We start from the raw sequence: 57,606 nt of genomic DNA, 5'->3' as shown, positions 1-57,606 counted from the left end.
GTAGATTACTATGACTCAGATAACTAATCTTTGATCCATTCGCTCTTCGATGTGTGATCTATTTCTCAAGTTAATGGGTTTTGCGTAAGTCCTGACAACGTCTAATGGGGATAAGTAAACGTGGAGATCGCTACCTACGTAGTTTACTTATACATGGCGGACGGACTGTTGTAAAAAATGCAGCTAAGAAAACAAATTACATGAATGAATGGGTGTGTCGGATTCATAAGGAACGTGGCTATAACAAAGCGGCTGTTGCTGTGGCAAATAAGAACGCCAGACATATTTGGGCGATGTTGGCTTATGGCGATAAATACGTTGACCATTTAAAAGTTTGTACTTCTAAAACAATATCGCCAAAGAGGTTATGTATTTAAAACGTGTTTGGAAAACAAAGAGGTTTAACAAAGAAGAAACGATAACTTACCTGTGTTTTGCAAGAAAATTGATGTGAAAATGGTAAAACCTGCTCTGTCAATACCGGATAGGCAACCTGGATGAATATCCGTAGGGACGATAAGGAGACTATCATCAAGGCCCGAGTGAATTAAAACAGTTCTCACTCATTGAATGGCCGGATATACGTATGCATATACTTCTCTTTTCACTCAATGATTACTTGCGAAAACGGATGAGTCCATATACGTTGCCTAGTCTTTCTTGAAACTTTTTTCGATGCGATCGCCAATTTCCTGATCAATATTTTTCCAGTATTCAAAAGCTCTTTCTAGCACAGGCTTTGAGACTCCTTGTTTCAGATGGCCAACGATGTTTCTCACCAATCTGTCACGAGCTGCATTATCCATTACCTTGCGTATTAGTGCATTTGCCTGTCCAAAATCGTCATCATCCTTGCGAAGTGTATAGGCCTCTCGCACAAAATCCCCATGCGCCTCCCATGTTGCAACCTCGGGATTTCTTGACGCATCTGCTGTGGGCCCCCCTTTAGAGTTAGGAGCGTAAACAGGATCTGAGACGTTTTCAACACGCATGGCTCCGTCCTTGCTGTAGCTGTGTATAGGACATTTTGGTTTGTTAACGGGTACCTGTTTGTAGTTCACACCTAATCTTGCACGATGCGCGTCGGCGTATGCGAATACCCTTGCAAGAAGCATCTTGTCTGGACTAATTCCAGTACCTGGTACCATATTGTTAGGCTCAAACGCGGCTTGCTCAATTTCAGTATGATGATCAGTCGGATTTCTGTTTAAGGTTAACTTGCCCACCTTGACCAGTGGATAATCCGAATGCGGCCATACTTTTGTGAGATCAAATGGATTGATGCGGTATTTCTCGGCTTCATGAAACGGCATAATCTGCATGAACAACGTCCAGCTCGGATAATCGCCGCGTTGAATACTCTCATAGAGGTCTCGGGTGTGTAAGTCCGCGTCAGTACCTGCAAGCCGATCAGCCTCTTCCTGTGTCAGAAATTCGATCCCCTGGTCTGTTTTGAAGTGATATTTGACCCAGAACTTTTCACCGTTGGCATTTACCCACATGTAAGTGTGGCTTGAATAACCATTCATATGGCGCCAGGATTTTGGAATACCGCGATCCCCCATTAACACGGTTACTTGGTGTGCTGACTCTGGAGAAAGGGTCCAGAAGTCCCATTGCATATCATGATCGCGAAGATTGTTATTGGCACGGCGCTTTTGAGAGCGGATAAAATGCTGAAACTTCATGGGATCGCGAACAAAGAAGACCGGCGTATTATTCCCGACCATATCAAAGTTGCCCTCACTGGTATAAAACTTCACGGCGAATCCACGTGGGTCGCGCCAGGTATCGGGGCTGCCTCGTTCACCTGCAACGGTTGAAAATCGAACCACGACATCCGTTTTTGTTCCGCGCTGAAACACCGAAGCTTTAGTGTATTTGCTTACGTTTTCGGTAACTTCAAAATATCCAAAAGCTCCGCTTCCTTTTGCGTGTGGCTGGCGTTCAGGGATTCTTTCACGGTTGAAATTTGCCATCTGCTCAATTAAGTAATGATCGTGCAGAACGATTGGGCCGTTCGGCCCAATCGTCAGGGAGTGTTCATCACTGGGTACCGGTATCCCCGCATCGGTTGTTGTGAAGGGTTGATTGTCATCCTTGTCAGTCATTCCAATTTCTCCTTTTAGACTAAACTCATAATATAGTCTTTATATTTAAATTAAAAGATTAAGCGCGAAACTCTGGCATGTATCTGCTCGCATTATTCGCGCCTCTATTCACACAGTTTAAAAATATACCCGTGATGGTTCAAAATACGTGTTTTTAGGCGCACTGTTTGGTCAAGTCCAATAGGCTATGTGTTCCCATCTGTAGAAGTGTTTTTTAATAGATTTTTCTCTTGGCCGGCGCGTTGTATTTTACGTCCTTGCTCCTGAAGTTCTTCTTTATCGCTTCCTAGACCGCCTTCAGCATTGGTCGCAATGCTGGACGACTCTTTTTCTTCAAGTTTGGCTTCTTCACCTTCTTTTCTACCTTGCTTCTCAGGAAGCAAAATTGGGACTTCATCCAGCAGGCTTAATTCTATAATCTGGCCAGGCATTGAAAGACCTGCATCCTGAAATGCACTTTTAACTAACCGAATGACAGAGGAGCGAACTTTTCGCCAATTATATTCATTGCCATCGAGCCAAAAATAAATTCGTAAATTAACCGTTGATGGTGCTAATTCTTCTACTAAAACCCAAGGCTCTGGGTCTGTAAGCACCGCCGGATGTTGTTCAAGAACATGAAATGCGACGTCTTGAGCATGAGAAATCGCTTCTTCATAGCCAATTCCAATCACAAAATGTTCACGTCGCTTAGGATTACTGGTGAAGTTACATATATTACTCTTATAAACCGTGGCATTTGGTATTTGAACTTCATGCCCATCTAGAGTGATTAAAATCGTACTACGGATCGTAAGCGCTTGAACATAGCCTATAATATTATCGACTTCGATCAAATCATTGTTATTGAAGGGCTTTTGAACACTGAGTAATATGCTGGCTAATAAGTTTTCAGTGATATCACGAAATGCAATCCCAAGAATAATACCCAACACCCCCGTACCACCAAGAATCGTTAACGCGATGGTGGTTAATCCCATAACCTGAAGAACAATATATAACCCAAATAAAATGCATAATATGGCAATACCTCTGGATATCACATCCGCAAGCAACGGATGAAGCTCACGACTCAAGAGCGATTGGTGCGCATATTTCGAAGAAAAACGAGCAATAAGCCATGCAAAGAGAATAATAAGAATGGATATACCCAGAAAAGGCAGACCTCTTAAAAAGCTTTGCCAGTATTCTTCAACGCCACTCTTAAATTCAGTCACATACCAAGAAGCAGGACTGACAATTTTGATTTCATTGACTACCGCAACAACATCCTCAGTGTTATTCGCTAAGTCCTCCGCCCATTCCTTATGCTTGGCCGTTTTGGTTTCACCGGTTAAGAATACAATACCATCTCTGACCTTGACGCTTGGTTTTTCATACCAGCCGGTTGCTTGCATGATATTTTCCAAGCGCTTTTTAATTTCTTTATCTTGTGCAGAGGGTTTTATTTCAACAGGTTTTTTTATTTCAGGAATATCTTCATTGCCGGGTATAATTTTACTGTTCTCATTAGGCAACGCCTGGGTGCTATAGGCGCCCAGGCTGAAACAGAAAGCAAACATCAAAGTTACAACGAGATGCACTAAGCGATGCATTATTCACCTGCTGTTAATAGCGATAAATTGCTGCTAAGCCGCTGTCTGTTGGCATTTTATCGCTGGGAACAACAATCACTTCTCCCCGGCTTTTCAAAACGAGTTCGCCCAAATCATCCAACAGATCATCAACCTCTGGATTAAGTAATTCATCCAATTTATATTCCCCGGTTGCGTGATCAATTTGGCCTGGTATTCTGCGATCCGCATCGATAAGAAGCGTTTCAATACGCCCAGAAACAGCTGCTTTAGCAACATCATCTAACTCATCAGACCCTTTATTATTTGAGCTTAAATCACCGAAACGTTCAATCAGAGCATTCAGTTTAGCCAAATAATAAGGCTCAATGACTTTCCAAGCTCGCTTTCGAATCTCATCAACCGTCAACTCTTCTGGGTTGGCTTTGATATCGTCTGGCAGAAGATAAGGATTTTGGCTAACTTCATGGAACATATGATGATATTCAGGAAGAGCGGCCAGTAATAAAGGCAATTTAGAGGCATAAGAATGATGCTTAGCGATGGCTTCGTCAACTCGCCTAAAATAGCGTTCAGCATCCAAGTCGACCTCATCTTTTCGACCGCCATGACCATGATGCATGGGTGGTCCTTCGGTTCCTTTACCATAAGCTGAAACAGTTAATCGGGGTTCTGTTAATTCATGGCCCAGAGCTTCAGTAAGTGTTTTAGGAACCTCTTGATGTAACGTCACTTCTTCAAGCTCGTCACGTGTTCCTTCATACAACCTCACTTGCCTACGAGTTAATGCTAACACTTGAAAATGTCCTGCTGATTGCATAATGCGAATCAAAGGCTTAATGTGAAAGTTTTCTGCCACAATCGCTAACTCAGGAACTTCGCGCGGAAGCTTATATACTTTGAACAAATCATCATTAGCCAAAATGGCCAATCCTTTTTGAACGTGTGTCCAGAACTCATGGTTATTCATTAAGTCATGAAATGGTTTCATTAATTTCGTTGTTTCACGACCGGTATAATTCTTCTCTAATGATGATTCAATTTCTTTGACTAAGTTCTTATATCGAATGACATCTTGCTCTCGATCAGGATGAGCAGGGTGAGTTGGTTGATACAAGGATATGCATGGGGTTTGGGATGAATTCAGAAACAGCTCTGGATAATCTTCAGTGAGTACACTCATTATTATTGCTCCTTCCTTAAGCTTTTTTAGAAAATTCCTTGGTATTTTTGCTAGTTCTTTTATTATTATAGAACAGCTTGAACCTAATCGGGGGTTATTCCAGAAGTTATCCTCTTCAAGTTTATCAAATAACCTAAAGTAAGGCTGCTGATCGCTGCTTTAGTAGCGATAAGTATAATTCAGTTTAAGGATTTTTATGTTAAACGCCCTACAACCATTTTTTCTCTCGTTTATGATAGGACTAGCCATCGGCATTGAGCGTGAACGAAGCCAAGCAGGGGGCGTAAAAACCATTGGAATGCGCACCTTTATATTGTTTTCCTTATTAGGCACATTGAGCGCTGAAATTCATAAGCCTTTATTAACCCTCACGGTTAGCTCGTTTGTGTTCGCCGCTTTATTATTAAGTTATTTTCGTGCTACTCGAATAAACCAAAGCACCGCTAATATTGGGATTACCACAGAAATGGCCGCCGGCACGGTGTTTCTTCTTGGCTATTTAGTCATGCACCAGCGTTTAGTTGCGGTATGTATCGCAACCGTCGTATTGTTGATTTTATACAGTCGTCGCAGTTTGCATCGGTTTGCGAAAGAACGAATTAGTACTAAAGAAATAGAGGCGGCTTTGACGATTCTTATCATTTCCGTTGGGATTGTGTCCTTTTTACCAGATAAAACCGTAGATCCTTGGGGATTACTTAACCCACAAAAATTCGGCATGATCGTGCTCATTTTGGCAGGACTACAATTCGGTGGCTACATCATGATCCGAGTGTTCGGTGAACAATTAGGAATGATTTTAGTGGGGTTTTTCGGTGGGTTGGTCTCTTCAACCGCCGTATTTGCCTCCTTAGCCCACGCTAAAAAGTCCGTCAGTAAATCGACTGGCTCAGGGGTGGCTGCTGGGATTTATGCTACCATAGCCACGCTTGTGGCGTTTCTCATTGTTGTGGCCGTTGCAGCTCCCAATTTGCTGCATTATATTTCTTGGCCAATTTTAGCAGCCATTTTATTGGGGGGGATATCCTCCTGGGTATTTATCAAACCCAACGGTGAAAAAGAACTGTCCATTACTTACGAAAATCCCCTAGACATAACAGCAGTCTTAAAACTTGCTTTGTTAATTATGGGTATATTATTGTTCGTTGGAGCAATCAAACAATACATCGGCATCAACGCATTACCTATTGTGGCTTTCATCACTGGATTATTTGAGATTCATGCCGTAGCGTTTGCAATTGCTTCTTTATTTAAAGAACAAAGCATTACATTAATTCAGGCGACTGAATTACTGGCTATTGTTGCCGTAGCCAGTTTCATTTCCAAATTCGCCTTGGTTTGGATCATTGCTCATAATCGCTTTGCTTTAATGATGAGTCTTTATTTAGCCGCGATGCTGGCTACGGGATGTGGGATATATATTCTAATCCTTCCTTAAGCCACTATCTCTCCGCCATTTGGATGTAGTATTTGCCCTGTTATAAACTGGCTGTCTTTACTGGCTAGAAAAATATAAGTTGGGGCAATATCTGCAGGCTGCGCGGGTTTATTCATTGGCGATTGCGAGCCAAAAGTAGCAACCTCTTCTTCGGTAAAGCTGGCAGGAATCAAGGGCGTCCAGACTGGCCCAGGCGCAATGCCATTAACTCGAATTCCCTTTTTTATCAATAGACTTGCTAAAGATCGGGTTAACGAGACAATCGCTCCTTTGGTCGCAGAGTAATCTATTAAATGCTCACTGCCACGAAAGGCAGTAATGGATGTGGTATTTAAGATTACATCGTCATGTTTTAAATGGGGTAACACTTCTTGAATCATAAAAAAATAAGAAAAAACATTCGTCGCGAACACTTGTTCTAAATCGTTTGGCGAAATGTCCTGAACATCGGTTGTGGGGTATTGAATGGCAATATTATTGATTAAAATATTAAGCCTTCCAAATTTTTCTAAACATTGTTTTACGGCTGTTTTACAGCCTGCGCGACGGCTTAAATCCTGCTTTATCGCAATAGCTTCTCCGCCCATGCCCTTGATTTCATTTAGGGTAGTCTCTGCATCAGCCGATTCATCCAGATAAATAAAAGCCACCTTAGCCCCTTCTTTTATGCTGTGATATGCTATTGCTCGCCCAATACCGCTGTCACCACCGGTGATAACCACAACTTTGCCTTTTAATTTTCCAGCAGCCTTATAATCGTCGTAGATAGAAATTGGCTCAGGACGCATTTTATGTTGCAACCCGGGCTGCTTCTGCTGTTGTTGAGGCGGATTTATTTTAGCTTTATCTTCTTCAATGATCTCACAGATGTTTTTGATGGCCTTAATCTCAGGGTGTAGTGTTTTCTTTTTGCGACTCATGTATGGCTCCATCCCTTACGGTTCATTTAATGTTATAGCAAATATTTCCAAATTTTGCCGTTTGACTCTCATGATTCAGTAAATTCCAAAAACCTAATCGTCATTGCTATACCCGTGTAGAAAACCTAGGCAATTGATTTAAGTTGAAAAAAACGACGTTTATGTCTACCTTTGGCTTATACCCTAAACTCCTTTTTGATATACTCGCAAAGGAAGACGACTAAGCTTCAGGGAGCGATGATGGGAATTAATAAAAAAAATTTGCCAGAAAAAGAATTATCTCGACTTCTCTCCGAAGCCAGCGTGAACTCAATTGTAAAAGAAGTCGATCACTCTTCTCCTGAACGACGTTATCAAATATTTAATTTATTACCGCCGCAAAAAGCGGATAAAGTATTCAGCTACTTAGAGCCCGTTAGCCAAGCGGATATTCTAAATGAAATCGACAAGAAAAAAGCGCTCGCCATTCTTGAACAAATGGAGCCCGATGATCGTGCGCGTCTTTTTGACGAGCTCCCCAGCGAAAAAGCCGATCGTTTTTTACGACGATTAAGCGCCAAGGAACGTCGTGCCACCTCATTGTTGTTGCAATATTCTCCTGAAACGGCCGGGCGGATTATGAGCCCTTTTTTTATCCCTTTATACCCAGATATGACGGTTGAGAAAGCCCTCGAAATCGTTCGCAAAGATGGCAATGAGGCTGAAACGATTTATGTTCTTCCTGTGGTTAATGACGATATGATCTTAAAAGGTGTGGTTGAGCTTGAAAAATTGGTGATGGCTTCACCTTCAAGTAAAATTAGCGAGCTTATGTATAAAGACATGAAGTCTTTTTCGGTCAATGATGACCAGGAAAAAGTTGCTCGTTACATCCAATCAACCGACTGGCTTGCTGTTCCCATTGTCGAAGAGGGAAAACGATTAGTGGGTATTGTAACGATTGATGACGCCATGGATATTATGGAAGAGGAAGAAACGGAAGACATTTTCCGTGCGGGGGCTTCTGGTCCGCTTGGAAAGCCTTACTTGTCGGTTCCTATCTTTAGATTGTTACAAATTCGTGTGGTTTGGCTAGCTTTTCTAGCCATTGCAGGGACATTAACCGTCAATGTGTTAAATACGTTTGAATCGACCTTAAATGAGGTCATTGTATTAACTTTATTTATTCCCTTATTAATTGGTATTGGCGGTAACACGGGATCACAATCATCAACAACCATCGTTCGAGCACTCGCGGTTGAAGACGTAAGAGTAAGTGACTTTTTAACCATCGCACTTCGAGAAACAAGCGTTGGTGTCTTGCTAGGGATTGCTTTAGGAGCCGCAGCCTATGTTGTGGTTTGGTATATTTTTAGACAAAATATCGCATTGATCGTCGCATTAAGCTTAGTGGCAATCTGTACGATGGCCGCGCTCACAGGCTCGATAATGCCGATTCTTGCGCGGATCTTAAATCTTGATCCCGCAGTGGTTAGCGCACCGTTTGTATCAACCGTCATTGATGCCAGCGGCCTCATAATCTATTTTATGATCGCACGAACTGTTTTAAATTTTTAATCCTTACCATTTCTACTTCTTCTGATGAGATTATATCTCTTAAACAAGGTGTAGGGCTAATCGAGGAAGGAGCATGCATTCCTTCCTTCATCATGAAGAATGAACCTGTCCTTTACAGTCTCGTGTCAATCGCCCTGATTATGTTTCAAGGTAAAAACATAATCAGCACCTGCCTCACAGAACTGGTTAAAACACGATCACTTTGAATAATATATGGCGCGTGATATAATCTCATCACTCTAATTTAATACTTTTTAATGTGCCTACTTTATTAAATGAATTTTATTATAAGCTGACCACCAGCCAGGCCAGTTTTACATCAGTCCCTTCTGGCGATTTGGATTTGGATCGATTTTTGGCCGGAAATAATCAGTGTTGGGTGTCGCAAGATCCAGCCGAAGAAAGAAAATTAAAGACGTTGATTGTGAATGACTGGAGTTATAAGAACTGGGGTGATGAACAAAAAGACGCATTTCAGCAGTTAGCAGCGCAGCTTAGGAATCAAGGTTTTAATTTGTATGGTTGGAATGGCGAAGATATCGTACCATTTAATCCATTACCTGTTTTAAAAAAAACCATTATCACATCCGCTCAAGAAGTGCTTTCTGTAGCTGCTGAGAAGCCGCTTTCACTTGCAAAAGATCAGGTTCTTATTTTGGATTATGGACTCATTAGAGCGCTATTATCAGATGATAGACAGAAGAGAAATGAGATATTACTCAGCGATCTGTGTAAGCTCAGTAAAGAAGAACAACAAGCCGTTTTGGATTTGGCGCTAAAAAAAGCAACAACGGTGGTTTATGATTTATTTTCCGAAGTAGCGCTGGAATTAATGTCTTGGCTCACAGAAAAACAAACCACATCATTATTGCCGCTCACCATTAAAAAGAATATCAAACATATTCATTTAACTAGAAATCTAAATGCCACCCGCTCTTTTTTAACGCCTGAAAAAATACAGAACGTCTTAAATTTAGATGACTGTGGAAATCCACAAGGTGACACCCAGTTCAAGACAACTCAATTCGAAACGCTTGATTTACGTTGTTTCAATATTACCTCATCCGCTTTAGTGCACTTACTTCAAACCGCTCCAACGTTGAAAGACTTGAATTTACATGGCTGTAACACTCTAAAAGGTGACCTCAATTTACAGGCAAACCAATTACAAGCGCTTGAAACGCTTGACTTAAGTCACTCAAGCATTACTTTACCTGCTCTAGCACAATTACTGCATGCCGCTCCGAAATTGAAGCGCTTGCGTTTATGGGGCTATAAAAATCTACAAGATGCCATCCCTTTAGAAAGAAATCAATTACAAGCGCTTGAAACGCTTGAATTAACTTACTCAAGAAGCATTACTTCACCCGCTCTAACACAATTACTGCACGCCGCTCCAAACTTGAAAGTCTTGGATTTAATTGGCTGTGAACATCTAACAGGTGACATCTATTTACACGAAAATCAATTACAAATGCTTGAAACACTTAACTTAAGTCACTCAAGCATTACCCCCCCCGCCCTAGCACAATTACTGCACGCCGCTCCAAACTTGAAAGTCTTGGATTTAATTGGCTGTGAACATCTAATAGGTGACATCAATTTACAGGCAAATCAATTACAAGCGCTTGAAACGCTTCGATTAAGTGACTCAAGCATTAACTCATCCGCTCTAGCTATCTTTCTACAAGCCGCTCCAAAGTTGAAAGACTTGCTTCTAGACTATGAACATCTAAATGATGACGTCGATTTAACGACAAATCCATTATTAAAGGCAAATCAATTGCAATCGCTTGAAGCGCTTGACTTAAGCCACTCAAGCATTACTTCACCCGCTCTAGCACAATTACTGCAAGCCGCGACAAACTTGAAAGACTTGAGCTTATATAGCTGTAAAAATCTAACCGGTGACATCAATGTACCAGCAAATCATCTACAAGCACTTGAAACGCTTCACCTAAGTGAATCAAGCCTTACTTCACCTGCTCTAGCACAATTACTGCAAGCCGCGACAAACTTGAAAAATTTGTATTTACATGGCTGTAAACATCTAAAAGGTGACATCAAATTACAGACAAATCAATTACCCGCGCTTGAAACGCTTCGATTAAGTGACTTAAGCATTAACTCATCCGTTCTAGCTGGCTTTCTGCGAGCCGCTCCAAACTTGAAAGACTTGTTTATAGACTGTAAAAATCTAAACGATGACCTCGATTTAAAGACAAGTCAATTACAATCGCTTGAAACACTTCATGTAGGTGGCTCAAACATTACCTCACCTGCGCTAGCACGATTACTGCAAGCCACCCCAAACTTAAAAGTCTTGGATTTTTATTTCAGTAGCACTCTATCGCAATGGGAGATTCAAAGAGTTATTTCTTGGTGTAGCACTGGAAAGATACGTCTAAGCCCAGCTACGTTAAGCGCCCTTCGAGCCGCTTATGAGAGAGTCTTTTTACGAGCGACTAGCCAAGCGCCGGTGCCTTTTTTGCCGACTTCTTCAGCAACGCCCCACGCTAGTGAATTTGAATTCGATAAACCTAAAATGCCCAAACACAATTCCAAGGAATTTAAGGAATTTACACCAACCCCAGAAGATAAGCCATTTCATTATAGTGGAATCAATCAAAGTAAAAATCAAGGCATGGTTACCGAGAAGCTTTGCCAGTATTGCACCTTAACTCAAACGAATCTTGCATTAATTCCCAAAGTACAAGATGGCATTTGTCTGCCTTTATCGCGTCTTTTTTTAGAAGATAACCTGGGCATGGCCGAGATGCTGACAACGATTGGGCATTGGGATGGAAGCCTAGAAAAACTCTCTGCTCCCCTAAAAGAACTGTTTAATAAGCTGATCGCTGCAATAGAGGCTAAGTCAGATGAGGACGGCTTCTATTTTATAGGCGATCATTTTCAAGACTATATGGATGGTTTCAAGGTTGGAGAATCCGCTCTATTGGCAAATCCTTGGCATGCGATTGGGGTTACACGCCTCAGCCGGGACGAGTGGAGCGTCTATAACCCCAACCATGAAGACGGTCCAAGGAGAGTAACACATGATGCGCTAGTCCATCTTTTACAAGAGGTAGATTTAGGGCGTCTGATTTCTGTGAACAAAGAGGATCAACTTTCTCTTCCAACCCTACGCATTAAAGATCCCAATGCATTTATTGAGCATGGTGGACTTTTATTGATAACAAGCGATACCAATAGGGACGTGATTTTAAAAGCGCTGCCTAAGAAGCAGTTTCAGTATTCGAAAGAGGCAGTGGATGGCTTATTACACCGCGATATCAACGGACCGCCTGCATGGGCTCTTGGTATCATTAGCTCCAATGAGGCGGTGCGGGTCTTCACCGAAACGCTTTTAGAACAATTTAAAAGCCACCATCAAAACTGGCAAGTACAGCTTCAGAAAAGCATGTCGGCTATGAAGAAAAAAGAAGTAAACGGATTCATGAAGGCTCTCTCATTATCCTCTCGAAAAGAGATTATCCGTGATGTAGCCAAAGTGTTCGAGCACATATCCGCCTCTAAAAAATATGAAGCGGCTTTTAAAACCTGGGCTCCGCCTCGCATAGCCCCTATATCATTTTTAGAGTATGCAAAGCATTGCTTACAACCGAACGGTCAAACAAGCCGGTTAATTCTCTGTGAGTCCGAGTCGCAAACGTTTAACATCGCCGCAGAACTGCAAGAGTATGCACGGGGTATTTCAAGACCTGTTTTCTACGTGAACAATGCCCAGGATTTAATCTGTAGTGCGCCTTATGTGTTGCGAAAAGAAGGAGTTTATGGGGAACTAAAGCCAGGTCCTGGCGGCGCGCTTTATTCGTTTCTTACGAGGTATGATTCAAAAGACAGTGTGTTAATTGTCAACTTTGATGCGTTTACAGCAGAAGAAATCGTGCGCTTCAATACGATTTGTGATGCCAATCCCAGTGTGGATGGTGTTTCATTGCCTAAGAAGATGAACGTCATTGGGCTTATCAACACCAAAGCACCTGACTGCTATGAAGGGGCTGATTTTTATTCCCGCTTTCAAGTGCGAGAGCGCTGTCCTGTAAGCTCTTTTATGCCCAAGTCCGCCCTATCTGTCTCAGATGGATTGTCAGAAGCAGCAGAAGATAGCGTGGTGATTAACCTCTATCAAACGCAAGATTGGGCAGGCCGTCTTTTTGGGCGTTGGAATTTTGATGATAAGGGGCGGTTATACCGTGAACAAGGGGCATTACAAGAAGCGCTGACATTAAAAAAACCGATTGTGATTCAAAATGCACCTCTTGATAATCCTGAATTTCAACGCGTCATGCGCCAAGCGCAACAAGGAGGCGCTCGGTATGCAGGAGAGGTGATTCAACTCCCTCAAACCTGTACATTACGTTTTGAACTAGGTTACGATTGGGAGAACTTGTCTTCTTACTTGACGTTGCAAGAATTAGAGACCGCCGAGCCGTTTCATGTGTTAAACCCTCAACTGGCTTATCGCTTTGTACCACACACCATGTACGATGGCCAAACCTTAGTGAGGCATCCAGGTCTTATTGCAGAAGCTAAAACTCATGGGAATCCCTTACGCGTCAAACTAACCCGCACACTCTCTGACGATGCCTTTGCTATGCTTTTGGAGACATGCCGGAAAGAAAACGTTCGGTTACACCTCGAATGCGCACCCGAAGTGGCGCTTCCTAAAACACTTAAGCCAGGTTGGATATCAAAAAAAGCGATGTTTTCTCCATGGGGAGCGCAGGAAACCCAGAACACAGCGGTGATTCAAAGCACGGATACGGATACAACGATTGCCCAGTTAACCAAAACCCAATTCTGGAGGATTATCGACGTCTCAGAGCTTTCTCCTAGCGATTTACTAATGAGCCTTGAGGGGGCGTTCGACCAAGACACAGCGCAGTTGCGTTTTAATACGCGACAAACGGCCTTACTGACCTCAATGGAGCAAAAAGAGCAGGTGATTCTCACTGGACGCTTTTCTAAAGCGCTTGCTGATTATCTTGCACCGATTCTTTTAGGGCAGGAACATCAAGAGCGCCTCACGCGCTTGCTTCTTGTCAGTGACGACACCTCCTTACTTCGTTGCTCTCCTTATCTCTATCTGCATAGAGTCACTAAGGAGGAGAAAAAAGCGTTTCTCTCGCAGCCAGAGCCTCTTGAGGATTATCTTGAGCGCGAGTCTTTAAGTAAACTTAAAGCCCGGGAACAAGCGCTCAGTCTTCACCCCCATGCGGCGAGTGATGAGGCTTGGGCTGGCATGACGCATCTTGCAATACCTTCTCAGTCTGAAAAAATCGATTTAGAAGACAGCCCACAACAAGCACAGTCGTTTCACCAGCACCGTCTAGAGACGGTATTAAAACATCTTGAAAAAGCCCCCACTGTTTTTCTAGCTGGGTTAACCGGTACGGGAAAGACAACGTTTGTTGAAACCATACTGGCTCAGGAAAAGCCTATCTTTACAGAAAGTCAAATGCAAGCCTGGGCTTTGGCTGATGAAGGCGGCATATTGTTTATAGATGAAGCCAACTTAAGCCATAAACAATGGACTGAGTTTGAAGGTCTTTATCATAAGCCGCCTAGTATTCTCATCAACGGAGTGATCTACGATTTGACACCGCAGCATCAAGTCATTTTTGCAGGAAACCCCATCAGTTATGGCGATGAGCGCAAACTTTCCCCATTTTTTGCGCGCCATGGAAGTAGCGTGGTATTTGACCCGTTGACGCCTGCTGCGCTCTATGAAGATGCTTTAAAACCGCTTTTTTTAAACAGCAAATGGAGCGATGATGAGATAGCGCAATCATGCTTTATCATGTTAGAAGCGTATCAATTCCTTGTCGCGCGCTCAACCAGCTTCGTTCTTGTCTCTCCTCGAGAATTACAAATGATAGCGCTTTTGGCGCAAGTAGAAAAAACTGACTCAACTGAAGAGCGCTTGCAGGTAACCCGAAAGCTCACGTATGAATTGCTATCTCCTTTGCTCCCTAAAGAATATCAATCTTCTTTTGCCGAGCGATTTAAAGCAGAAGAGCCGCTGGTTAATAAAAAGAATAAGGTGTTCAAGGATTTCTTGTTAACACCATCACGCCAAGAAATATGGGATACAGTGCAGCGTTTCTGTGCTTTGCGTGATTGGCGACAACGAGACGAGAGCACGCCGCAGCAGGCGCAATTGACCGCAGGCCTTGGGGGCTTGGTGATTGAAGGTGAGTCAGGGATTGGTAAAAGTGAGCTTGTTTTGCGCGCACTTATTGCCAGCGGCAAAAAGGCGAATGACGATTTTGACTATCTACCAGCCAGTATGCCCACCCAAGAGAAGAAAAAAGCGTTAATAGAGGCGTTTCATGCCGGCAAAATCGTGATCCTCGATGAAATCAATTGTGGACCAACCTTAGAGCGACTGCTCAACGGACTTTTAATGGGAAAAAATCCCATCACCGGTGAGGTCGCGAAAAAACCAGGATTTTTTCTCATCGGAACCAAAAACCCCATTACCATGGCAGGACGCAGGGCGCCAAGCACAGCACTTGAACGACGGTTACACACAAAACAGCTGCCACCGTACACCCCGTCCGAAATGACCGATATTGTGATGCATATGGGCGTACCTGCAGATCAGGCAGGAAAAATGATCGATGTATTTTGCAAACAGCAGGATTTTGCACGAAAAAATCAGCTGACACCGCCGCCTGTATTTCGTGACCTTCATCGCTTAGCAAGCCGTCTAAAACGAGCGAAAACAACATTGGTAGAAGAACAAAATCTTACCTCTACAACGATTCAGGAAAATCATCACCCCTCTACTCAACCGCGAATATTACCAAAACAGACCACGCCTATCACCAATAAGCGTGCTTGGCAAATACCCTTGGTTTTAGGCGCGGCCCTTGGGTTTATCACAGGAGTTGGTTTATGTTTAACGGGTGTTTTTTCTCCTTTGGGTGTTAGTCTGTTCGCTATCTCTTTAAGTGGCGTATTTTTTGGGGCTGTGGGAGCTGCGTTGTTTACTGCTGGTGATTTATTAATCCATAAACTTTGTTCTAACACTCAAGAAAGCACATCTATGCCACAAGAACCATTGACCTGTTCGTCGCTACAAGATGACGTTGAAAGTAGTTATAAGAAAATGCAATCCTTTTTGCCACCCCGCGCATCAAATCAAACATCGGCTAAGCCAAACCCCAAAGATTCTTGTGGCGCGGTTCCTGATGATGAAGTTTTAGAGCAAGATCAACATACGCTGCCTAGTATTAAAATTTAAGCGCGTTTTTAGGTTAAACAATAAATTTATTCCAACGGCCATAATTACAACGAATCCGGCCTCGAGGAATGGATAAGATAAAGAGCAACCCACCTGCAACAAAACTTGCTATCATTGAAATTAAATGAGCCTCATACATAAATGGCGTAATGAATAAGGCGATTGCCAAAAATAAATTCAACAAACGCAATGCGCGCACGGATTCGGCTAAGGCTGTGACCGTCACTGTCACAACTAGCGATCCAATGAGGTGATCGGCATTAGCCATTCCACCAGAAGCATCCAACGTCAAACGAGTAAACATTAACCAGACCCCGATCACCACGCATAACATTAAATTCCATGGCAACGTAATTCCCCCGCTTAGCATTTCTTTTATAATAGCTTTGGGTGACTGTTCAAAATTATCCTCAGCAACGTTCTCATTCGGTTCATCGGTATCTCCTACAAACAGAATAAGCAACAGCGGACGTCCTGCTTTCCATCGTCGCCATAAGAAGGTACTGGTCGCAACTAATTCATCGAATGAATAAGGAACCTGGATTAGCATCGCTGCCGCGGCAATGAGGCACAGAGTACACCAGGTATTTAACAAAATGGGTTGAATGACAATAAAGGTTATTGAAACAACACCTAATGGCACAATCATGATGCCGAATAACAACACCAACCATGGCATGGTCCTCCAGCGTCTTGAGCCTCCAATAATACCGGTTAAAATTTCAAGAACATACACCGTTGCTCCTAAACCCGCATCCGGTACCGGCCAAGCTTCAGAAACATAAGAAGTAATAATTTCTTCAGTGCCGTTTTTAGCATCGGGCAAATATCCCACAAAAAAAGGATCCCAAACGTGATCAATATGTTCCAATTGATAAGCCGCCATATAGCGTGATATAAATAAGCCGATAAACGCCAAAATAATAATTGGCAAACGCTGAAACCAGCTTGAAGGTGAGAAATCCCAGCCAGGAGGTATATCCGGACCATGCATGGCAGCATTAGGAGCAACACCAACTGGTGGCCTAACCAAAACAGCAAACCCAATCACCAAGGAGCCAACCAAGGTATCATTTAAATAAGCGGCCGCCGTTGGAGCCCAATAAATTAAAGGCGCAAAAATCAACCACAATCCGACTAAAGCACATCCCCATCGCGCCGGCGCCAAACGCCAAGATAAGCTTAAATAAGCCAAACAAACTAATAATGTTCCGCTAACAATATCGCTGATGATAAGAGGGTAAGACTCATATCCTAACGTCATAGGTGAGGTGACAAGCCAAAACCCAAGCCCGATATTCAAAAAGTGCGCCCATAAGTTTTGTTGATGTTGTTTTCTAAATATTCGTTCATACGCTAAGCGCGTATTTTCTGGATTATTGGGTTCTGGAGTGGCGGCCATCCAGTCTGGTTGAGTAATGCCATGCGCGTCATACCAACGTTCGGGATCCGCTTTTAAAGTGCGAATAATCGAAGTCAAAGTCTCTTTAATATTGTGTTTAGGTTCCCAATGAAGTTTTTTCTTAGCTTTAGAGATATCAAGCGCATAATGATCAGAAGCTAGATCAATCATAAACGGCCGGATAAATGGTCTCTCGCCCTGATCAAAATCATCAGGAATAATCGGTTCAGATTTTTCTTCTAACCAGGAACCTGCTTTTGCAAGACTCGCAGGAATCGTGGTGATCTCAGCTTCTTCACCATGGATTAATTGTGTGATTTGCTCCTGAAGATTTTTATAGCTGACTGCTTGAACCTCACCGGCTAATATGATTTCTTCCTCGGGTAACTCATTTCTGTATTTCAATGCTTTTTTAAACAAATCCATTAAATCATCGTTGTGAATAAACGATTGGCCCGCATTTAAATTACCCGCATAAAAATGACTTTTTACATCACGCTCATAAACTCTTGCGATTTGATTAGCCAAGGTTGGGACACAGGATTCATCATCATATAATCCGGCGAGACGAAGAATAAGGTATGGAATTTTTCCATGATGCAAAGCAATGATTTCTTCAGTTTCCGCCTTGGAACTTGGATATATCCACTGAGGTTCGATTGGCGAGTGTTCATTAATCGTTTCGCCAGGTTGGCAAGGTTTATGAACTAACATGGTGCTGGTATAAATAAACCGTTCAACCTCAAAAGTCTGCAGTGCTTTTAAGAGTTTTTTAGTTCCTTTTACATTGACAGCCTCATAAAGAGGTGAGTCTTTGCCAGTGAAATCAAAATAGGCTGCAAGATGAATTACTGCCGCTATTTTTTTACCGTACCGTTCTTTAAATAATTCTAACGCTGTGGCTAAGGAAACCTCTGAAGTAATATCGAAAGGAATGTCACACGAGCCAGGAATTTGATCAAATCCCACGACGGTATAAGCGTCTTGCAACGATTGTGCAAGCGCTGTTCCCATTTTCCCAGAGGAACCAGTAATAATGACCACTGGTTTGGCTTCTTCCTTAGCCATGTAATATTCCTTTTATACACTCAATGGGTATAACGTTATTTGGAGTTCATAAAGTCTTTTACCGCGTTTTTAGCTTCTTCTTTCGTGTAACCATAATGTTTTTGCAGTTTACCCAGAAGTTCTTCTTGATTCCCTTTTATCTGTTGCAAATCATCGTCCGTCAGCTTTCCCCAAAACTGCCTTAATTCGCCTTTAATTTCTTCCCAGTTTCCTTCAAAAATATCTTTATTCATGATGTTCATCTCCTTATTCACTGTCACTTACCTCTTAAGCTTAGCCTATAAATTTAAAAAAAACAGGATAGCTAACGCCCCCTCTCTTACACCCATTTTTGGTTTACATCCAATGGCGTTACTGCCGTTGAACGATCAAAATGAATAATTCCATCGAATTGATACGGCAATTGAGTCAAAAAGTAATGACTCATACGCTCCGTTTCAGGGCGGTAGATAACGCCTATCGCTCGCTCCAATCTTGGAATTTTCAGATAATGTTCAATCTCCTCATTATCAATTAACTTCAAAAAAAATTGGTCATATTTGAGATCATGAAACAGAGCCTCGTAGCTTCCTTCCATACCTGGAACAATCTTTTTTCGCTCCACTGGCGCATCCCAGCTTGAAGCAGCAGCAACCGTACCCTCATACGTTGAAAACCCGATAATGTAAGCGCTTGAATCATGTTCTTCACGGATTAACTGCCCAATATTCCACTCGCCTCGCTCGCCCATTTCAGTTGCGCGCGCATCACCCACATGAGAGTTATGTGCCCAAATAATCAGTTTAGATGGCGTGCCGAAACGTTTTTCTAAATGATCAGCTAGTACATTCACCATGTCTGCCATATGACGATCGCGAACATTCCATGAGGATACTCGTTCTTCAAACATCGTACGATAATAGCGTTCAGCATCCTTAACGAGCCTAGCATTTTGCGCGGCCATAAAGTATTCTTCCTGGACGTTAAGCCCATCGTTCTCTAAATATTGATGGGCATGATGTTGTAGCTCAACCAATTGATCTAATACTTCTTTAACACAGGCCTTTTTTATTCCCGCGTTAACCAGATATCCATAGGCTTGAGGATCAACGCCCAGATGATTAAAGCAGTTATAGCGTTTTATTGCCCGTTCTGCGGCCTCCGGATCATTGTTTTTTAAATAACGAATAACAGCCTCCATAGAAGCATTTAAGCTGTACAAATCCAAACCATAAAATCCTACTTTTTTCTCTGGCGAAGAGAGGTTGTCATTATAGTTTCGAATCCAACTTAAGAATGGTGGCATAGTCGTGTTACGCCACATCCAAGTTGGAAATCGTTGAAAGTCTTGCAGTGCTTCATGAGCGGTGTCATCTCCATCAAGGCCCATAATGTATCGATTAATGCGATAAGAGTCTGGCCAATCTCCTTCAATCGCGACCGCCATAAACCCCTTTTGCTCTATTAGTAACTTAGTTAATTCAATACGGGTTTGATAAAATTCCTCAGTGCCATGAGTCGCTTCACCCATTAAAACAAAACGCGCGTCACCTATGTCGTCTAGAATGGCTTCATAATTTTTTTGATGGGAAATCGGAATGGCTGCTTCATTCAGAATGTGAACCAATTTATCATAAACTTCCTTTGTCATCGCTCTCTCCCTAAACTTGAACATCCTTTATGCTTCATTTGGTATATCAAGTGTAGTTGCTGCATGAGTCCTATGCCAAAAGGGGTTAGGATTTGCTCCTAATCATCATGCTCAAGAGATTAGCGTCTCGGGGTTGATTTTAGGGTTTTTTTCTAAAAAGAACTTGAGATTTAATTGGATTTTAGGTTATGTTGAATTGAGCCATTGAAGTATCTTAGGTATAAATGGTATTTTCAGTTGTCATTTAAGGAGAAATGCAATTGTTCAGCTGGCCAAAGGTTGCCTTATCGCCAGTCGACGATTGATAGCGTTAGCAAAAAGGAGGAAGCATGGCTACTGGCGAAGTAAAGTGGTTTAACAATGCAAAAGGATGGGGTTTTATCGTTCCAGAAGGCGGCGGCGATGATATTTTTGTTCATTTTTCAGCGATACAAGGGACTGGGTATAAAACGCTCATAGCCGGCCAGACTGTAAATTTTGATATCGAACGCGGTGAACGCGGCTTGCATGCAGCAAATGTTACAGCACTGTCTGAAGAAGCCGAATTTGCTTAACTAATCTCATCAGGTGGTTCCAGCTACATGGACTGACCCAGACATGACGACCTTTAGTCGTCGTGTCTGGGCGCGATTAAAACTTCAGGAGCATTATGGAATTACGATTCCATTAAGCGCAGACACGAGCCGTTACACATCAAGTTGACAAATAAATTAATCGCTCAATTTCACCAAAATAACAGGGGGCGACTACAAATCTAGAAAAATACAAAGAAGTCAATTGATTCTGATTCTATTGTTTTGCATTTTGTAGGTTAAGTTAATTTGTTTTAATTCAATAGGTCTGTTATAAAAAAATAAAAGAATCTTAATATTTAGCCTTCGGGTAGCCAAAATGATTCGTGCAAAATTAATGGCATTTAGATATTGGCCTCAGGTAATTACTTTGAGCATTATTGTTTTGGCTTATCTTGCTTATCGTTATTTTGCCTATTACGACACCCTCTCCTATGATGCTTATGTATCTGCAAATGTAGTAAATGTAACAGCCTTAGTGTCCGGACCTATTAGTGAGATTCATGTAAGAGAAAATCAGGCCGTTAAACAAGGGGAAAAACTAGTCGTCGTTGATCCAAAGCCTTATCTTTATGCCATGCAAAAAGCCCACGCCAAGTTACATATTGCTAAAATCAACTATGAAAAAGATGAATTTGCGGTGAAAGCGGCCGCACAAAGGCTTGAGCAAAGCAAAGTTCTCTTGCGCTTAAGTGAACAGCATCTTAGTCGTTACCAGAAGCTCACCGATAAAGGGGATCTTGCTGAAATAAAACTTTTGGACATTCAGGCAAAAAAACAAGAGCAGGTGACTGACGTAATCGCTGCAGAGCAAGAGCTAAAAATGGCACAAAAAAACTTAAATATTAACAATGTATTGGCCGCAAAAGCTGCCTATGCCATAGCGCGCTATAACTATGAGCACACAACGCTCTATGCCCCCGCAGATGGATACATTACTAACTTCAATCTTCGCGAGGGTCAATACGTAGAGCAAGGACAAGGTTTATTTGCTTTAATAGAAACAAAACGCTGGTGGGTTGTCAGTCGTTATCGGGAAACAGCGATTCGGCTTATTAAAATAGGTGATAAAGCAAAAATCAAACTCGACATGTACCCCGGCAAAACATTCCATGGTCACGTGGAAAGCATTGGTTGGGGAATTAATCGCGTACAGGCTGGCAACGTGGCCCCTTCCACTCTGCCTTATCTGGAAGCCACAGAATACTGGATCAAGATAGCCCAGCGATTTCCAGTAAGAATAGTGTTTGATGAATTACCCAAAGACTATCCTTTACGCATTGGCGCTAGCGCAGATACATATATCTATCGGTGAACCAGTGACCATGCTCTCCCAACTTACTCCCAAAAGCCTCGCTAATAGAGCCGCGCTTCGTGCGGCCATTAGTACGGTTGTGGCTGTGTTTATTGCCATCAAGCTACATCTAGGCGCTCCTTTTTGGTCAGGTGTAACAACCGTCGTCGTCGCAAACCTATACACAGGAAAAATCATTGATAAATCTATATTACGTGTAACAGGTACGTTTGCAGGCGCTTTTTTTGGATTATATATAGCAGGCTTTATTGCAAATAGTCTTCTTCTTTATTTATTGACCTGCTTCTTGTTGATGTTTTATTCTGTTCATTATTATTACACTAGCCGATTTGCATACGCATTCCTTTTGGGGGGCGCGACAGCAATTATGGTCCTCTCACAAGTTGCTATGGAACCAGGCAATGTGTTTTTCATAGCGATTTGGCGATCAGCCGAGATTTCCATAGGCATAATAGTTTCAGCGCTTACGGCCTATACCATTTTTCCCAATAATATCCATGAAAATTTTCGCAAAGAAATCAATGTCATTTTCAACCAATTTGAAAAGCAAACCGAACAGTTAACGCAATTGTTAACAGGCGATAGTAGCATGCTTTCGGAGATAAATAAGATCAATTACCAAATGAAAAAAGATTTAATAAAGGTAACTGACATGATTGATTTTATGCGCCACGAATCAGGAATGACCGCCGAAATTTTAGATCAAAGACGAGCTTTACTCGATCTGTTACGCGCTTTTGCACGTCATTTAAACTACTTTATTTACTCTCGACATAATGAAGCGCCTGTGCAGGCTGATTTTGCCAGCAAATTACCCATTGCAGGGGTATTAGAATCTATCCATCATGATTTGCAAGCGTTGCAAGATGCTTTTAATCAAGATGATACAAACGCTCCAGTGTTATCAACAAGACAGTTCGTAGATGATTTAGATAATGCATTTCTAGCTCACCGAAATGAATTGCAAAATGAGGTTAAATTGTTTTATCAGTTTCGTCATTTTATCGAAGAAACAACCGTTATCTTAAGTTATTTGCGGACGTTGCTGATTAAAAAACACGTTGATGATGAATCTAAGCCTCAAGAAAGCCGTAAAATTAAAACATTACAAACCGATTTAGATATGATCAAACTCAACATCAAAGCAGGTCTTTCAGTAACACTTGCAATGTTTCTATGGCTGAAAAGTGAATGGCCTGGAGGAATAGACGGTGTTATCAGTAGTATCGTGATTTCAGTTCGAAGAAATATATTTGAAATGAAGCATGTTGCTCTTCAGCGGATGCTGGGCTGCTTTTTTGGTGCAGGTTCTACCCTGACTGTTATGGCGCTCACCGCGTTAGATTTTTATGATTTCTTTGTCGTTTTGTTCCTTTTAGTCTGGGCATTCAGTTATTTCTCATTTAAGTTTACTCAATATGCCTACATTGGCATGCAGGCAAATATTGCTATAGCCCTTACCCTAATTTCAGCAACAGGTCCGCCTCTTTATATAAGCCCGGGATTAGAGCGGCTAATAGGTGTATTCATTGGGATTTTGGCCTCTTTTATTGTTGCCAATATACTATGGCGTACCGATACTTTAACGATGCTTGAACGTAATGTAAAAAAACTATCGCTTTTATTAAGCAATAATGTTCAACAAATTTTAACTTTAGATAAAGAAGAAAGAACCCTTCAAGATGCGACCAGTCTTCTTTGGGTCTGTAGAAGCTTATTTGAATTGCTAAGCCGTCAAACCACTCCTAAAAAAGATGTTGAGCGCCTTGAGAGGGCCAAAAATCAATTTGCATCCCTTGTGTTTATTATGGCTATCATTATGCAAATCGACCGAAGTATTAATAAAAAAGAAGTGTATGAATTTGCGGAAAAAATAGAGATCGATGTGAAACACTATGAATCTCTGATTTGTAATATATATGATAAGAAATATATGGTGTCTGAAAATACCATCGCTGAGACAATAGAAGAACTAAAAAACTTAGAAGACAGGCTGACTAAATCTCTAGAATTTAGCCCCAAAACACTAAATTTTATCGCCTATATAAATGCATTGCGTCAGCTAGTACGTAATTCCTATCCTCATGCAGAACCAAAGTCATCGCTCGCTTCGCTACAAAAAACATTTGATTAGGCAATGTCCCTAAAAGTCGTATTTTGAAGTTGATTGGGTATATGTCGTTGCGAAGAGTAGATTCAACTGCGTTTTTAAGATAATCTTCGCGAGTTATTGCTAGAGAAGCGCAAAAGAAAATCATGAAAAAAGGTTTATTACTTGTAAATATTGGAACCCCGGAAAGCCCCGAACCATCGGCTGTCAGGCAATATTTGCGGGAATTCTTATCCGATAAACGCGTCATCAATTTACCTACTGTGTTACGCTATCTTTTGCTTTATGGGATTATTCTGCCTTTACGACCGAAACGCTCTGCAGAAGCCTATCAAGCCATTTGGACGGAGAACGGTTCGCCCTTGCTCTTACATTGCGAAGACTTAGTGAGCGAATTACAAGCCAGGTTGAGCGATGTGAAGGTTGTTTTAGGCATGCGTTATGGTCAACCTAACCTTGAAGCGGCGCTATCTGAACTCACAGATTGTGAGCATATCACGGTCCTTCCTCTTTATCCGCAATATTCCTCTGCAGCCACTGGGAGCAGTCTTGAAAAAATATTGCGGTTGGTCCATCGCAAATCAATTATCCCTTCTTTAACCATAATTCGAGACTTTCATCAGCATCCTGCTTTTATTAATGCTCAGGCGGAATTAATTAAGCCCTATATACAAGATCAGGACATGATACTGTTTAGTTATCACGGTGTGCCGCAAAATCATCTGTTGATTGGGCCATGCAAATCCATATGCAATAGAACCTGCTCTAATGATTCCCCGCAAAATCCAGGTTGCTACCGTTCTCAATGTTTGCGAACTTCAGCCGCTTTGGCTAGCAAGCTCGGTTTATCTACACATAGCTACCTCACCTCTTTCCAATCTCGTCTCGGGAAAACGCGATGGATTGAGCCTTATACCGACAAAATACTCGAAGATCTTGCTGAGAAAGGCGTCAAACGATTAGTCGTTGCTTGTCCATCCTTTGTTGCCGACTGCTTAGAAACCTTAGAAGAAATTGGCATTCGGGCCCAAGAGCAGTGGCAAAAACTTGGGGGAGAGACCTTCACCTTAATTCCGTGCCTTAATGCACATGAAGCATGGGTCGATGCGATCTTAGAGATTACCCAACTTTCTTCGCCCAAAAACGCCTGATTTCTAAGCTGGTCCTTTAAAAATGGGCAAAGACGACTATTTTAGGTACGTTTTTAAGGTCCAGCGATGCATACTTGTTATCTTAGGTACAAATTAAAACCTATTTGATCACTTATTGCAAATATAAAAATATGTGCTATACCCACAAAAGAACTCATGTTTATGCGATTCAAACTTATATTGGACGATAAAAAGGAGCAATCATGGGCAATAGACAATTTTCTGAACGATTAAACAAAGAGCTGGATGAGATTGGGGTTCCTCAAAATAGAGAAGAACGAGTGGAAGTCTTTGCCAAGCTTTTAAAAGTGCCCAAGTTTAAAGCAGAAGCCATTTTAAATGGGAATACTAATTTATCAGAGCCTCTATTAGATGTCTTATCCGATGAACTTGAAGTTAGCTCTGAATGGTTGCTCGGTAAAAGTGATAAGAAACATAATTAGTTGTTTTTAATCTATCTTGTAAACTACACACCACGAAAACGACACGCTATTTTTAGTTCTAAAGCGATTAAATGTTGTTGTAGATATGATCCCGCACCATTACCGTCACAAGTTGAAAAAATACGGCAGATGAAAAATAGATTGATTAGTATGGGGTTAACTAGATAAGATTAGGCCACAAATTCTATGTTTGTAACCACCAATTTTTTCTTTTTATAGTCTAAGAATATAAAATTAAATTATAGGATAGAGTTAAATAAAGGACTGTAATCATGCCATTTACGCAGGAAACTCGCCGATCATTATTAAGTTCATTAGTGTCCCATAAGATATCCTTTGAGCAGACGACCTGGAAAAATTTTATGGGTAATATTCAAAAATTTAGGGCAATTGTGATTCAAGTCGATAATGAGTCACAAGTACAAGAAGTTGTTCGTGCTGTTAAACGATTAAATGATGATCACCCAGAAGATAAAATCTCCATCCGGGCGGTGGCTGGTTGGCGTGATGCACCCGGGCGATGTGATTGTTTTTTTCCTTCGCGACACAGGGAAGCGCGTTACAATGAATCTTTTTCTTTTTTAGGAGATGCTGCTGACGTCTTGATTCGATTCAGTAAGAAATTCCAGCATGTGAAAAAAATCCGCACGTTACCCCCTAATCAGTCCGTTTTAAATGATAACCCTTTGGAATCCTTACCGGTCACTGTCGTTGAAGTCACCGCCGGTATTCAAATTGCGGCTTTAGCAGAAGCAATACATAAAATGGGGCTGTCTCTGCGAACAGTTAGTATGATTCCTTGGGTAAGTGCGGTTGGGCTTGCTGCTACTGGAGGTCATGGAACAGGTCGTGACGAGCCTTCTTTTAGTGGCCAATTAGTGAGCATGACCATTTGTGATTTTGAGGGGAATATTCGCACCATCACGGAGGAGGATGCTGATTTTAAAACATTATCCAATGCTCATATTGGGATGCTGGGTGTGGTTTTAAAAGTTGAATTGAAAACAGTGGAGCGGTTTAAACTAGAAGAAACCATTCATAATTTTAAAGGTATTGCTTCCCTAAAGACAGATTTGTCCGACTTATTATCGAATAACCAATACTTTACCTTAATGCATATTCCCACCTATGAACGTTCAGAGGGTTCTGATGAAAGTCTTTGGCATGTGCGTTTATGGAATTATACTAAAAAGCCTAATGTCACCATTGATATACCAGCCTATGCCGCCGATGAGCTTTCATTCGTCGCTGATTTAAGTGCGCAGGTAGGTGATTCCATTGAAGGTCAATTAACTCAACCACTATTACATGACTTATTACCAGCATTCATGCGCTTTACTGCAGCTGTAGTACTTGGTTCACGGGGAGACGCCCCCCAAATAGGTTATGAAAAAAATATGACGCATTACCAAGCCGCGTTTCCAAAAGAAATGCATGATGTCAGTTATATGATCGCCGTAAAAGAAACACTGGCAGGGCAAACGCTAGGAGACATACTAGACAAACTGAATCAGTTATTACATACAGCAGGACGGCATGGTGAATACCCCATAACTTACGCGGTGTATGTCCGTTTTCTTAAAGGAAGCAATGGGGGATTATCCAGTACTTACACAGTAGAAGATGACGAGAAAATTTTAGCCATTGATCTGGTCACACATCCAAATGCACCGGGATGGTCTAATTTAGAACAAGAATTTAATTTGTTTTTAAATGAGCGCGGCATTAAACCTCGTCACCATTTAGGAAAAAATATGCCAACGCATATAAAGCAAATTAGTGATTTCCTAGATCCTCATGAGATCGAGAAATATAAAAATGCGGTCGCAAACTGGTACGGCAGTCAAGAATCTTTTAAAAACAGTCCATTTTTAACCACTTTAGTGCAAGAATTGCTATTCGAACCAAATCAATCAACCTTTAGCGAGATTGACCTAGAAGATGAAATCCTTCCCGCTACCTTGCAACTTGAAACAATGCCATTTTTAAACCATTTGATCGCCGCCGTTGAATCGACTAAGGTCGCGGATGAATATATACCAGTAAAAAATCAATTGATTGAGCAGTGTAAATCAAGATTAGCCTCGTTAGCGCTACACCATGGGCAAGGCATGGTATCTTTTGTCTAGGAGATTGACATCACTCCCTTGCGAGTTTTTAAAATGCGGCAGGATGAAAAAGAAAAAGCATAAATCATGCATTTTGAATGATCACGGGTATCATCATTTTACTCAAGAACAATGATCGTTTTTGAGTTTTTGCTCATCGCTGTTGCTATTAGGCTCAATAACGTAGCACTGATTGGCGGCGGGAGTGCTTGATGCATGATTGAAGAATGGTTCACGCCGCAAATCCAGTTAAAAAAAGATTATCCTTGGAACCGTTTATTGCTTCCCAATGGTTTGGCATGCTTTTCAATATAATGAATGATTTCACCCGCTATATTTACCTGGGTTGTTTTCTCAATCGCTTCTAAACCAGGAGAAGAATTAATTTCTAAAACCAGAGGACCGTGGTTTGAGCGAAGAATATCTACTCCCGCTACTTTTAAACCCATCGTTTTGGTCGCGGCAATAGCTAAAGCTCTTTCTTGTGAGGACAATTTTATTTTGAATGCATTACCGCCCTGGTGGACATTTGCCCGAAACTCCCCTTCTTTTGCTTGTCGTTTAATTGCAGCAACAACTTTTTCACCAACCACTAAGCAGCGAATATCAGTTCCATGGGATTCAGCAATAAATTCTTGCACTAAAATATTAACATGCATGCCCTTGAATGCGTTGATGATGCTCACAGCAGATTTGTGGCTATCCGCTAAAATAACGCCTTTTCCTTGAGTCCCTTCAAGCAGCTTAATGACTAAAGGCGTACCTCCAACCATCTGAATTAAACTATCCGTATCATCTGGTGATTGTGCAAATCCCGTGAGCGGCATTGGAAGACCTTTACGGGCTAATAATTGTAACGAACGAAACTTATCTCGCGATCGTGAAATCGCAATGGATTCATTTAAAGTATATATGCCCATCGTTTCAAGATGGCGTAATACTGCCGTCCCGTAAAAGGTATTGGAAGCGCCAATGCGTGGAATAACCGCATCAAATTTTGGCAATGGGGCCCCACCACGGTAATAGACTTTAGGATTTGATGCTGCGACATTCATATAACAAGATAAAAAATTAATAATTTTAATCTCATGGCCAGCAGCTTCCCCTTCTTCTTTTAATCGCTGATGGGAGTATAAATTAGGATTTGTCGCTAAAATAGCAATTTTCATGACTACAAAATTCCTTAAATTGCAAACCAAACCACACACCAACTCGTCAATAAACCCTAGATATAACAAGTCCGCTCATTTATGAACAATGAAGAGAGGTTCCCTGTGGTAATAAATACAGTTTAGATCAGGTTTGGATGGCTCGCAGAGGTTTAGAAAAGAATATTTATACTCCCCCAAGGAATTCTGGAGGAGTCATTTTTTTTATGACTTCCCAAATTTATTAATATCAGGAGGTTAACATAAGATAATCTTCAGCCAGGTTATCCGCATTTTGAGGTGAGGTGAAAAATGCGCTCAATTCGCCTTTAGGATTAAACAATAATACTGTACCAGTATGTTCTATGTCGTAATTCTCTGGATCGGTACTATTATTTAGGGCTACTTTAGCATAGGCAATTCCTAATTCTCGGGTCATCGCGTTTACGACTTCTTTATCCCCGCGGGCCCCCTGAAAATCTGGATGAAATGCGTGAACATAATTCGTTAAAACCTCTAGGTTATCACGCTCAGGATCGATGGAAATCATGACCACTTTCGGCAGCGTTTTTATACCCTTGCTTTCAAGAACACGATAAAATTTGCCTAATTCCGCCATCGTAGTTGGACAAAGATAACCACAGCGGGTAAATCCAAAAAACATCATCGTCCACTGGTCTTTTAAACGAGCATTATTAAACGCACGATGATCAGTCCCACTTAAATCAAACGAATTCACTTCACGAGGTTTACTGAGTAAAGTCCCGTGAAAACGACTGAGATCAGGGTTTTTTTCCTTAAAAAAGTATTGGGAAAAAAATATTCCGAGAATCAGTGCCGCGAATGCAATTAAGGCAATCACGGTTAGTGTTATGCGATTAGATTTGTCAGGCATGTTAACCCCTTAAATATAATGATCAAGCAATAAAAAGATAAACAAAAGCATTAAGTAAATGATCGAATAGCGAAAAGTACGCATAGCGATCACGGGCTTAGTCGTGCGATACAGTAAAATAGCCCAATATAAAAATCGCCCTCCTAGCACTAAAGCGCCTGTTAAATACAACCAACCACTCATCTTGACAATATAAGGTAAGCAAGTCACAACCATGAGTAAGATGGTATACAACAACACATTTAATTTTGTAAAACGAATCCCGTGGGTTACTGGTAACATGGGAATTTCAGCATCTTTGTAATCTTCAAAACGATAGATAGCCAAGGCCCAAAAATGAGGAGGAGTCCAGGTAAAGATAATGAGCACCAGTAATAACGCCTGTGGATCCAGCTGATTGGTGACTGCAGTCCATCCTAATAGCGGAGGGGCAGCACCAGCCAGCCCACCAATAACAATATTTTGTGGGGTTGCGCGCTTTAAATATCCAGTATAAATTCCCGCATAGCCAATCAATGTTATAAACGTGAGCACTGCCGTTAGCGTATTTACAAAAAGGCTAAGAATAATAAGACCTGAAGTCCCTAATACTAATGCAAACCAAAGCCCTTGTTTTTCTGACAAGCGCCCATGTGCAATAGGCCGTTTGCGGGTGCGAGCCATAATCGCATCGATTCTCTTATCCACCAGATGATTAATTGCTGCAGCACTACCCGCACAAAGCCCAATGCCAAATAAAGAAGCCAGCAAAATATCCACTGCGACCCTGCCAGGAACTGCAAGATACATGCCAACTAACACCGTCAAAAGCATTAACGCCACGACTTTGGGTTTACATAACTCCAAATAATCTCGCCAGGATGGGGTCAAAGATAAGTTAAGTTTGAGGTGCATTAATATTGCCTCCTCGCGTTAGATAAAACAAACTCAGTATGGTAGCAAATAATAAAGCTGCAACACCATTATGAGCAACGGCCACCCAGAGAGGAAGTAAATAAACGACGTTCAATACTCCCAGAACAAATTGAAGAGATACAAGCACGAGTGCGAGACCCGCCACTCGCTTTACAGAGTCGTCCTGTACACGCGCCATCAGCATAGCTGATAAAATTAAAATAAACCCAGCAGTAACAACCGCCCCAAGTCGATGAATGAACTGGATGGTGATGCGAATATCAATATTCAATAACCCACCTTGATAATTCGCTCCAATAGGAGACAAGAAATTAAAGCCCTCTTTAAGATTCAGTTGTGGCCATAACAAGCCATTACAGGCTGGAAATCCAACACAAGCGATGCCTGCATAATTAGAGCTAACCCACCCTCCAAGCGCTATTTGGAAAAACACAATTACAGCAGCGCATCCAATCCACTTATGCCAGGTGTTAAACTGGCGTTGCGGTTTGATGTCACTTAATTGCCAGCGAAAATAGCACAAGGTAGTAAAAATCAATATTCCACCTAATAAGTGCCCCATGACCACTGGGGGGAATAATTTTAATGTCACCGTCCACATTCCTAACAACGCTTGAAAGATTAACAAACCGGCAAGAATAAAAGGCGCAGCTTTTGGAAGGCTAGACGTTTTTCGACCCAATACAACTGCTTGTAAAAAGATGACGACAATGAACAATCCTAATGTGCCAGCAGCATAACGGTGCACCATTTCAGTCCATGCTTTTTTTTCTTCCAATTGGAACGTCGGATAGTTAGCTTGAGCTTGGTTTAAAGCCTTAACTGCGGTTGGTAAAACCATATGACCATAGCATCCAGGCCAATCAGGACACCCTAAGCCGGCATCAGTTAATCGCGTGTATGCGCCGAGCATAACAACGACTAATGCTAATACCAATGAAATTGTGGTCAAGCGACGTAATAACTTCATATTCATCTATCGATTACTCTTTAATATTTAACAAACGCTTTAAATCGTTGTGAATATCTCCTGGCTTTGCTTGATCCGAATAAGCCAGTACTAAATAACCCGTTGGATTTTCAATATATAGCTGTGAATGTTTCGGTAAATTCACCATGCTCTGATAATCACCGTGACCTAATTGGGCGGTTAAGATATCCTGGTCAGCTAATTTAGAGATTAAATCGTTCGACAACGTTTTTGCTTCAGTCCCTAATAAGAGTTGAACATTCACGTCGTAAAGACGTCGCCCTAAAGCCAGACGAATTCGAGCCAACTTATCGAGCTCTTTTTCACAAGCCAGAGTACAGGATCTAGGACTCCAAAACACGAGTTGCCATTTTGAAGGCTCATGACTTTTCCTAACGGCGATTGGAGGTTTTAGCAACGTACCACGGTTAACTTTGCTTCCCTCTAACCATTGGGGATGATGATAAAATACATACGCTGCAATACCAGGGGCTGCAAACAGAAGCACCAGGAGAATTGGAACGAGATAGCGACGGTTGTAATTCATGTTTTTTTCTTCAGGTTTAACCCAATAAATAAAATAGAGATAACGAAAGCCATAGCAAACCATTGCAGCGCATAGGCATAATGGCGCTCTGGTGACATAGAAACGATAGGCCATTCCCTAATAAAACCATGGGCCTCGTGTTCGCCAAGGCGAATAATAAACGGATAGACCGATTTATGCAAAAAATGACTGATCTCTTGTATGTCTATCCATTCTATGATCGACACCTGATTCATTTTTTTTTCTACCATCTCTCCTAAGGCAATATGCTTACTTGATGGATAATAAGCGTACCCAATAATTTCCTGAGGCCCAACAGGTGTTTTAACCACCGGAAGTTTATCACGCCCGCCTTCATTAGGTATCCAGCCCCGATCGATCAAGACTAGGTGTCCATTCGCTAAAGCTAAAGGTGATAGGACATGGTAGCCTATGCGATGATTGTGATGTTGGTTGTCCAATAATAATAGGTCGGGAAGATAATTACCCTTTAGTTTTATCCACTGATATTTTAAAGGATAGCGCTCCCCTGGCATCCATGATATTGGCGCTGTTGCAGCGTATTTTTGTTCACTAGCTATCATCGCTTTTTTTTCACCACCCCGCGCTATCTGCCAAAATCCCAAACGCAAAAATAATGCCATCGTTAAAAAGGCTAAAATCGTCATCCATAAGCTTGGGGTGAAACGGCGGCTAAAAACAGTTAAACTAAGCATCTTTATTGATTAATCACATGGCACGTTCTATCAGGTTGTGGAGTATAACAAATGTTCACTAAAGCGTTCATCTTATTTATTATGTTAATTATTCTTGTGTCCTTAGGAAGTGGGATTGTATTTCTAGTTCGTGATGAAGGAAAAACCAAACGCACCGTGAAGGCCTTGACCTGGCGAATTGGGTTATCTCTCGGATTATTTGTTTTTTTAATCTTTGGATTCTTTTTTGGATTTATCTCACCACACCCCCTCTAAAACCAAATTCCTAGTCCTGCACAACTCTCGCATGATGGAGGGTACTGGATGCTTCCTAGCAATTCTCAATTTGACGCGTATTAATTAAGCAAATTAGTCGTCATTGCGAACGAAGTGAAGCAATCCAGCATCTTTGTTTCGAATACGGCCACTGGATTGCTTCGCCTGCGGCTCGCAACGACGCGCCAGGCTTGGTGGTTAATTAATACGTGTCAAATTGAGAATTGCTGGTTTGCTGCCTCTGTACATGACAAAAAACCTGTCATGTACAGAGGGTTGCTGCTTATCATCATTTTATTTTTTCAAACAATATAGTATTGTTAGGTAATAGCAAAAACAGTTATGGCCATAAGGAAACTAAGGATGATTGCCGTTATTTTTTTCTTTTATTTTATTCTTGGCGTGCAAGTTGTCTTTAAACCCAATCGATTTATTAAATTGCAATTTTTGTTTTGTTTATTTTTGAGCATGATTAGCTTTAATATTCACAGTCACTTATTGGGGTATTTATGACCGAAAATAAATTTCATGTGATTGGCAATTATTTTGGCGTGACGATCGTCTGCTACATTTTACTATTTGCTTTTTACGATCAAATTTTAACGCATGAACTCCCTTGTCCGCTATGTCTTTTGCAACGAACAGCTTTTGTTGGGATTGGACTGTGCGCATTTATGAATATCAAAGAAGGCATTAAGCCATCTCATTATGGATTCATGCTGTTAGCTTCTTTATTAGGGTTTATGATCGCCCTACGACAGATATTTTTGCATATCGCCCCAGATGATCCTGGTTATGGCCCTGTTTTTTTTGGTTTGCATTATTATGTATGGTCTGCAATTTCATTTGTGTTTGCAGTTGGATTCATTGGCATCGCGTTGCTTTTGGAACGTGGATTCATCCCCAAAGCTCGTCCGATCGGGAAGCCGACTTATGCATTAGGAATAATTTTGTTAGGCTTAATTCTCGCCAATGGAATCAGTACAGTTCTTGAATGCGGATTGATGGTTTGCCCAGACAATCCCGTTAAATACGATGTGCTGAGTGAACATAAAACTTCGTCATTAGGGTAGTGTCCCTAGATCATTTAGAGAGCAAAATCATGTACCGTTTTATTTGTTTGATGTTCTTATTAGTACCTATTGCCAAAGCCGATACAATAGATCATTTTATGAACATCGTAAATAACATCCCTAAGATGGAAATGAAAGCCGATCCCCAATCACAAGCTTGGGCTCGTTCAGCAAGAAATATCTTAACCTTAACCAGTGAATGCATCGCTGAATCGTTAATGCTGGCTAATGAATCCGCCTCAGCCAAAGGTGAGGCTCTTTTTTGCCTCCCATCCGGGGGAAAAATTGAAGCCGAAAAATTAACGGCACTCATTCAAAAAACTTATCAAAACCTTTCCGGCTTACAAAGCGATAAAGATAAACTGACGGTTTCTCAAATTGCATTAATGGGATTAAAAAAAGAATATCCCTGCCAATCACAACCTGCTGCTAACCCATTTCAGCAGAACAATCAACAGGCTAACCAGGCTAACCAGGCTAACCAGGCTAACCAGGCTAACCAGGCTAACCAGGCTAACCAAAATCCATTTTATCGGCCACCTAGCCCAATGCAACACCAAGAGGGATTAGCTGCATTAGGCTAAGTAACATGTGCTGCTTTTTTTAAAGACGTGCCTCTATTCTTTTTTAAACTCTTCAAACGCTTCTAAGGCCTCGGCCGCATACATTAGAGAAGGACCTCCTCCCATATAAACAGCCATGCCGAGTGTTTCTAGCAATTCTTCCCGACTGGTATTGAGCTTAACCAGGGTCTGGGAGTGAAATCCTATACAACCAGGGCAGTGATTAGCTACCGCCAAGGCCATGGCAATCAATTCTTTGGTCTTTTTATCCAAAGCACCATCTTTGGTTGCTGCCTTAGACATCGCTGAAAAACCCGCCATTAAATCCGGCATTTCCTTGTGAAATTTCCCTAACTGAGCGCTGATGTCTTTTGTAATCTGAGCGTATTTATCTGACATAATCCTTCCTTTTTATAATGAATACCGAATTTAAGAGTAACAAAAATATTTAAATTCTAAAATCACATGAGTTAGACTTCAGCTATTCTTGAATATGGTAACTTTCTTAAGCTTTGCGACAGCGGATTCTTCTAAGAGATCATCGCTCTCTAATTTTTGAACCGCATTAATGAAACTTAGGACGTATTCAAACGCCGTTTTGTTTGCTGAAACCAGCGTTCCGCGCACCAAAAAGCCGCGATTAAATAAGGGATACCTCCAGCCACCCACATGATCAATCCAGCAAGCTGTTGACTTTCGAGCGTTCGATGATGACCGTATAAGGAAACTTGAGCAAAGGTTAATAAAGCGCCTAGAAAACCAGTATGCATTAAGGTGAATAGCAACGCTAAAAATGCTCGGGCGGTCGTGTAATAAGTGCTACGTAGTACAGCCCACCAAAATAGTCCTGCGGTGACAATAAAACAAGCGTGCTCAACCACATGCCACCAAGGATGTTCCAGTGCCAGAAGATAAAGTTTAGGAGAATGCCAAAACCAAATCATTCCCCCATGCAAAAACGCGGCTAACATGGGGTATCGAACAATACGAAATAAGGGTAAAAATACCCAAACTAAAACACCTCCACTTGCAGCGGATAATTGCGGTAAAGGCTGCGACAATACCCATAAGGGTGCGATAACCACCATCATAGACATATGTTGCGTCATGTGCGCAGCCGTATTTGTTTCAGCCCATTCGTCCAAAGGACCAAACACCGTCGCTACGAGCAAAAGGGTTGTCAGTTGAAACAAACCCCATTTTTTTATTCCAGGCCAAACCTTCCAAGATCCTATGCAATACAACAGCCAAATGATAAACACTAAGATGGCGCTAAGAATAATAGGTAAATTGGATTGTTCGGTAGTTGCAAAGGGATCATGAGCAAACCCCAGGGCTGGTATGAACACCAAAAACCATAACACTAATCCCTGTTTCGTACCTGCTCTCCCTACGCCGACTTCCTGCGGCTTGACCGCAGGATGCAACGAGGTAGAAAGCTTCTTGGATCCCGCGGTCAAGCCGCGGAAAGTGGGGCTAGATAGGGGGAGCGAGCCGTTACCCTGTTTCATACCTTATCTTCCTTTATAGACATGGTGGAAAAAATAAAGTCATCAATCCAATACTGCTGGTTGCACCAATTGCTACTAGATAAACGCCTAAACTTAACCAAAAAATAAATCGCGAAGAAGTCGTCTTCTTCTTTAAATCCTGCCGATTCCTAGTCCAAATTAGATACGCTAAACCAATTAGAGCAGCTAGTGTGGCTAACGTAATCCCGAACAATAAAAGATTGATCCAATTAAAGGAGCCAGTGAGGTCCACAGACGCCTCGCACGATATCGATAACGCAGCATAAAGAATTACAAACCATATAGCCCATATGACTAGGCCAAGCACCAATTGGATAGGATGATTCATAAACATTAGCTAACCCAAGACAAAGGAAATAATCCGACGGCCACAAACGTAACCCAATAGATCACCAAGGTATACACCCACCATTGTTCTACAACTACCGGTTCATATAACGCTTCTTTACCGATATAGCCATAAAAAACTCTCAAAGCCAGAATGACGGTCATTATAATCGCTAAGGCACTATGCAACAGTAGATACACCAAAAGGACAGTAACCACAGCATCATGCGCCGATTGCGAGGCATGGAGATTGGCCGCCACCATGATCCATAGGGTAAGGCAAAACTGGATCAAACCTAGAACACTTACACCCCAGAAATTAATCTGAAGACACTTGATGTTTCGTTTTCGCACACGCTTTATTAAATAATTAAACCAGCCCGTAGATAAGGTTAACAAGACACCACTGATAATCCAGAGTGGCATAGAAAAAACTAGATGCTCTGGCATTTGCCAATTAGGCGCTGCCGTCCATAAATAAAACCACCCAAACAATAAAGCCATATACATAGCAGCATTCGCAAGTAGCGTTATTCCCATTCCCCATAACCCTGGTCCATCGAATGTGCGAGAATGGAGCGGTGGGTCACCAGGTTGTGTTTTAGCGTCTGGAGCCGCTTTAGGGTGCGCGCCATTTTCCCAAGCCCATCGCAACGATAACGCCATAAAAAGCACAAAGGCGATTCCGGTAATGATATACACTCGCAAAAGAAGTGTTATAAAAATTAAAGCCAAACAAAGGGATGCAAAAAATGGCAGCCAGGTATTTCCAGGCAAATGAATGACTTCACGAACGTTACCGGTCACAGGATCCGTTCCCCAGGTTTCACGACGACCGTGGTTCGCCACCGCCAAGGCATGTTTCCCTTCTGCAATGGTTTGCTGGAGTTCTGGATGCTCCCACATGGGATGCCTAGTCGAACACTCGGGTAAGCTAATAAAATTATAAGGATTTGGAGGCGTTCCTGTGGCCCACTCTAAGGTATCTGCATTCCATGGATTTGTCGGGCAAGGGCGGCCAAAGCGAAAATGAACGATAAAATCCGTGATAATCATAGCAATGCCAGCAGCCATTAAAAATGACCCTACTGATGAGATTAGGTTTGGCCAATCCCAACCCAATCCTGCATCATAAGTATAAATTCGACGTGGCATGCCCAATAATCCCGTCCAATGCATAATTAAAAACGTAGTATTAAAACCAATAAACGTTAACCAGAACCCCCATTTTGCGAGCTGTTCGGAAGGCATTCGCCCTGAAAAATGCGGCATCCAGTAGTATATCCCTGCAATCAAAGGAAAAAACATACTGCCAATGACAACGTAATGAAGATGAGCCACCACGAAATGGGTATCATGGACCTGCCAATCAAAGGGAACTAACGCTAGCATAACCCCGGTTAACCCCCCGGCGACAAAGATAATTAGAAACCCTGTGATCCAAAGCATAGGAATACGAAATACCGGCCTTCCTAATAAAAGAGTAGCTAGCCAAGCAAAGAGCTGAATTCCCGTAGGTATGGCGATTAACATGCTGGCCACTGAAAAAAAGGCTTGAGCTAATTTGGGGATTCCCACCGTAAACATATGATGAACCCAAACACCAAAACTAATAAATCCGGTCATAAGAATGGATAGGACTACCCAGCGATAGCCCACCATCGCTCTTTGTGCAAACACAGGAATAATTGTGGAAACAATCCCTGCTGCTGGTAAGAAAATAATGTACACATCGGGATGCCCAAACAACCAGAATAAATGTTGCCAAAGGATTGGGTCTCCACCGTGATGAACGTCAAAAAAAGGAAAATTTAATAGCCGCTCCAATTCAAGTAAGAGGCTCCCAAGAATTAGCGGTGGAAATCCAAACACGATCATCAAAGCCATGGCCAGCACATACCAACAATAAAGCGGCATTGTGTGAAGTGCCATTTTAGAGGTTCTAGTTCGCGCAATTGAGACCACCAGTTCGATGCCAGTCACAATGGCAGAAATTTCAACAAAGGTGACCCCTAGAAGCCAAACATCAACATTTCGTCCAGGGGAATAGACCGAGTTGGTCAATGGGGTATACATAAACCACCCAGTATCCGGAGCAATTTCTAATACAAAACTGCTAACGATGATAATGCCGCCAAATAAAAAGCAAAAATAGCCTAAAACACTGACTCGTGGAAACACTAAATCTCTTGCGCCAATCATTTTGGGAACGAGATAAATTGCCAGTCCTTCCATCATTGGCACAGCAAAAAGAAACATCATCACTGTGCCATGCATGGTAAACAGTTGATTATAAACTTCAGGAGAAACTAAATTTTGTTCAGGCAACGCAAGCTGGGTTCGAATCATCATAGACAATAACCCACCGACAATAAAAAAAACTGCGGCGGTTACCATGAAGCGAATGCCAATCGTCGTATGATTTACAATGGTTAGCGCTCGAATCCCCCTTGGGTTACCCCAAACTTTATTGAATTCATCATGTTTAACTTGGTGTTCGGTGGTTTCATGATTCATGTTAAATCGACATCCTGTTATGAACTATTGTGCATGCATTAGGTTTGACCTAAAAAACGCAGTTGAATCTAATACGAGTCAATCCCCTTCAGAGCGCTTATCCGTCTTTAGATTAAGTACGCTATTGTTTTGGGAGTTTAGCCAAGATGAAAAATCCTCTTTAGGATGAACCACCACATCAAGCACCATTTTGGCATGCCACTTTCCGCAAAATTCCGCACACTGTCCACGAAATTGACCTAGTTCTGTGGCTTTAAGTCGAATGATATTGGTATACCCAGGAATCATATCGATCTTGCCATTTAATTTTGGCACCCAGAAAGAATGGATCACATCATGAGTGGTTGCATAAATATCAACGGGGCGATCCAATGGTAAATGTAACTCATTGATGAGAGTGACGTCACGATCAGGGTAGTGTACTTTCCAAAACCATTGGTGCCCTATTACATGGATACGAAGAATATTGTCGTCTGCTTCGGGATGCGGCAGCATGCTTTGCCCAATAGGAATGCCAAACGCAAGCAATATCAGAATACTCAGCGTAGGAAAAACAATTCCGCCCCAAACGATTAAGTGCTGGCCTAATGTCTTATTTCCTGATTCCTTTTTACGAGGTTTAATGGCATAAAACCAGAACCCTGCAATCACAAAAAAGACGAGGGTAAAATAGATAAACATCCCCCACCAGAGTCTTGATATCGACAAAGCGGCGGGTCCCGCGGGGTCCAGAATGGATTGCGGGCCTTTACAGCCCTCTAAACCTAAACACATGAATATTGGCAAAAGCCATGATACTCTTTTAGCTAGAATCGGTCTAATAAGGGAATTAAGATGTCTTACAAGCCTATTTCCAGTCGGATGTCTATTGCAGGACACCCCATTCATCCCATGTTGATTCATTTTCCTGTCGCTGCATTGCTCGGGCTGATTGCGACCGATTTTACGTTTCTCATTACTCATAAGCTCTTCTGGGCAAAAGCTGGATTTTGGCTGGTTGCCGTCGGAACAATAGGAGGCGCGCTGTCGAGTCTGATAGGCTTGATTGACTTGCTGACCGTCGTTCGTATCCGTCGTTTGATTATGGGATGGTGTCATGCTCTTTTCGCCGTCATGATGCTCTCTTTGGCTACCTTTAACTGGATGCTTCGAATGCCGGATCCCGCTGCTCACATTATTCCCGCAGGAATTTACATAACGTTGTTGACTTCCTTTTTGATACTCTTGACCAGCCTTATGGGTGGGCATCTGGTTTATGAATACGGAGTTGGGGTTGAAATTAAATCCCACCGTGTCTAACACTTTGCGCATATCAGGTATCCTAAATCAGGCTTTGACAGTACTAAAGAAATAATCGCAGCCATTAAAATAAATGAACCTAGTCCTGTGAAAAGACACAAACGATTTAAATCCCTATGAGAATCCCCCTCCATTTGCAGAATTAGCCAACCATTAAATGCATGAGTCATCACAAGACCGGAGACTAGGGTTAGTTTGACCATTAGCCAAGGAGTAGTGGTATTCTGAATCACAAAGACGAGCGTTCCCGAAGTGATGGCGAGTAGTGCCGCGGGGGTCAGAAAAAGAGTAAAGAAAAGACGAGGCAAAGTATCCTGTTGACTCTCATCAACAAGCGACGTTTGCCCAGCAGAAATGGATATTAGAGCCGGCATATACAGTAAAAAACCACACCAGCAAATCATTGTTGCTATGTGCAACAACAATAACCAACTCATAGAATATCCTTACTCTACGTCTCGACATTAAGAAATAGTTATCTGCATCAAGCTGTTTTGAAATATTAACACTTGAAAAATAAACACTTTAACATATCCCCATCCCCAATGAAAATGCAGGGAGTATCTTCACAGGGCGAGAACACGTGTGATTGTAAATTACTCTTTTTGCCTACGTCCCGCGCTTTATGCGCGGGATCCAACGATATTATTAGACTCCTGAATCCCTCAGACAAACCGAGGAACGTAGATAATAGGTCAATAATCTCATAACAAATTCTAACTGACTAATTTTTATATCACACATGCGTTTGCCCTGAGTATCTTCATTACAGGACGAAAAAAATCCGGAACCATATAGGGATATAGATAAAATCATAGGATCAGGCATTTACAGGCCGCTACAAAGTACCTATGCTATTAACGTTGGCTTCGAACCCTCAAACATCATTGGAAGATAGGATGTCAATACTTAACATGAACGTAACGTTAACCCTCGTTCCGCGATGATTATTTTAGGTCTACTGCTGCTGCCTTTTTTTGCTGCTTTGACTGCAATCTATCTAGCAAAGAAAATTAAGAGCAACTGGTTGGGTTGGTTACTTGCAACCGTCCCATTACTAATGCTAGCGCTTTTATTGTCGCAAACTTCTTTTATTGCTCAGGGTGGCGTCATTTCGCTTCATTATCGCTGGTTTGATGCGTTAGGAATCTCATTTTCTTTCCGCATCGATGGGCTAAGTCAATTGCTACTGCTCTTAATTTGCGGGATAGGGTTTCCTATCGTCATTTATAGTAAACCGTATTTTAACCAACATTCCTATTTAAGCCGTTATTATTGCTTATTGTTTCTTTTTATGACCTCAATGATAGGTGCTGTCTGCGCGGATGATTTAATCACCTTATATGTATTTTGGGAATTAACCTCCATTTGTTCTTTTCTACTAATCGGTTTGAATCATCAACGGCGAACGGCAAGAAAAGCCGCTATAGAAGCTTTATTTATTACTACGCTTGGCGGACTGGCCTTGCTGGCTTCCTTTATTTTATTAGCTGAAGCGGCTGCAACCCAATCCATCAGCATGTTAGTTAGAAATCCAATCGCAATCCTCGAACATCCCTACTTTCCTTGGATGTTGTCCTTGTTTTTAATAGGCGCATTTACAAAATCAGCGCAATTTCCCTTTAGTTTTTGGTTACCAGGCGCCATGGCGGCTCCTACGCCTGTGAGTGCCTATCTTCATTCTGCAACCATGGTTCAGTTAGGAATTTATCTCCTAGCGCGCTTCCACCCTCTGTTTGCCGACTCTACTTTATGGTTTATCAGCTTAACAACGATTGGCAGCATCACCATGTTAAGCAGTGTCGTGACTGCCTTTAAGCATTTAGATATGAAATTAATTTTAGCCTACACAACCATTACAGCGCTTGGATCACTCGTGTTTATTCTTGCTGGCACTGATCCAGTGGTGATCAAGGCTTCCGTTTCGTTCTTATTGGTGCACGCGTTATATAAAGCCAATTTGTTCATGGCGATTGGTGATATCCAGCATCAAACTGGCACTAGACATTTAAAATACGTGGGGGGATTGCATCGAGTTATGCCAATTACGTTTCTTGCCGTATTGGTCGCTGGGTGTTCCATGGCGGGCCTCCCGCCTTTGTTAGGCTTTTATGTTAAAGAATTGGTTTATGAAGCCAGTTTAGCGGCACCCAGCGCTACTTATATACTGACCTTTATTGTTGTATTTGCAAATATGATGATGGCCGCCATTGCATTTACATTAGTGCTGAAGCCATTTTGGGGCAAACAATACCCTTCACAAGTAAGAGAAGCCAATTACAATATGTCCGTGAACGCGCTGTTACTGGCAATCGTTACGCTTTTTTTCAGTGTCTTTACGCAAAATCTGAATGTTTATATTCTTTCTCCTGCTGCTGAGGCCATTTTAGGACATAAAGAAACCATTTCTATGGTCTCAAGAGGTGACGCGATGTGGCCATCCCTCATTTTAAGTGCTTTCACCTTAGGTGGCGCTGTCCTAATTTATATCGTTCGGCGCCAGTTTCGCGTGATTATCCTCAAAACCAATAAATTACGATGGTTTTTTCCCTACCATATCCTTCAATTACTTTTAATTGGAAGCGCCAACATTGCAAAACATTGGACCACGGTTTTACAAACCAAGGATTACAGTCGTTATGTTACTCTAACGTTTCTTACTCTTTGTTTAATCATTGGTTTTGGATTCCCTCAATTCTCTCAGACCTATGCCCTGGGTCATCCAAATTATTTTCTGTTCCTCTTACTGCTTTGGCTACTATCCTCAGCGATATCATTGTTGTGGGTTCAGCGCTTTATCACTGGTCTAATTGGATTGAGTGCATTTGGTTTAGGGCTTGCGCTTTTGTTTGTCATTCAAGGCGCTCCCGATCTTGCAATGACACAACTGTTAATTGAAACCTTAATGGTCATTTTAATTGTATTTAGCTTGTCAGGATTGAAACAATGGCCGACTATCCAACAAGAAACATACTGGCATCGCTTCTCACGAGCAGGAATTGCTATCTGCTTTGGTGTCTTTATTTCGCTAAATTTAAACGCACTATTTATCAGTCCCTTCAACGATGAGGTGGGTCGTTACTTTCTAAATCATAGTTTACCTCTTGGGCATGGTCTCAATGTCGTGAATGTGATATTAGTAGATTTTAGGGCATTGGATACGCTTGGAGAAAGCGTCGTTCTCTTAATCGCAGCGTTTGGCATTAGGACTCTATTAAACTTGAATCGTCGTTCAGGAAGTAAATGATGCATTCTTTGATTTTGCAAACCATCTCCCGCTTATTACTTGGATGGATGCTGGTGTTTTCCTGGTGGGTTTTGTTACGGGGGCATAATGCGCCAGGTGGCGGGTTTCCTGGTGGACTGATCGCAGCATGTGCATTTTCTTTGTACTTATTGGCCTATGGTATACCAAGACTATTCACTGTTATTAAGTTTCCTCCAGTCATTTGGCTATGCTTCGGATTCACCCTCATCCTGCTAAGTGGGTTATGGGGATTGTTCATGGATGCGGTCTTCTTAAGCCATGTCTGGCTTAAGCCGTTAAATGGAATGATCAATTCCGCTTTATTGTTTGATGTGGGGGTCTACCTTGTTGTAAGTTCCTCAGTGTTATTAATTGTCATTGCATTGGAGGGCGCACATTGAGTCTAATGGCATTGACGGTTGGCCTTCTCATCGCCATTTCGCTTTATCTGCTCATGAGCAATCAGTTAAATCGCTGGCTCTATGGTTTAATTCTCTTTTCTTCTAGTATCAACATTTGCCTGCTCATTGCGGGTCGAGTTTTTTTATCACAACCAGCGTTTATAAAAAATGATCCTATGGTTAATCTTGGTAATCCTTTACCGCAAGCGATGGTGCTTACGGCTATTGTTATTTCGTTTGCGTTGATCGCTTTTTCCCTGATCATTGTTCGTGAATTGTACAAAGAAAATGACGTGAAAAAACAATTCAATTCGCCTTCATTGCCATTAGACAAACAAGGTGACGATGAATAATCTTGCTTGCATGCCCTTATTATGCTGCTTACTCACCGGTTTAGCCGCTTTGTTAATGTATTCAAACGAATATTTGCAGCGAATCATTCATTATCTTGGTGCTATCGGTTACTTACTTATAGCTATCGCTTTATTCAAGCAAGTTCAAGCCATGCATCTCATTACGTTAAACGTAGGAGGATATCCAACAGGCATTGCCATTACACTTAGGCTGGATATCTTTTCAAGTTTAATGATTCTGGTTACAGCGATTACCGTCTTAGCCGTATCTATCTATAGTGTGGCCGATACCACCATTCGTAATCGCGCTTCTTTTTATCCAGCGTTTTGGTTTTTGGTGGCTGGGGTAACTGGAATATTCTCGACTGGTGATTTATTTAATCTTTATGTGTGGTTTGAGATCATGATTATCGCCTCGTTTGTCTTGATGACATTATCGAACGAGAACGATCGGCTCAAAGGCACATTACATTACATTTCATTAAATCTGTTAGCGACACTGATCCTATTACTCGCCATTAGCTTTATCTATGGCGCTAGTGGTACGTTGGATTTAAATCATCTGGCAAAATGGGCACAAACATCACCGTCATTCAAGCAGTTCTATCCTTGTTTTATAATGCTTATGGTTGCTTTCGCCATTAAAGCCGCGTTATTTCCTTATTATTTCTGGTTACCTGCTTCCTATCATTTAACCAGCGTCTCGGCGGGCAGTATCTTTGCTGGCTTATTAACTAAAACTGGGGTTTATGCCTTGATTCGCATGGGGACTTTATTGTTTTCATGGGAGTCCCACTTCTTTTTTGTTCTTTTGATTGTTTCTTGCTTGACCATGTTAAGCGGTGTCTTTGGAGCAATGAGTGACTTTCATATCCGACGCATTTTGTCATTCCATATTATTTCCCAAGTCGGCTACATGACTTTGGCACTGGCTCTTGGAACAACGATGGCGCTCAGTGCAGGTGTTTTTTACATCATTCATCATATCTTAGTCAAAACCAATTTGTTTTTTATAGCGGGTATATTAAGCCGCTATAATCATGATGTTGACATTCGTCAGATGGGAGGCATTTTTAAACAAAAGCCGCTTTTAACGTTATTATTTATTATTCCTGCATTTTCTCTTGCAGGTCTTCCACCTTTTTCAGGATTCTGGGCAAAATATCTTTTGTTACAATCCGCTTTAACTGCAAATTTCTGGATCACAGGCGTCATCATTGTGCTGGTTGGATTTTTCACGTTATTTTCCATGATAAAACTTTGGCGATACGTATTTTTACAACCCCCACTCAATCCAATTCATTTCCTAACCCTCAAAGAAAAAGCAATACTTTACATACCGGTTTTTTTTCTGGGGACATTAACATTACTCATAGGGTTATTCCCCGAATGGTTGTATGAAATTTCACAAATGGCGGCAAATGGATTATTACATCCTTATACCGTGCCAGAAAATACCGTTGGAGGAATTTAAATGCATATTTCGCACATTATTTATCGGATAGCCTATCTCATTCTTTTTTCTTTTTTTGTTTTGTATGAAATTGTACTTGCCAATCTTAGAGTGGCTTACGCGGTTATTATGCCCGGTTTTCGCAGCACGCCCACCTTGATGGATTACCCTTTGAGCTGCACTAATAATATACAAATCACCGCTCTGGCAAATATTATTTCACTGACTCCTGGCACGTTAACTTTAGAAGTTTCTAGGGATAAGAAACACTTACTCTTACATGTGATGTTTTTTACTGACAAACAACGTCTGATTAACCGCCTGTATAAAAAATTTGAACGTCCCATAATGGAGATATGGCCATGAGTATATTATTTTGGTTGGCTTGCCTATTGATAATCTTAGCGACCATCCTGTGTTTTACCCGTTTGGTATTGGGTCCTAGCATCCCTGATCGCGTTGTCGCTCTTGATTTAGTCACCAATGTATTGATGGCCTCAATCGCCCTATTTAGCGTATACCGTAACCAAGCCATCTATTTAGATATTGTGGTGGCTTTAGCCCTGGTGATGTTTTTAAGCAGCACCATGTATGCCTACTATTTAGAAAACCAACGCCCGGAGAGAACGAATGATGAATCTGTTAAGTGATGGGTTATTATTTATCGGGGCTCTCTTTATTTTCATTGCGTCCTTAGGAATTGTGCGGATGCCTGATCTGTTTCTTCGCATGCACGCTTCAGCTAAGGCTGGTACATTAGGAGCGGGATTAATCTTATCAGGTGCGGTTACCTACTTTTCCTACTGGAAGGTCACGCTTGAAGTACTTGTAGCCATTATATTTCTGGTATTAACCGCACCGGTTGCATTTCATTTGTTAGGAAGGGCAGCGTTTCGGCATGCTGTAGACCTTGATCCTGCAACCAAAAAAGAAACGGACTTGGCAAAAAATTACCCTGAAGTTCATGGCAATTAATCCAATTTGACTGGAGAAACAAAACCAGAAGGTTTAAGCGCCAATAAAGAGCAATCAATTTTTTGCAGAACATTTTCAGCAGTATTGCCAATGATAAAACCGGATATTCCAGTCCGAGCTAACGTTCCCATCACTAAAATATCTATGCGTTGATCATCGATATAGGATGGAATCTGTTCTTCTGGACGTCCCTTTAAGAGCGTAGTTTTACAATTGATTTTATCCATCTTAACTTCAGCGAGAAGACGATCCAACGCTTTCTTGCTCGAGTTTTTCGTTTCTTGAAGCATCTCATTTAGCTCGTTTGTTGAGGTTTTATCAAACACACTATTGCGAAAATAATTTTCAAATGCAAAATGCCAACAAGAAATTACATCCAGCTCGCCTGAAAAATGTTTTGCTAAAGCGTGCGATATTTTTAATAAATCAATAGAAAGCTGCTGCCCCTCAGGAGTTTCTTCGTTAGGATCAATAGCCACAGCAACTCTAGCCTTTGAAGGCTCATGTTTGAATGGTTTGCTGATAAATATGGGAGATGGGGATTTATGTAATAATTCCATTTCTAAGGCATCAAATCCTTTATCTTCACTCGCTTTAGCATGCTTAATCACAAGATCATAGTTTTGTTTTAAGACGTGACGAATCACACGAACATCTGGCATATTGCCCTGTTCTAATTCGATTTTAACGCGCAACGCATCATTGGGGATATTTAAAATATCTCTAGCCTCTTTAAGATAGCGATTCGTGGAATCAATCAAGGCTCGTTCATAATTCGGCTGATATTGTTTTAAAGACGTAGGGAAAATTGGATGGATAACCAAAATAGTCAGCGAGGCACGATTATCAGTAGCTAGTTTTACGGCATGCTGAAACGCATCCTTTTCATTTTCCAACCCATGCGTGACTAATACTATATTTTGAAATCCTTCCATTTCCTTTTCCTTAAATTTTAAAGATTTCCTATACTTTATCTATCTTACTTTAGCACACGGAAAATAATATATGGTGCGCCTTAAAATTTGGCTCTCGGTGTTGGCTTTAGTTTTTATTCTAGTATGCCTAGCTTATTACTATGGCCAACAGATTGTCCCTTATTTTTTTCAGCCCACCATAACTAGTGTAAAAGCTGGAGCAACACAACGCTCTAGCCAACCAGAAACCGTTGTAGAGAACTTAACCGTTCCTTGGGAACTAGTTTTTTTACCCAATGGCGATCTGTTAATTACTGAACGACCGGGGCGATTAAAACAACTGGGTAAATTGACTAAAACCAACATCATTCCTAACGTCGTTCAAATTGGTGAAGGGGGGTTATTGGGTATGGCATTAGACCCTCAGTTTTCACAAAACCGTTATTTATATTTGTACCTCACCACTCGAAAGCAGGGGAAGCTTATAAATGAAATCGTCCGCTATCGTTATGATCCCCATGGTGCACTCAGCGATGAAACCATTATATTTAGCAACATACCTGCCGCTCGATTTCATAATGGCGGTCGTATAGCCTTCGGTCCGGATGGGTATTTGTATGTTACTACCGGAGATGCGTTATCTCGTAACTTAGCCCAGAATAAACATTCCTTAGCCGGAAAAATTTTACGTATTACCACTGAAGGCGAGTCCGCGCCAGAAAATCCTTTTAATTCTGCGGTTTACTCCTATGGTCACAGAAATCCACAAGGACTTGCGTGGGATAACCTTGGCCAATTATGGGAAACAGAACATGGAGAAAGTGCCCATGATGAAATCAATTTAATTAAACCAGGTAAAAACTATGGCTGGCCGGTGATTCAAGGCGATGAAACGAAACCTGGTATGGTTACCCCCGTACTAAACTCTGGCAAAAATGAAACCTGGGCTCCTGGCGGTGCAACAGTCATTAATCAGAATTTATTTTTCGCAGGATTAAGAGGACAAGCTGTTTATCAAGCCACGTTCAGTGATGATCAACAAACTATACAAGCACTAATTGGTCACTATCGCAAACAATTTGGTCGCATTAGAGCTGTAGTCAAAGGCCCCGACGGGTATTTGTACTTTATGACCTCGAACCAAGACGGCAGAGGATGGCCGCAAAAAAATGATGACCGGATTTTAAAAATTAATCCCAAAGCACTGACCAACCACGAGTAGGTTCAATCAGGCGTTTTAGAAGATGGTTTAAATGGCCAACTGGCGACTTTTTCATAGCGGGTTGAATTGGATGCAGTGATTGATTTTACTAAACAAAACTCAGCCACGGACCAGGTAAATGGTTTGATTTTCTTGGGTTCTATCGATATATCCCATTTGCGAGCAATCGTTATATGAGGAATAAAAGGAGTTTTTTCTGGTTTAAATCCCGCTGAAATTAATTGGCGATTCAGCTTCGCCACTAACGTTATTAATTCATCAGGAGGTGAATCGCTCCCTAGCCATAGCACTTTAGCACGCAACCAAGCGCCTACTGTATTAAGGTTCAAATCAAATTGTTTGATTTTAATAGATGCAACTATTCGCATTGCTTCTTGAACAAAATCGGGAGGCACATTACCTAAATAGGCTAAAGTAAGATGTAACTTGGATTTGGGAACGATTGAGCAAGATTCTTCATGAATGAGCTTTTTTGCTTGCTTTTCTAGGTACTCAGCGGTTGTTTCATTGGGATATAACGCAAAAAAATACCGTTCTTTGGTTTTTTTAACCCGCTTGGGTTGTAATTTAGGATCACAGCGTTTAATTAAGCCCTCAAGCGCTGTTTGCACCGCTTGATGTCGTATAGCTGGTCGATTACCGACAAAATGATAACATTGGCTATACGTCGGCTGCATATCTCCTGCCCAGGCGATCCAAACCGTACCGATAGGTTTATCTGCACTTCCCCCTCCGGGTCCCGCAATCCCTGTAATCGCAACGCTGACCTCAACATCACTATGAGAAATTACCCCTTCAGCCATGGCACGAGCGGTTTCTTCACTTACAGCGCCATGGGTTCGCAATATTCGGTCAGGCACACCAAGCATCTCTGTTTTGGATAAATTGCTGTAGGTAATATAACCTCGGTCAAACCATGCGGAGCTACCTGGAATAGAAGTTATTGTTCCAGCTAAGCTGCCCCCCGTACACGATTCTGCGACAGCACAACGAATTTTTCGAGCGCTTAAAACCTCACCAAGTTCTTCAGCCAGCTCATAAATCACTGAACCATATGGCATAATGGTTGCCCTTATTTAAAAATTTCATTGAGGAAATTTTTCATCGCTTGCCATGCGCGATGTTCCGCTTGTTCATTGTAGACCGTACCCAACTCTTGATCATGAGCCTTAGGGTTGGTAAAAGCGTGCTTGGTATTCCCATACATGTGAACTTGCCAATCCACATTTGCTTTGGTCATTTCCTGACAAAACGTATCCACTTGCTCTGGAGGAACCATGGGATCATCATAGCCATGCAATACTAATAGTTTTGCCTTAATTGACTTCTCAGGAAGCCCTTCCGGTTTATTCAGCAAACCATGAAAGCTTACCGCACCTTTAAGGTTAGCCCCACTGCGAGCCAAATCTAACGCGCATAAGCCACCAAAGCAAAACCCAATGACCACAATCCGATTCGTATCCACTTCAGCCATTTGAACAACCGCATCTAATCCAGCTTGAAGGCGTTTAAGAAGCAATGGTCGATCGTTTACATAAGGAGACATCAGCGCTTTTTTTTCTTCAAGGGTTTCACCTAACCGCCCCTCTCCGTAAACATCGACTGCAAAGCCAAGATACCCCATTTCAGCTAAGCGTTCTGCTTTTTTACAAGCAAATTCATTTCGTCCAGACCAATCGTGCACCACTAAAACCGCGGGCCTTGCTTTCTTAACTTGCTCATCATAAGCTAAATACCCAAGTAACTCCTGCTCGCCATCATGGTAGAGATAATTTGCTGCGTGCATAACACTCATCCTTGTAATTTTAGTTTAATGATCAACAGTCTAATCGCCTTTTACAAAAAGTCCAGCGTATCATTTCCGAAGGTATATATCCGTGATTGTTTAAAATGCTAGTTTTTGGGCGATTCGATTTTTTTGGGCAGAGCTGCTTTTAAAGATGAAGTAATAGCGAGCTCTATTGCGAATCTTTAAAAGCAGCGCTAGTGGAAAAAGCGATAGAACCAATCTAGCATTTTAAACAATCACGGGTATACTACTTCCTAGTGATCATGGAAGCCGCCGCTTGCGCGGTAGGCATGATAAGGATTTCACTAACATTGACGTGTTCTGGCCTTGACGCACAATACAAAATTGCATCCGCTACATCTTCAGGAGTTAGCGGCTGAAACCCTTTATATACTGCTTGTGCTTTTTGTTCATCCCCTTTAAATCGCACTAAACTAAAATTCGTCTCGACCGCACCTGGGTCGACGCTGCTTACTCGAACTTTCGTACCCGATAAATCCAGTCGTAAGCCTTGTGATAAAGCGTTAACCGCATGTTTTGTAGCGCAGTAGACGCCTCCTTTCGGATAAACTTGGTGGCCTGCAATGGAGCCAATGTTAATGATATGACCTAAATCCCGTTCAATCATGCCAGGTAAAACTGCGCGGGTAACATACAATAACCCTTTGATGTTGGTATCGATCATTGCTTCCCAATCGCCACTATCTCCTGACTGAATAGGATCCAATCCTGCTGCAAGACCCGCATTATTAACAAGTATATCGATTGATTTCCAAACTTGCGGCAAATCATGGATTGCGTCTCGAACCTGCTGCTCTGAGCGAACATCTAATTCAAACGCATGGGCAGAAATGTCATACTGTTTTTGGAGATCGCTTGCTAACGCTTTAATGATAGAAATGCGCCGAGCGCAGAGTAATAAGTTAGCGCCTGCTTGTGCAAACTGCTCAGCACAAACGGTCCCTATACCGCTGGAAGCCCCCGTAATAAGTACCACTTTATTATTTAATTGTTTCACGATATTCATCCTATAAAGACGATTGTGGCATAATTCTCTCTGTACATGACAAAAAAACCTGTCATGTACAGAGCATAATTCTAAAAAACACAGTTGAATCCACTTAGCGTAACTACTACACTGATTTTTAGATATCATAGGATTGTAATGAATCTTTTTAAGAAAATAAAAAATCTTGAAGCTGAAGCTCAAAAGTTAGGGTTCAGCTGGCAAAATCCCGAGCAAATTCTACAACAAATACAGAGTGAAATTCAGGAAATTCAAGCGCATTTAAATCAAAGCGAACCGCACCATCGATTGCAATTACAAGAAGAAGTTGGCGATTTGATGCATGCTGTTATTTCTCTTAGTCTATATTGCGGCTTTTCTCCGCAATCTACTTTGGAGCAAGCCACTGACAAGTTTGAGAAACGCTTTAACCATGTTAAACGGATTTCTAATGAGTTAGGGTTTACGGATCTAAACACTTGCTCAGAGGAAGAGCTCTTACATATTTGGAAACGAGCAAAACAGGCCATCGAACCTTAAGAACCTAGTCTAAGGTTTGTCGGTATCGTTTAAATCCAATCACCATAACGACTACCATAAAGCCCAATATAGGGATAACTTCTTTCCAAACGTCGAACAATCCATTCCCTTTCAAAAGAATGCCGCGAACAATAATTAAGAAGTGCTTTAACGGCAAAATATTCCCAAGGTACTGGGCCCAGATTGGCATGCCTCTAAAAGGAAACATAAAACCAGAGAGTAAAATCGAAGGCAAAAAGAAAAACATGGCGCTTTGAACTGCTTGCAACTGATTGCTGGCTAATGTTGAAAAAGTTAATCCCATACTCAAATTCGCAGCAATAAAAGGCAAGCACATGAAAAGCAATAAAAGAATACTGCCTTCCATTGGCACTCCAAATAACACTTTGGCCATTAACAAGATTAAGATCACTTGGATGTAACCTACGATAATGTAAGGTAAAATTTTACCGATCATCACTTCCAAAGGCCTTAATGGCGTTGCTAATAGATTTTCCATGGTGCCTCGTTCATACTCACGAGTAATTGCCAGTGCGGTAATCACCACCATGGTCATGGTTAATACCACCCCGAGTAATCCTGGAACAATATTAAACGCCGTTATTGCTAATGGGTTATACACTTCATGCACGACTGGGACATAAGGCAACGAAGTGGAATTTAGTTCTGACAACAAACCAGTTAACTCGTCTTGCAAAGACAAACTGGCTAATTCAGTAAAGACCGATACTGCTCGGCTAGTGGCTGCGGGATCAGTAGCATCCGCCTGTAACAGAAGTTGGGGCTTAAGCCCCTTGATCAAATCGGTTGAAAAATCCGGTGGGAAATTGACTATAAACTGCACTTTCCCTGTTTTAAGGAGATGGTTTGCTTCTCTTTCCGACAGTGCGGGGCTTACAAAATTAAAATAAGTCGAGTTTTCCATGCTCTTAAGAATTCTACGAGCGACCATGCTTTCATCATCACCAACAATCGCGGTCGGCAGATGACGCGGGTTAAGGTTAATTGCATAACCAAATAAAATAAGCTGAATAAGCGGGATGCCTATAATCATGGCAAAGGTGGTGCGATCTCGTCGCATTTGGATAAATTCTTTGATAATGACGGCAAGAAGACGTGAATTGGTCCAAAATTTCACCTTGGAGCTCCTTCAGTCTGTTTAACAAGCCGTAAAAAAGCGTCTTCGAGTGTTGAATCAATTTCATGCCATCGAATATCAAACTCATCTCGCAAGGCTTCTAATCCTTGTTTAATTGCTTCCTCTTTATACCCACAAACATGAATTTGTCGCCCAAAAAGCGCGGCTTGCGTTACGCCATTTATTGTTTTAATTTCTTGCAATAGCTTCGGGGTAATGTCGCCACGAATTTCCCATGTTTTTAAACCTGTACTTTGAATCACTTCATCAACCGTTCCGGTGATAATAAGTTTAGCGTTTGCAATATACGCAAGACGCGTACAACGTTCGGCTTCGTCCATGTAGTGCGTTGTCATTAAGGTGGTGATGCCTTGTTCACTTAACGAATGAATTCTACCCCAAAAATCACGACGAGCGATGGGATCAATCCCTGCCGTTGGTTCGTCCAATAACAACAAGTCCGGCTCATGCAGTAAACAAGCCGCCAGTGCCATTCGTTGCTTCCATCCCCCTGAAAGTTCTCCGGCCAATTGGTCCGATTTATTGGTAAGACCAAAATCATCCATAATCGTCTTCATTCGTGCCTTAGCATCCTTGATGCCATATACACTAGCAATAAAGGATAAATTTTCTTTGACGCTTAAATCCGTATAAAAGCTAAATCGTTGGGTCATGTAACCCACACGCGCTTTAATTTGTTCTGATTCTTCAACGATATCAAAGCCTAAACAAGTTCCTTGTCCAGAATCTGGTGTTAACAGCCCGCAGATCATCCGCAACGTTGTCGTTTTGCCGCTGCCATTAGGCCCTAAAAAACCAAACACTTCCCCTTGCTTAACCTTTAGATCAACTTGATCCACCACCACTCGGTTATCAAATGATTTTGTGAGTTTCTGAACATCAATTACGTTCTTTTCGGTCATAGTCAAGCGCCGTTATCCGAATAGGTTGACCTGGTTTAAATCGCGTTGAGTTTGCGATGGCCGCTTTAACTCGAAACACTAATTTATCGCTATTTTCACGACTATAAACTAACGGAGGAATAAATTCAGCTTCAGGAGATATGTAGCTTATTTCTGCTTTGAACTCTTGTTTACAGCCTTCACAAGTAAAATAAAGTGTTTGATTTAAATGAATAGAAGGGAGTTGCTGAACCGGGACAAAAAACTCAATTCGAATATCTTCCGGCGCTAATAAAGCTAATACAGGTTGCTGAGCACCTACGAACTCTCCTTCTTGATAATACGTATCAAGAATAACACCATCCTTAGGCGCGAATACTATTTTTTTCGAGAGCTGCCATACGGCCAGTTCAAGTTTGGCTTCCATGGCCTCTATTTTTGCTTGTTGCGCATTAATTTGTTCTTCTCGGCTTCCCAGTTGAGCGAGTTGTAAATTAGAGCGCAATTCTGCCTTACGATGTGTAAGTTGTTCTTGTCTTGCTAATGCTTCATCCAGATTATCTTTGTTCGTCGCATTTCGCTGATACAAGGTTTGGTAGCGAGAAACACGCATCGCCGCTAACTCTAACTCCGCATCAACTTGTTCAATCTGCGCTTTAATCGATTCAATTTCAGGTTCACGTCTGGGATTTAACAAATCCTGATAGATTTTTTTAGCTTGTTCTAATTCTGCTTTTTGGGTTTTAATTTCTAACGCTTGAGGATTACCAGCAAGTCGAAATAATTGCTCCCCTTTTTTTACAGATTGCCCACGTCGCACTAAAAGCTCAGTTAACTCACCGGGAAATTCAGAGGCTAAGTAAATGGCTTCCCCTTCTACATAACCCTGGTAAATGGTCTCTGGAGAGCTATTGCAGCTCAACAATAAGAGCAATGCGACAACCATCACCAGATACCGCAATAAACAGAACTGTATTAATCGTCCCTGCACTATTTATTTCCTTAGAGCGGAAAAAGCATCCGCATAAAAGTCGCATTTTAAGTATATACCCAATAAACTTCAAAATACTAAGTTTTTAGCAACTGGAAGTTGTCGTTAATTCTGCCATCCAGTGCATTTTCAACAGGAATAGGGGTCAAGTTTTTTGATAAAGCGTTTATTCCGTTTGTAAATATGGGTTAGTATAGCCTGGCAAATTAGCATGGAAAGACTTGGAGTACCTTAAAAGGAATAGGGGTCAGGGAATAGGGGTCAAGTCTTTTGATAAAGCGTTTATTCCGTTTGTAAATATGGGTTAGTATAGCCTGGCAAATTAGCATGGAAAGACTTGGAGTACCTTAAAATGTCCAGACCTCTTCGCATTGAGTATGAAAATGCGTTCTATCATGTGATGAATCGTGGGGCCGGCCGACGAACTATTTTTAATAATGACCAGGAACGGGAGCTTTTCCTTGCTATTATTTCTGAGACTCACGTCCAATATAACATTGAGATACACGCTTTTTGCTTGATGACAAATCATTATCACTTATTAATTAAAACCCCCTCCGGGAATCTTGCACGAGCTATGCGCCATATTAACAGTGTATATACTCAACGATACAATCGTCTAAATCATAGCGACGGCCCATTGTTCCGTGGTCGTTATAAATCAATTTTAGTTGATTCCGACTCCTACCTTTTGCATCTTTCAAAGTACATTCATCTTAATCCTCTTGAAGCAGGAATAGTTGATGACTTAACAAAATATTTATGGTCAAGCTATCCTGCATATATTGGTATTGACCCTACTCCACCATGGCTTTTTCAAGCTGAAATTTATGGCCAACTAACAAACTATTCAGATAAATTTGAATCATATCGACTATTTATGCATGAATCTGAATTGAACCCGAAAGTGAAAAATTTCTTTGGCAAAGAGAGAATATCGCCAATTTTAGGATCTACGTCCTTTATATCTAATCTTAAGATTTCTGAACATTCCGAAGAAATTCCTCGCGAAGATAGATTCTTAAGTAGACCAACGATACAACTCATTATCAAAGAAACAGCCCTAGAATTTTCACAGAATATTGAGTCTCTTTGCTGCTCTCCTAAAGGTAGGGGTAAGGTAAATATACCGAGGAAAGTTGCTATGTATATAGCAAAAAAAATATGGGATTATCGCTTAAAGGAAATTGCTGACGCGTTTGGGCTTAACCATTATGGGGGCGTTGCAAATGCAATATTCAGGCTCTCCAGAGAGTTGAGTATTCAACCTGAGCTTGGAATTAAAATTAATGCTATTATCAAAAGACTTGACCCCTATAAGGATATTATTTAAATATGATCAATCCAACACGAACGTTTGAAGATTTATCACCAACTATAGGCGATGGCGTATACATTGATCCGAATGCTACCGTCATTGGAAAGGTAACCTTGGCTGATAATGTTTCTGTCTGGCCTACAGCCGTCATTCGAGGAGATGTAAACCGTATTGAAATCGGAGCGTCAACCAATGTCCAAGATGCAGCCGTTCTTCACGTCACGCATGATGGACCATACACTCCAAAGGGGGAGCCGCTCATTATTGGCAACGGCGTCACTATCGGTCACCGAGCTGTATTACACGCCTGCACCATTGGTGATTATTGTCTCATTGGTATTGGAGCTATTCTTCTGGATAAGGTGGTAGTGGGCAATCACGTGCTGGTGGCTGCCGGCAGCCTGGTGCCTCCAGGAAAAGAGCTGCGATCCGGTTATCTTTATATGGGGAATCCTGTCCAAGAAATAAGAGCCCTGACTCAGAAAGAAAAAGATAATTTAGAATATTCCGCCGCTCATTATGTGCGATTAAAAAATAAATATTTAGAAGGCAGATAAAGGCACGTAGGCGGTGGGGATGAATTGTAAACACGCCCAAGTAGTGTGTTTAATCGCGGGTAATTCAGATTTAAAGTCAAAAAAAAAGCCAGCAGTGAATGACAAAGCTGGCTTTAAGGATAAAACCCTGGCGATGACCTACTTTCACATGGGGAGACCCCACACTATCATCGGCGTACGTCTGTTTC

General features: G+C 41.6%; 51 protein-coding genes. 25 read left to right on the top strand and 26 right to left on the bottom strand.

Annotated elements, in window-relative coordinates; all coding sequences use genetic code 11:
• Positions 1 to 200: 200 nt before the first annotated feature.
• Entirely contained in the window at positions 201 to 377 is a 177-nt protein-coding gene (locus tag E1O47_RS12280; RefSeq protein ID WP_165475077.1) for a hypothetical protein, read from the top strand.
• Positions 378 to 650: 273 nt separating this feature from the next.
• Here the strand turns inward: E1O47_RS12280 and E1O47_RS08000 are convergent, their stop codons facing one another.
• The 3 genes from E1O47_RS08000 to E1O47_RS07990 form a co-directional block, all read right to left on the bottom strand.
• On the bottom strand, positions 651 to 2,111 hold the full coding sequence (locus E1O47_RS08000; RefSeq protein ID WP_133130741.1) for a catalase: 1,461 nt from the start codon (positions 2,109 to 2,111) through the stop codon (positions 651 to 653).
• 185 nt (positions 2,112 to 2,296) lie between these two features.
• Positions 2,297 to 3,706 carry a mechanosensitive ion channel family protein gene (locus E1O47_RS07995; RefSeq protein WP_133130740.1) on the bottom strand — a complete coding sequence of 470 codons (1,410 nt, stop codon included), beginning with the start codon at positions 3,704 to 3,706 and terminating at the stop codon, positions 2,297 to 2,299.
• 13 nt (positions 3,707 to 3,719) lie between these two features.
• A complete protein-coding gene (locus E1O47_RS07990) occupies positions 3,720 to 4,868 on the bottom strand; it encodes a baeRF3 domain-containing protein (protein WP_133130739.1) in 1,149 nt (382 codons plus the stop codon).
• A 196-nt stretch (positions 4,869 to 5,064) separates the two neighbouring features.
• Here E1O47_RS07990 and E1O47_RS07985 point away from each other — a divergent pair, with 196 nt between their 5' ends.
• A complete protein-coding gene (locus tag E1O47_RS07985) occupies positions 5,065 to 6,306 on the top strand; it encodes an MgtC/SapB family protein (protein ID WP_133130738.1) in 1,242 nt (413 codons plus the stop codon).
• Here E1O47_RS07985 and E1O47_RS07980 read toward each other — a convergent pair.
• On the bottom strand, positions 6,303 to 7,226 hold the full coding sequence (locus E1O47_RS07980; protein ID WP_133130737.1) for an SDR family oxidoreductase: 924 nt from the start codon (positions 7,224 to 7,226) through the stop codon (positions 6,303 to 6,305). The genes E1O47_RS07985 and E1O47_RS07980 overlap by 4 nt on opposite strands.
• Positions 7,227 to 7,466: 240 nt before the next feature.
• Between E1O47_RS07980 and mgtE the strand changes: the two genes are divergently transcribed.
• Together mgtE and E1O47_RS07970 are read left to right on the top strand one after the other, a co-directional pair.
• Positions 7,467 to 8,783 carry a magnesium transporter gene (mgtE, locus tag E1O47_RS07975; RefSeq protein WP_165475076.1) on the top strand — a complete coding sequence of 439 codons (1,317 nt, stop codon included), beginning with the start codon at positions 7,467 to 7,469 and terminating at the stop codon, positions 8,781 to 8,783.
• Positions 8,784 to 9,042: 259 nt separating this feature from the next.
• Positions 9,043 to 16,056 (top strand): hypothetical protein, encoded by a 7,014-nt coding sequence (locus E1O47_RS07970; protein WP_133130735.1) that lies wholly within the window; start codon positions 9,043 to 9,045, stop codon positions 16,054 to 16,056.
• A 13-nt stretch (positions 16,057 to 16,069) separates the two neighbouring features.
• Here E1O47_RS07970 and E1O47_RS07965 read toward each other — a convergent pair whose 3' ends face one another.
• The 3 genes from E1O47_RS07965 to E1O47_RS07955 form a co-directional block, all read right to left on the bottom strand.
• On the bottom strand, positions 16,070 to 18,526 hold the full coding sequence (locus tag E1O47_RS07965; protein WP_133130734.1) for a vitamin K epoxide reductase family protein: 2,457 nt from the start codon (positions 18,524 to 18,526) through the stop codon (positions 16,070 to 16,072).
• A gap of 35 nt (positions 18,527 to 18,561) precedes the next feature.
• On the bottom strand, positions 18,562 to 18,759 hold the full coding sequence (locus tag E1O47_RS07960) for a CsbD family protein (RefSeq protein ID WP_133130733.1): 198 nt from the start codon (positions 18,757 to 18,759) through the stop codon (positions 18,562 to 18,564).
• A gap of 86 nt (positions 18,760 to 18,845) precedes the next feature.
• Entirely contained in the window at positions 18,846 to 20,156 is a 1,311-nt protein-coding gene (locus E1O47_RS07955) for an erythromycin esterase family protein (protein ID WP_133130732.1), read from the bottom strand.
• 329 nt (positions 20,157 to 20,485) lie between these two features.
• Between E1O47_RS07955 and E1O47_RS07950 the strand changes: the two genes are divergently transcribed.
• The 6 genes from E1O47_RS07950 to E1O47_RS07925 all read left to right on the top strand — a co-directional run bounded on the left by E1O47_RS07950 (position 20,486) and on the right by E1O47_RS07925 (position 27,876).
• On the top strand, positions 20,486 to 20,710 hold the full coding sequence (locus E1O47_RS07950) for a cold-shock protein (protein ID WP_133130731.1): 225 nt from the start codon (positions 20,486 to 20,488) through the stop codon (positions 20,708 to 20,710).
• A 388-nt stretch (positions 20,711 to 21,098) separates the two neighbouring features.
• Complete coding sequence (locus E1O47_RS07945; RefSeq protein WP_242602065.1) at positions 21,099 to 22,043, top strand: HlyD family secretion protein; 945 nt, start codon at positions 21,099 to 21,101, stop codon at positions 22,041 to 22,043.
• Positions 21,979 to 24,177 (top strand): FUSC family protein, encoded by a 2,199-nt coding sequence (locus E1O47_RS07940; RefSeq protein WP_133130730.1) that lies wholly within the window; start codon positions 21,979 to 21,981, stop codon positions 24,175 to 24,177. Before E1O47_RS07945 ends, E1O47_RS07940 begins: the two co-directional genes overlap by 65 nt.
• Before the next feature lie 122 nt (positions 24,178 to 24,299).
• The gene (gene hemH, locus E1O47_RS07935) at positions 24,300 to 25,304 is read left to right on the top strand and encodes a ferrochelatase (RefSeq protein ID WP_133130729.1); all 1,005 of its coding nucleotides are present in this window, start codon (positions 24,300 to 24,302) and stop codon (positions 25,302 to 25,304) included.
• A gap of 203 nt (positions 25,305 to 25,507) precedes the next feature.
• Positions 25,508 to 25,747 (top strand): hypothetical protein, encoded by a 240-nt coding sequence (locus tag E1O47_RS07930; protein WP_133130728.1) that lies wholly within the window; start codon positions 25,508 to 25,510, stop codon positions 25,745 to 25,747.
• A gap of 272 nt (positions 25,748 to 26,019) precedes the next feature.
• A complete protein-coding gene (locus tag E1O47_RS07925) occupies positions 26,020 to 27,876 on the top strand; it encodes an FAD-binding protein (RefSeq protein ID WP_133130727.1) in 1,857 nt (618 codons plus the stop codon).
• A 239-nt stretch (positions 27,877 to 28,115) separates the two neighbouring features.
• On the opposite strand, the gene rimK is transcribed toward E1O47_RS07925, so the two are convergent.
• From rimK to E1O47_RS07895, 6 genes are all read right to left on the bottom strand, one after another.
• On the bottom strand, positions 28,116 to 29,024 hold the full coding sequence (rimK, locus tag E1O47_RS07920; protein WP_133130726.1) for a 30S ribosomal protein S6--L-glutamate ligase: 909 nt from the start codon (positions 29,022 to 29,024) through the stop codon (positions 28,116 to 28,118).
• Positions 29,025 to 29,253: 229 nt separating this feature from the next.
• A complete protein-coding gene (locus tag E1O47_RS07915; protein ID WP_133130725.1) occupies positions 29,254 to 29,898 on the bottom strand; it encodes an SCO family protein in 645 nt (214 codons plus the stop codon).
• A 9-nt stretch (positions 29,899 to 29,907) separates the two neighbouring features.
• On the bottom strand, positions 29,908 to 30,792 hold the full coding sequence (cyoE, locus tag E1O47_RS07910) for a heme o synthase (protein WP_133130724.1): 885 nt from the start codon (positions 30,790 to 30,792) through the stop codon (positions 29,908 to 29,910).
• On the bottom strand, positions 30,776 to 31,789 hold the full coding sequence (locus E1O47_RS07905) for a COX15/CtaA family protein (protein ID WP_133130723.1): 1,014 nt from the start codon (positions 31,787 to 31,789) through the stop codon (positions 30,776 to 30,778). Before E1O47_RS07905 ends, cyoE begins: the two co-directional genes overlap by 17 nt.
• A 7-nt stretch (positions 31,790 to 31,796) precedes the next feature.
• On the bottom strand, positions 31,797 to 32,330 hold the full coding sequence (locus E1O47_RS07900; protein WP_133130722.1) for a hypothetical protein: 534 nt from the start codon (positions 32,328 to 32,330) through the stop codon (positions 31,797 to 31,799).
• Positions 32,327 to 33,046 carry an SURF1 family protein gene (locus E1O47_RS07895; protein WP_133130721.1) on the bottom strand — a complete coding sequence of 240 codons (720 nt, stop codon included), beginning with the start codon at positions 33,044 to 33,046 and terminating at the stop codon, positions 32,327 to 32,329. The genes E1O47_RS07900 and E1O47_RS07895 overlap by 4 nt, the downstream gene beginning before the upstream one ends.
• Positions 33,047 to 33,097: 51 nt before the next feature.
• Between E1O47_RS07895 and E1O47_RS07890 the strand changes: the two genes are divergently transcribed.
• From E1O47_RS07890 to E1O47_RS07880, 3 genes are all read left to right on the top strand, one after another.
• Positions 33,098 to 33,301 carry a twin transmembrane helix small protein gene (locus tag E1O47_RS07890; protein ID WP_133130720.1) on the top strand — a complete coding sequence of 68 codons (204 nt, stop codon included), beginning with the start codon at positions 33,098 to 33,100 and terminating at the stop codon, positions 33,299 to 33,301.
• Between the two features lie 509 nt (positions 33,302 to 33,810).
• Positions 33,811 to 34,374, top strand: coding sequence for a disulfide bond formation protein B (locus E1O47_RS07885; protein ID WP_133130719.1), 564 nt, complete (start codon positions 33,811 to 33,813; stop codon positions 34,372 to 34,374).
• 29 nt (positions 34,375 to 34,403) lie between these two features.
• Entirely contained in the window at positions 34,404 to 34,958 is a 555-nt protein-coding gene (locus E1O47_RS07880) for a phosphatase (RefSeq protein WP_242602064.1), read from the top strand.
• Positions 34,959 to 34,991: 33 nt separating this feature from the next.
• Here the strand turns inward: E1O47_RS07880 and E1O47_RS07875 are convergent, their stop codons facing one another.
• From E1O47_RS07875 to coxB, 5 genes are all read right to left on the bottom strand, one after another.
• Positions 34,992 to 35,336 carry a carboxymuconolactone decarboxylase family protein gene (locus E1O47_RS07875; RefSeq protein ID WP_133130718.1) on the bottom strand — a complete coding sequence of 115 codons (345 nt, stop codon included), beginning with the start codon at positions 35,334 to 35,336 and terminating at the stop codon, positions 34,992 to 34,994.
• 176 nt (positions 35,337 to 35,512) lie between these two features.
• A complete protein-coding gene (locus E1O47_RS07870) occupies positions 35,513 to 36,448 on the bottom strand; it encodes a cytochrome c oxidase assembly protein (RefSeq protein ID WP_133130717.1) in 936 nt (311 codons plus the stop codon).
• Positions 36,449 to 36,461: 13 nt separating this feature from the next.
• Complete coding sequence (locus E1O47_RS07865) at positions 36,462 to 36,797, bottom strand: hypothetical protein (RefSeq protein WP_133130716.1); 336 nt, start codon at positions 36,795 to 36,797, stop codon at positions 36,462 to 36,464.
• Positions 36,798 to 36,802: 5 nt separating this feature from the next.
• Positions 36,803 to 39,313 (bottom strand): cytochrome c oxidase subunit I, encoded by a 2,511-nt coding sequence (gene ctaD, locus E1O47_RS07860; RefSeq protein WP_133130715.1) that lies wholly within the window; start codon positions 39,311 to 39,313, stop codon positions 36,803 to 36,805.
• Positions 39,314 to 39,391: 78 nt separating this feature from the next.
• Entirely contained in the window at positions 39,392 to 40,087 is a 696-nt protein-coding gene (coxB, locus tag E1O47_RS07855) for a cytochrome c oxidase subunit II (protein ID WP_278025364.1), read from the bottom strand.
• Positions 40,088 to 40,147: 60 nt separating this feature from the next.
• Here coxB and E1O47_RS07850 point away from each other — a divergent pair, with 60 nt between their 5' ends.
• A complete protein-coding gene (locus E1O47_RS07850) occupies positions 40,148 to 40,612 on the top strand; it encodes a DUF2231 domain-containing protein (RefSeq protein WP_133130713.1) in 465 nt (154 codons plus the stop codon).
• Here the strand turns inward: E1O47_RS07850 and E1O47_RS07845 are convergent.
• Positions 40,609 to 41,049 carry a CopD family protein gene (locus E1O47_RS07845; RefSeq protein WP_133130712.1) on the bottom strand — a complete coding sequence of 147 codons (441 nt, stop codon included), beginning with the start codon at positions 41,047 to 41,049 and terminating at the stop codon, positions 40,609 to 40,611. The two genes, E1O47_RS07850 and E1O47_RS07845, sit on opposite strands and share 4 nt — an antisense overlap.
• A gap of 506 nt (positions 41,050 to 41,555) precedes the next feature.
• Here E1O47_RS07845 and mbhE point away from each other — a divergent pair.
• Genes mbhE through mnhG form a run of 7 tightly spaced genes read left to right on the top strand, consistent with a single transcriptional unit; the run spans position 41,556 to position 47,041 of the window.
• On the top strand, positions 41,556 to 43,859 hold the full coding sequence (gene mbhE, locus E1O47_RS07840; RefSeq protein ID WP_133130711.1) for a hydrogen gas-evolving membrane-bound hydrogenase subunit E: 2,304 nt from the start codon (positions 41,556 to 41,558) through the stop codon (positions 43,857 to 43,859).
• Positions 43,856 to 44,260, top strand: a complete 405-nt coding sequence (locus E1O47_RS07835) for an MnhB domain-containing protein (RefSeq protein ID WP_242602061.1) — start codon at positions 43,856 to 43,858, stop codon at positions 44,258 to 44,260. The genes mbhE and E1O47_RS07835 overlap by 4 nt, the downstream gene beginning before the upstream one ends.
• Positions 44,261 to 44,265: 5 nt before the next feature.
• Positions 44,266 to 44,613, top strand: coding sequence for a sodium:proton antiporter (locus E1O47_RS07830; RefSeq protein WP_133130710.1), 348 nt, complete (start codon positions 44,266 to 44,268; stop codon positions 44,611 to 44,613).
• On the top strand, positions 44,606 to 46,087 hold the full coding sequence (locus E1O47_RS07825; protein ID WP_133130709.1) for a proton-conducting transporter transmembrane domain-containing protein: 1,482 nt from the start codon (positions 44,606 to 44,608) through the stop codon (positions 46,085 to 46,087). Before E1O47_RS07830 ends, E1O47_RS07825 begins: the two co-directional genes overlap by 8 nt.
• Positions 46,088 to 46,432, top strand: a complete 345-nt coding sequence (locus tag E1O47_RS07820) for a Na+/H+ antiporter subunit E (RefSeq protein WP_133130708.1) — start codon at positions 46,088 to 46,090, stop codon at positions 46,430 to 46,432.
• The gene (locus tag E1O47_RS07815) at positions 46,429 to 46,716 is read left to right on the top strand and encodes an MrpF/PhaF family protein (RefSeq protein ID WP_165475075.1); all 288 of its coding nucleotides are present in this window, start codon (positions 46,429 to 46,431) and stop codon (positions 46,714 to 46,716) included. The genes E1O47_RS07820 and E1O47_RS07815 overlap by 4 nt, the downstream gene beginning before the upstream one ends.
• The gene (gene mnhG, locus E1O47_RS07810; protein WP_133130706.1) at positions 46,697 to 47,041 is read left to right on the top strand and encodes a monovalent cation/H(+) antiporter subunit G; all 345 of its coding nucleotides are present in this window, start codon (positions 46,697 to 46,699) and stop codon (positions 47,039 to 47,041) included. Before E1O47_RS07815 ends, mnhG begins: the two co-directional genes overlap by 20 nt.
• On the opposite strand, the gene E1O47_RS07805 is transcribed toward mnhG, so the two are convergent.
• Positions 47,038 to 47,976 carry a universal stress protein gene (locus E1O47_RS07805; protein ID WP_133130705.1) on the bottom strand — a complete coding sequence of 313 codons (939 nt, stop codon included), beginning with the start codon at positions 47,974 to 47,976 and terminating at the stop codon, positions 47,038 to 47,040. The genes mnhG and E1O47_RS07805 overlap by 4 nt on opposite strands.
• A gap of 70 nt (positions 47,977 to 48,046) precedes the next feature.
• Between E1O47_RS07805 and E1O47_RS07800 the strand changes: the two genes are divergently transcribed.
• Complete coding sequence (locus E1O47_RS07800) at positions 48,047 to 49,177, top strand: PQQ-dependent sugar dehydrogenase (RefSeq protein WP_133130704.1); 1,131 nt, start codon at positions 48,047 to 48,049, stop codon at positions 49,175 to 49,177.
• Between the two features lie 2 nt (positions 49,178 to 49,179).
• Here the strand turns inward: E1O47_RS07800 and thpR are convergent, their stop codons facing one another.
• The 3 genes from thpR to E1O47_RS07785 form a co-directional block, all read right to left on the bottom strand.
• On the bottom strand, positions 49,180 to 50,238 hold the full coding sequence (gene thpR, locus E1O47_RS12275; RefSeq protein WP_165475074.1) for an RNA 2',3'-cyclic phosphodiesterase: 1,059 nt from the start codon (positions 50,236 to 50,238) through the stop codon (positions 49,180 to 49,182).
• A gap of 11 nt (positions 50,239 to 50,249) precedes the next feature.
• Positions 50,250 to 50,963 carry a dienelactone hydrolase family protein gene (locus E1O47_RS07790; protein ID WP_133130703.1) on the bottom strand — a complete coding sequence of 238 codons (714 nt, stop codon included), beginning with the start codon at positions 50,961 to 50,963 and terminating at the stop codon, positions 50,250 to 50,252.
• A gap of 250 nt (positions 50,964 to 51,213) precedes the next feature.
• Positions 51,214 to 51,993 (bottom strand): SDR family oxidoreductase, encoded by a 780-nt coding sequence (locus E1O47_RS07785; protein ID WP_207384306.1) that lies wholly within the window; start codon positions 51,991 to 51,993, stop codon positions 51,214 to 51,216.
• Between the two features lie 138 nt (positions 51,994 to 52,131).
• Between E1O47_RS07785 and E1O47_RS07780 the strand changes: the two genes are divergently transcribed.
• Entirely contained in the window at positions 52,132 to 52,512 is a 381-nt protein-coding gene (locus E1O47_RS07780; protein WP_133130701.1) for a MazG nucleotide pyrophosphohydrolase domain-containing protein, read from the top strand.
• Between the two features lie 4 nt (positions 52,513 to 52,516).
• Here the strand turns inward: E1O47_RS07780 and E1O47_RS07775 are convergent, their stop codons facing one another.
• From E1O47_RS07775 to E1O47_RS07765, 3 genes are read right to left on the bottom strand one after another with little or no spacing between them, the layout of a single operon-like run.
• Positions 52,517 to 53,650 (bottom strand): ABC transporter permease, encoded by a 1,134-nt coding sequence (locus E1O47_RS07775; protein WP_133130700.1) that lies wholly within the window; start codon positions 53,648 to 53,650, stop codon positions 52,517 to 52,519.
• Positions 53,647 to 54,573: an ABC transporter ATP-binding protein gene (locus E1O47_RS07770; RefSeq protein WP_133130699.1), complete on the bottom strand. Its 927-nt coding sequence runs from the start codon at positions 54,571 to 54,573 to the stop codon at positions 53,647 to 53,649. Before E1O47_RS07770 ends, E1O47_RS07775 begins: the two co-directional genes overlap by 4 nt.
• Positions 54,551 to 55,543 carry an HlyD family secretion protein gene (locus E1O47_RS07765; RefSeq protein WP_133130698.1) on the bottom strand — a complete coding sequence of 331 codons (993 nt, stop codon included), beginning with the start codon at positions 55,541 to 55,543 and terminating at the stop codon, positions 54,551 to 54,553. The genes E1O47_RS07770 and E1O47_RS07765 overlap by 23 nt, the downstream gene beginning before the upstream one ends.
• Before the next feature lie 352 nt (positions 55,544 to 55,895).
• On the opposite strand from E1O47_RS07765, the gene E1O47_RS07760 reads away from it, so the two are divergent.
• Entirely contained in the window at positions 55,896 to 56,876 is a 981-nt protein-coding gene (locus E1O47_RS07760) for a transposase (RefSeq protein WP_278025363.1), read from the top strand.
• Positions 56,877 to 56,878: 2 nt separating this feature from the next.
• Positions 56,879 to 57,418 carry a gamma carbonic anhydrase family protein gene (locus E1O47_RS07755; protein WP_133130696.1) on the top strand — a complete coding sequence of 180 codons (540 nt, stop codon included), beginning with the start codon at positions 56,879 to 56,881 and terminating at the stop codon, positions 57,416 to 57,418.
• The last annotated feature ends 188 nt before the right edge of the window (positions 57,419 to 57,606 follow it).

It is taken from the genome of Legionella yabuuchiae (assembly GCF_900640115.1).
GTDB lineage: Bacteria > Pseudomonadota > Gammaproteobacteria > Legionellales > Legionellaceae > Legionella_A > Legionella_A yabuuchiae.
This window is presented reverse-complemented; position numbering and strand designations above follow the sequence as displayed.

Excerpts from the sequence above, each read along its gene's own strand:
- E1O47_RS07885 (WP_133130719.1), top strand. The coding sequence starts at position 33,811 with ATGACCGAAAATAAATTTCATGTGATTGGCAATTATTTTGGCGTGACG.
- E1O47_RS07830 (WP_133130710.1), top strand. The coding sequence starts at position 44,266 with ATGGCATTGACGGTTGGCCTTCTCATCGCCATTTCGCTTTATCTGCTC.
- E1O47_RS07940 (WP_133130730.1), top strand. The coding sequence starts at position 21,979 with ATGAATTACCCAAAGACTATCCTTTACGCATTGGCGCTAGCGCAGATA.
- E1O47_RS07980 (WP_133130737.1), bottom strand. The coding sequence starts at position 7,226 with ATGAGTCGCAAAAAGAAAACACTACACCCTGAGATTAAGGCCATCAAA.
- E1O47_RS07815 (WP_165475075.1), top strand. The coding sequence starts at position 46,429 with ATGAGTATATTATTTTGGTTGGCTTGCCTATTGATAATCTTAGCGACC.
- E1O47_RS07785 (WP_207384306.1), bottom strand. The coding sequence starts at position 51,993 with ATGAATATCGTGAAACAATTAAATAATAAAGTGGTACTTATTACGGGG.
- mbhE (WP_133130711.1), top strand. The coding sequence starts at position 41,556 with ATGATTATTTTAGGTCTACTGCTGCTGCCTTTTTTTGCTGCTTTGACT.
- E1O47_RS07960 (WP_133130733.1), bottom strand. The coding sequence starts at position 18,759 with ATGAATAAAGATATTTTTGAAGGAAACTGGGAAGAAATTAAAGGCGAA.
- E1O47_RS12280 (WP_165475077.1), top strand. The coding sequence starts at position 201 with ATGAATGAATGGGTGTGTCGGATTCATAAGGAACGTGGCTATAACAAA.
- E1O47_RS07925 (WP_133130727.1), top strand. The coding sequence starts at position 26,020 with ATGCCATTTACGCAGGAAACTCGCCGATCATTATTAAGTTCATTAGTG.
- E1O47_RS07820 (WP_133130708.1), top strand. The coding sequence starts at position 46,088 with ATGCATATTTCGCACATTATTTATCGGATAGCCTATCTCATTCTTTTT.
- E1O47_RS08000 (WP_133130741.1), bottom strand. The coding sequence starts at position 2,111 with ATGACTGACAAGGATGACAATCAACCCTTCACAACAACCGATGCGGGG.
- thpR (WP_165475074.1), bottom strand. The coding sequence starts at position 50,238 with ATGCCATATGGTTCAGTGATTTATGAGCTGGCTGAAGAACTTGGTGAG.
- mnhG (WP_133130706.1), top strand. The coding sequence starts at position 46,697 with ATGATGAATCTGTTAAGTGATGGGTTATTATTTATCGGGGCTCTCTTT.
- rimK (WP_133130726.1), bottom strand. The coding sequence starts at position 29,024 with ATGAAAATTGCTATTTTAGCGACAAATCCTAATTTATACTCCCATCAG.
- E1O47_RS07780 (WP_133130701.1), top strand. The coding sequence starts at position 52,132 with ATGAATCTTTTTAAGAAAATAAAAAATCTTGAAGCTGAAGCTCAAAAG.
- E1O47_RS07800 (WP_133130704.1), top strand. The coding sequence starts at position 48,047 with ATGGTGCGCCTTAAAATTTGGCTCTCGGTGTTGGCTTTAGTTTTTATT.
- E1O47_RS07950 (WP_133130731.1), top strand. The coding sequence starts at position 20,486 with ATGGCTACTGGCGAAGTAAAGTGGTTTAACAATGCAAAAGGATGGGGT.
- ctaD (WP_133130715.1), bottom strand. The coding sequence starts at position 39,313 with ATGAATCATGAAACCACCGAACACCAAGTTAAACATGATGAATTCAAT.
- E1O47_RS07930 (WP_133130728.1), top strand. The coding sequence starts at position 25,508 with ATGGGCAATAGACAATTTTCTGAACGATTAAACAAAGAGCTGGATGAG.
- E1O47_RS07825 (WP_133130709.1), top strand. The coding sequence starts at position 44,606 with ATGAATAATCTTGCTTGCATGCCCTTATTATGCTGCTTACTCACCGGT.
- E1O47_RS07805 (WP_133130705.1), bottom strand. The coding sequence starts at position 47,976 with ATGGAAGGATTTCAAAATATAGTATTAGTCACGCATGGGTTGGAAAAT.
- E1O47_RS07905 (WP_133130723.1), bottom strand. The coding sequence starts at position 31,789 with ATGAATATGAAGTTATTACGTCGCTTGACCACAATTTCATTGGTATTA.
- E1O47_RS07760 (WP_278025363.1), top strand. The coding sequence starts at position 55,896 with ATGTCCAGACCTCTTCGCATTGAGTATGAAAATGCGTTCTATCATGTG.
- E1O47_RS07755 (WP_133130696.1), top strand. The coding sequence starts at position 56,879 with ATGATCAATCCAACACGAACGTTTGAAGATTTATCACCAACTATAGGC.
- E1O47_RS07880 (WP_242602064.1), top strand. The coding sequence starts at position 34,404 with ATGTACCGTTTTATTTGTTTGATGTTCTTATTAGTACCTATTGCCAAA.
- E1O47_RS07955 (WP_133130732.1), bottom strand. The coding sequence starts at position 20,156 with ATGACAAAGGAAGTTTATGATAAATTGGTTCACATTCTGAATGAAGCA.
- E1O47_RS07770 (WP_133130699.1), bottom strand. The coding sequence starts at position 54,573 with ATGACCGAAAAGAACGTAATTGATGTTCAGAAACTCACAAAATCATTT.
- E1O47_RS07870 (WP_133130717.1), bottom strand. The coding sequence starts at position 36,448 with ATGAAACAGGGTAACGGCTCGCTCCCCCTATCTAGCCCCACTTTCCGC.
- E1O47_RS07900 (WP_133130722.1), bottom strand. The coding sequence starts at position 32,330 with ATGAATTACAACCGTCGCTATCTCGTTCCAATTCTCCTGGTGCTTCTG.
- E1O47_RS07845 (WP_133130712.1), bottom strand. The coding sequence starts at position 41,049 with ATGAGTTGGTTATTGTTGTTGCACATAGCAACAATGATTTGCTGGTGT.
- E1O47_RS07890 (WP_133130720.1), top strand. The coding sequence starts at position 33,098 with ATGTTCACTAAAGCGTTCATCTTATTTATTATGTTAATTATTCTTGTG.
- mgtE (WP_165475076.1), top strand. The coding sequence starts at position 7,467 with ATGGGAATTAATAAAAAAAATTTGCCAGAAAAAGAATTATCTCGACTT.
- E1O47_RS07995 (WP_133130740.1), bottom strand. The coding sequence starts at position 3,706 with ATGCATCGCTTAGTGCATCTCGTTGTAACTTTGATGTTTGCTTTCTGT.
- coxB (WP_278025364.1), bottom strand. The coding sequence starts at position 40,087 with ATGTGTTTAGGTTTAGAGGGCTGTAAAGGCCCGCAATCCATTCTGGAC.
- hemH (WP_133130729.1), top strand. The coding sequence starts at position 24,300 with ATGAAAAAAGGTTTATTACTTGTAAATATTGGAACCCCGGAAAGCCCC.
- E1O47_RS07865 (WP_133130716.1), bottom strand. The coding sequence starts at position 36,797 with ATGAATCATCCTATCCAATTGGTGCTTGGCCTAGTCATATGGGCTATA.
- E1O47_RS07915 (WP_133130725.1), bottom strand. The coding sequence starts at position 29,898 with ATGCCTGACAAATCTAATCGCATAACACTAACCGTGATTGCCTTAATT.
- E1O47_RS07985 (WP_133130738.1), top strand. The coding sequence starts at position 5,065 with ATGTTAAACGCCCTACAACCATTTTTTCTCTCGTTTATGATAGGACTA.
- E1O47_RS07875 (WP_133130718.1), bottom strand. The coding sequence starts at position 35,336 with ATGTCAGATAAATACGCTCAGATTACAAAAGACATCAGCGCTCAGTTA.
- E1O47_RS07990 (WP_133130739.1), bottom strand. The coding sequence starts at position 4,868 with ATGAGTGTACTCACTGAAGATTATCCAGAGCTGTTTCTGAATTCATCC.
- E1O47_RS07895 (WP_133130721.1), bottom strand. The coding sequence starts at position 33,046 with ATGCTTAGTTTAACTGTTTTTAGCCGCCGTTTCACCCCAAGCTTATGG.
- E1O47_RS07850 (WP_133130713.1), top strand. The coding sequence starts at position 40,148 with ATGTCTTACAAGCCTATTTCCAGTCGGATGTCTATTGCAGGACACCCC.
- E1O47_RS07790 (WP_133130703.1), bottom strand. The coding sequence starts at position 50,963 with ATGCACGCAGCAAATTATCTCTACCATGATGGCGAGCAGGAGTTACTT.
- E1O47_RS07965 (WP_133130734.1), bottom strand. The coding sequence starts at position 18,526 with ATGGCTAAGGAAGAAGCCAAACCAGTGGTCATTATTACTGGTTCCTCT.
- cyoE (WP_133130724.1), bottom strand. The coding sequence starts at position 30,792 with ATGCACCTCAAACTTAACTTATCTTTGACCCCATCCTGGCGAGATTAT.
- E1O47_RS07835 (WP_242602061.1), top strand. The coding sequence starts at position 43,856 with ATGATGCATTCTTTGATTTTGCAAACCATCTCCCGCTTATTACTTGGA.